Below are 55,758 nucleotides of genomic sequence, written 5' to 3' on the forward strand. Positions count from 1 at the left end.
CCGGACGCGAGCTGGCCGACCAGACGGTCCATCGCGTCGAAGGTGCTCGTGAAGGGGTCGGTCATCGCAGCCACACCTCTCACCTCCTCGTCGCACGGTCCCGGACGGTCCGGGACCGGTCGGTGCTCCCGCGAGGCAGGCACCCCGCGGGCGGCTACAGCTCCTGTTTTAGCACTCTCCCCCTGAGAGTGCCAAGAGGTGCGACGCGTCGTGTCGCCCGGCCGGACAGGCCGGGTTGTGCGGCTCCCACACCGACCTCGCGTTCGCGCCCCGGCGCAGTTGGAGGATCCCTCCAACGCCTTGTGCGATCCGTGCACGGCGGGCCGCGGAGGTGGTCGCGAGCGCCGTCGCCCGACGACCGCCGTCCCGGCCAGAGTGGACACGCCCGACCACCGACAGCAGGGAGCCCGCGATGACCGACGCCCGCACGGAGACGCCCGCCGCCACCCCGTCCGCCACGGCGCCCACCGCCCCGGAGGTGCTGCGCGACGCACCGCGGGACGTCCCCGACCGTCGCCGCGGCCGGTTCGCGCTCGACGCCGGCGACGCCGCGCGGGTCGCGACGTTCGCCGCGCTCCTGGGCGCGCTCGGCCTGCCCGGATCGATCACGCTGTTCGGCAACGCGGTGCCCGTGACGCTCCAGACGCTGGGCGTCATGCTCGCGGGGGCGATCCTCGGCGCGTGGCGCGGCTCGCTCGCCGTCGCGACGTTCCTCGCGCTCGCCGCGGCCGGCCTCCCCGTCCTCGCGGGCGGGCGCGGCGGGCTCGGGGCGTTCGTCGGGCCGTCCGCGGGCTACCTCGTCGGGTTCCTCGCCGGCGCGGCCGTCGTCGGCCTGCTCGTCGACCGGCTCCGGCGCGTCACGTTCGCGCCGGTGCTCGTCGCGTGCCTCGTCGGCGGGATCGCGGTCGTCTACGCCGTCGGCATCCCGGTGCAGGCGCTCGTCACGGGCGTGCCGCTGCCCACGACCGCGCAGCTCTCGCTCGCGTTCCTGCCCGGCGACCTGCTCAAGGCGCTCGCCGCCGCCGCGATCACGGTGGGCGTCGTGCGGGCCTACCCCGCGGCCCGTCCGGTCGGGCGCACCGGCCGCGGCGACCGTGCCGCGGCCGACGGCCGCCCCGCCTCCTGAACACCTGCGAGAGTGTCCGCGTGCCCGTCGCCCACCAGGTCCTGACGCACGCCGCCGACCCGGCGGCGCGCGACCGTCCCGCCCTGCGCACGCCCGAGCGCTCGCGCACCTACGCCGCGCTCGCCGCGGACGTGCGCGCGGGCGCGACGCACCTGCGCGCGTCGGGCACGCGACCGGGCGACCTCGTCGCCGTGTCGCTGCCGGACCCGCTCGACCTGCTCACGGCGATGCTGGCCGTCGACCACCTGGGCGCGACGCCGCTCGTGTGCGACGCCGCGTGGCCACGCGCCCACCGCGCCGAGGTGCTGCGCACGCTCGCGCCGCGCACGTTCGTCGAGGTGCCGCTGCCGCGCGGGACCGGCACCGCCGACGGCGCGGAGCCCGCGCCGTCGCACGTCCCCGGTCCCGACGACCTCGCGTGGGCCGGGTTCTCGTCCGGGAGCACCGGCCGCCCGCGCGCGGTCGTGCGCACGCGCGCGTCGTGGGCGGGGTCGTTCGACGCGGTCACCCGTCTCCTCGGGCTGCGACCCACCGACGCCGTCCTCGTCCCCGGCCCGCTCGCGTCGTCGCTGTACTGCTTCGCCGCCGTGCACACGCTCGCCGTCGGGGCGTGCGCCGTCCTCACCCGCACCCCGGCCGCGACGACGGCGGCGCTCGCGACGAGCGACGTCGTGCACCTCGTGCCGCAGGTCCTCGACGACGTGCTCGACGCCGTCGCCGCGGGCGCGCCGTCCCGGCTGCGGCACGCGGTCGTCGGCGGGGCGTCGCTCGCGCCCGGGGCGCGGGAGCGGGCGCGGGGCCTCGGAGTCGACGTGCTCGCGTACTACGGCGCCGTCGAGCTGTCGTTCGTCGCCTACGACCCCGACGGGTCGGGGCTGCGCGCGTTCCCCGGCGTGGACCTGGCGGTGCGCCCCCTGCCGTCGGCGAGCGTCGGCGAGGTGTGGGTCCGCTCGCCGTGGGTGTCGCGCGGCTACCTCGCGCGCGCCACGGGGCCGCTGCGGCGCGACGGCGCGTGGCACACCGTCGGGGACCTCGCCGACCCGGGGCCGGAGCCGCTCGTGCTGCGCGGCCGGGGCGACGGCGCGATCCTCTCGGGCGGCTCGACGGTCGTGCCCGAGGACGTCGAGGTCGTGCTGCGGGCCGTGCCCGGGGTGCGCGACGTCGTCGTGCTCGGCACGGCGCACCGGCGCCTCGGGGCCGTCGTGACCGCAGTCGTGGAGTGCGACGACCGGTCGGGGCTGCGTGCGCACCTCGAGCGGGTCGCCCGCGCGGCGCTCGCGCCGGCCCAACGACCGCGGCGCTGGTACGGCACGCGCGCGCTGCCGCGGACGCCGTCGGGCAAGCCCGCGCGCGGCGCGGTGAGCGAGGCCCTCGGCGGGACGGACCTCGCGCGGTCGGGCCTGGAGCCGCTGCGGTGACCCGGCACCCGAGCACGTCGACGCACGGCACGACGGACGCGACGCCCGTCGTGGTCGCCGCGCGCCGCACGTGGATCGGCACCGCGGGCCACGGGCACCGGGCGCTCACCGAGGTGGACCTCGCGGCCGCGGCGCTGCGCGCGACCCTCGACGACGCACGGGCGCACGGCGTCGCCGCCGACGTCGCGGACGTCGTGCTCGGGTGCTGCACGGGCCCCGGCGGGGACGTCGCGCGCGTCGCGGCGCTCGCCGCGGGAGCGGGCGCCCGCGTGCCGGGCCTCACGGTCGACCGGCAGTGCGCGTCGGGCCTCGCGGCCGTGCTCGTCGCGGCGCAGCAGGTCCGCGCGGGCGAGGCGGCGCTCGTCCTCGCGGGCGGCACCGAGAGCGCGACGCGCTCCCCCGCGCGGGCCCACCGCACGCCCTGGGGCGACGTCCCGTACACGCGCGCGGCGTTCGCGCCCGTGCCGTGGGCGGACCCGGGGATGGGCGCCGCCGCCGACGAGCTCGCGCGGCGCCGCGGCGTGACCCGCGAGCGCCAGGAGGCGTACGCGGTGCGCAGCCACGCGCGCGCCCGTGCGGCGCACGACGCCGGCCGGTTCGCCGCCGAGACCGTGCGCGTCGGCCCGCCGGGCCGTGCCCTGGAGCGCGACGAGCGCGCGCGCCGACTCGACCCGGCCGTCGTCGCACGGCTGTCCCCCGCGTTCGCCCCCGACGGGACAGTCACGGCGGCGACGTCGAGCCCGGTGAGCGACGGCGCCGCGGTCGTCGCGGTGGTTCCCGAGGCGGTGCGCCGCGACCTGGGCCTCGCGGGGCTGCGGGTCGTCGCGTCGGCCACCGTGGGCTGCGACCCGGCGCTGCCCGGGTGGGGCCCGGTGCCCGCGGTGCGCGCGGTGCTCGACCGCGCCGGCGCGCGGCTCGACGACGTCGCGGCGGTCGAGGTCGTCGAGGCGTTCGCGGCCCAGGTGCTCGCGGTCACCGACGCGCTCGGCCTCGACCCGCTGGGCGACCCGGCGGACGACGCGCGCGTGTGCGCCGACGGCGGCGCGCTCGCGCTGGGGCACCCGTGGGGCGCGAGCGGCGCGGTGTCGGTGGTCCGGCTGTTCTCCCGGCTCGTGCGCGGGGGCGCGCGGGCCGGGACGCTCGGGCTCGCGACGGCGGCCGTCGGCGGCGGCCAGGGCGTCGCGGTGCTCGTGGAGGTGGCGCGGTGATCGCGCGGGCGGCGCGCGCCGTGCGGGCGCGACGTCGGGACCGCCCGGCCGAGGTCGCGGCACCCGCGCCCGAGCTCCCGCCGCAGGACGGCGCAGCGGGCTGCGTGGTGCGGCTCGAGGACGTGCACGTGCGGCTCGGCGAGCGTGACGTCCTGCGCGGCGTGAGCCTCGAGCTGCGCGAGCGCCGGGTCGGCGTGGTCGGGGCGAACGGCTCGGGCAAGAGCACCCTGGCCCGCCTGCTCAACGGGCTCGTCGTGCCCACCGCGGGCCGGGTGCTCGTCGACGGCCTCGACACGCGCCGCCAGGGCGCGGCGGTGCGGCGGCGCGTGGGGTTCGTCTTCACCGACCCGGACGCGCAGATCGTCATGCCGACCGTGGCGGAGGACGTCGCGTACTCGCTGCGCGGCGTCCCCGCGGACGAGCGCGCCGCGGTCGTGCGGCGCGCCCTCGCCGCGCGCGGCCTCGCCGAGCACGCGGACCATCCCGCGCACCTGCTCTCGGGCGGCCAGAAGCAGCTCCTCGCGCTCACCTCCGTGCTCGCGGCGGGACCGCGCCTCGTCGTGGCCGACGAGCCGACCACCCTCCTCGACCTGCGCAACACGCGCCGCGTCGCCGCCGAGCTCGCGTCCCTCCCCCAGCAGGTCGTGCTCGTCTCGCACGACCTCGCGCTCATGGACGCCATGGACCGCGTGCTCGTGGTCGACGGCGGGCGGGTCGTCGCGGACGACGCGCCGGGCCCGGCCGTCGCGCACTACCGGCGCCTGGTCGACGCGGGGCCGGGATGACGCCGGGCGGCTACCGGCCGGGGACCTCGGTGCTGCACCGCCTCCCGGCCGGGGCGAAGCTCGTCGGTCTCGCGACGGCGTCGGGCGCGGTGCTGCTCGTGTCGTCGCCGGTCGCGGTGGGCGTCGTGGTCGTCGTGGTCGCGATGCTCTACGCGCTCGCGGGGGTGGGGGTCCGCGCGGCGTGGGAGCAGGTCCGACCGCTGCGGCTCGTCGCGCCGGTGCTCCTCGCGGTGCAGTGGTTCGCGCTCGGTCCCGCCGCCGCGGTGGTCCTCACGACCCGCCTCGTGGCGCTCGTCGCGCTCGCGGGCCTCGTGCTGCTCACGACCCGCACGGCCGCGGTGCTCGCGGCGATCGAGCGCGGGCTGCGCCCGCTCGGCCGGGTGGGGGTCGACGTCGGCCGGGTCGCGCTCGTCCTGTCGCTCGCCGTGCGCTCCGTCCCGGTGGTCGCGGCGCTCGCGCAGCGCGTGCGGGACGCGTGCCGCGCGCGCGGCCGGGAGCACGACGTCCGGGCCTTCGCCGTCCCGCTCGTCGTGGGCGCCCTGCGCCAGGCGGACGCGCTCGGCGACGCGCTGCGCGCCCGCGGCCTCGACGACTGAGGCTACCCCCGCGTCGTCTCGCCGGGAGGGCCGGTGCCCTGCTCCGCCGATGTGCCCGCCGATGTGCCCGCCGATGTGCCCCGCTGTCCCGGCCCCGCCGTTGTGCCCGCCGGTCCGTCCCGCTAGCGCGCGCCGACGACGGCGCGGCGGCCGCGCAGGGCGAGCGCCGCGGCGACGGCGATGCCCGCCACGGTCACGACGAGCAGCGCCCGGTAGTCCACGACCCCGACGAGCGCGGCCCCCACCACGGTGAGCAGGAGCTGGGGCACGTTGAGCAGCATGGTGCTCGCCGCGGCCACCCGGCCCTGGAGCGCGGGCGGCGTGCGGAGCTGGCGCTCGGTGATGAACCCGACGATCGCCCACGTGACGCCGAGGCCGACGCCGCCGAGCCCGACGACGACCGCCACCACGCTCGTGCCGGTCGCCGGGACGATGCCGAGCGCGAGCACGAGCAGCCCCAGCGCGACGAGGCGCTGCGCGCCCCACCGGGCCGCGAGCCGGGCGGCGGTGAGGCCGGCCACGATCGCGGTCACGGCCTGGACGGACGAGACCGGGCCGAGCAGCGCGGAGGGCAGGCCGAGGCCGTCCTCGACGATCGCGAGGCTCACGGCGTTGAGCAGGCCCACCGCGCCGAACGCGACGACGAGCGCGACGGTGAGGACGCCGAGCGGGGCCGTCCGTGCGAGGTGCCGGAAGCCCGCCGTCACCTCGGCGAGGTACGGCTCGCGCTCGTCGGACGGCGGCGTCTCGCGCACCCGCACGCGCGCGACCACCCCGGCCGCGACGACGAACGCGCCCGACGCGGCCAGCACGAGCGGCCACACGCCGGCCACCGCGTAGGCGCCCGCTCCGACGACAGGCATGAGCAGGCGGAACACCTGGTCGATCGTCGCGAGGCGGCCGTTCGCGGCGGCGAGCGCGTCGTCGGGCAGCATGTCGCGCACGAGCCCGGACTGCGCCGCGGACGTCGCGAACCCGACCCCCGAGTACACGACCGTCACGAGGAGCACGAGCCACACCTGTCCCGGGCCGCGGACGAGGAGGAGGGCGAGCAGCACCGCCGCGCCGACCAGGTACGTCGCGACGAGCATCCGGCGGCGGGACACCCGGTCGGCGAGCTGGCCGAGGAACGGCGACGCGAGGGCGGGCAGGCCCAGCGCGGCGAACACGAGCCCGGCCGCACCGTTCGATCCCGTGAGGTCCTTGACCCACACGGCGAGGATGATCGCGAGCACCGAGTCCGCGAAGTTGGTGAAGCCCCACGCGACGGAGAGCAGGCGGAAGGGGCGCCCGCGGAGCGCAGCGCGTGCGTCGGCTCCCGGCGTCGTGCTCTCGCGCCGCGGCGCGGACGCCGCGGTCGCCGTCTCCCCGGTCGCCGTCGGCGCGGCGGTCGATGTCGTCGCTGCGGTCGACATCGGTGCCGCGGCCTGGTCCGTGGCCGCTGGCTCGGACGGCGCGGTCACCGGGGGTCCGCGGGCGGGTCGGCGTTGACGACGGCGAACAGCCGTGCCGGTCGCGCGCCCTCGGGGCGCAGCGCCGGGTCCTCCCAGCGCCCGGCGAACCGGTCGGTGAGCGCCTCGACCTCGCGCGCGAGCGCGTCGAGCTCCTCGCGCGTCGCGTAGAACGACGACGAGCTGAGCGTGGAGGCGAGCAGCCACCCTGGGTCGTCCGCCGCGGCGGAGGCGAGCCACGCCCGCACGCGCGCCGCCTCCTGGCCGAGCACGAGGTCCGCCACGGCGCTCGCCGCGGGCAGCGACTCGGGGACGTCGGGGTCGAAGCGGGTCTGGCGGCCGCGCCCGACCGTCCGCCACGGGCGCTCCTTGCCGCGCCGCTCGGCGGCCTCGACGTAGCCGTACTTCGCGAGCATGCGCAGGTGGAACGAGCAGCTCGCGACCGACTCGCCCGTGACCTCGGCGCAGCGCGTGGCCGTGACCTCGCCCTCGTCGTCGAGCAGCGCGAGGATCCGCAGGCGCAGGGGGTGCGCGAGGGCGCGGATGCTCGCCGGGTCGGTCACGACGACCGGCTCCGGCGGGGTCGTGCTCTCGGGGGCGCCCGGCGCGGGGCGGTCGGCAGCGGTCGTCATGGCGACGACGCTACGTCACGAAAGATATCTTGCGCAAGAGTTCTTTTCTAAGCGTCGCCGGGCGCTGTCTCGACGGGTCGCGGCGGTGTCTCCGGTCGGGCCCGGAGGTCGTGCACCCGGCTGACCGCGACCACGACGCCGAGCACGGCCACGGCCAGGCAGAGCCCGGCGAGGACGTCCGTGAGGAAGTGGTACCCGAGGTAGAGGCGGCTGAGCGCCACGGTCCCGACGACCAGCACCGACGCCACGACCCAGACCGTGAGCACGCGCGCGTCGCGGTGGCGGTGCCACACGAGGTAGCCCCCGACGAGCACGAGCGTCGCCGCGCCGATCGTGTGGCCCGACGGGAACGAGAACGACCGCTCCACCCCGGCCACGACCATCGAGACGTCCGGGGGGCGGGGGCGCGCGATCACGGCCTTGAGCACGCTCGAGACGAGGGTCGCGAGCACCATCGCCCCGGCGAGCAGACCGGGCTCCCACCACGTCCCCGAGCGGCGCGCCCACACGATGCACCCCACCGCCACGAGGACGGGCAGCACGAACGGGCCGAACACGTTCGTCACGACCGTCAGCACCCCCGTGGCGACGGGAGTCCGGTGCGCGACCATCCAGGCCAGCAGCGGCTCGTCGAACCGCCAGAGGTCGTCCCGTTCCCGGACCGAGTCCAGCAGCCCGGCGAAGCCCAGGACGCCGACCAGGACCAGGAGCACCCCCGGCCAGACGCTCACGAGCACCGCCCGCGGCGACGTGCCCTCCTTCGACCCGCTCGTCGTCGCTCCCATCCCCGGAGGCTACGGAACGCGGGCCGACGACGCAGGGCGGCACGGTCCCGGAGGCCCCCGACGGACCCCCGGGGCGGTCCCCCGGGCGGTCCCCGGCGAAAAACCCGTGCATCTCCGGAGGCCGTCGTGGTCGTATGAGCACACACCGCGGTGGCGTCCGTCCGGTCCGTACCGGGCGGTGGAGGGTCCGGCCAGACCCATGAACCCAGCGTCACGAGAGCAGCACCATGCATCCCTTGATCACGTACGACGTGGCGGCCCTCAGCCGTCGCGAGCAGCTGCAGGAGCAGACCCTGCGCCGGTCGCAGCTGCGCCGCACCACGACCCGCGTCCCGGCGCACACCCGGCAGGCCCGCCTGTCGCGCCGCACCGCATGACGCGCACCGAGCGCTCGTCACGCCGGGGGGCACACCCCGCCGGGCGAGAGCGCGACCCGTCGATGGCCTCGGCCGTCCGGACCCTCCGTGGACCGGACCGCCGGGGCCTTCCTCGTGCGCGACTAGGCTGTGGGCGTGAGCCCTGTGAACGCGAACGAACGCATCGTCTGGATCGACTGCGAGATGACCGGGCTCGACCTGGGCGCCGACGCCCTCGTCGAGGTCGCCGCGGTCGTCACCGACTCCGAGCTCAACGTGCTCGGCGACGGGGTCGACGTCCTGGTCCGCCCCCCGGCCGAGGCGCTCGAGCAGATGGGCGACTTCGTGCGCCAGATGCACACGACGTCCGGCCTCCTGGACGAGCTCGACGAGGGCCTGACGCTGGCCGAGGCCGAGCAGCGCGTCCTGGACTACGTCCGCACCTGGGTGCCGGAGCCCGGGAAGGCGCCCCTCGCCGGGAACTCCGTCGGGACCGACAAGGCGTTCCTCGACCGCGACATGCCGGCCCTCATGAGCCACCTGCACTACCGGATCATCGACGTCTCCTCCGTCAAGGAGCTCTCACGCCGCTGGTACCCGCGCGCCTACTTCTCCTCTCCCGAGAAGCACGGCGGGCACCGCGCGCTCGCCGACATCCTCGAGAGCATCGACGAGCTGCGCTACTACCGCGCCGCCGTCTTCGTGCCCGCGCCGGGCCCGGACTCGGCGACCGCCCGCAAGATCGCGGAGCAGGTCGTCACGACGAGCGTGACCCGGGGGCGCACGCGCCCCGCGGAGGGCACGGACGCGACTGGCGACCCGGCCGTGGCGACCGTCACAGGGGCCGGCGAGGCCTGACGCGAGAAAGGCGTCCAGGAGCACCCCGCGGACCGGGTACACTTTTCGACGGCCGGTGCTCCAGGCGCCGGTCCGTGAGCACGGCTCACATGGTGGGTATAGCTCAGCTGGTAGAGCACCTGGTTGTGGTCCAGGGGGTCGCGGGTTCAAGTCCCGTTACTCACCCCAGACGGCGAGGGCCGGTCTCCGTACGGAGACCGGCCCTCGTCACGTCCCGGGCCCGACGAGCCCCCCGTCGGCGCGCCCCGGGCCGCTCAGGGCGCGCGGTGCGACGCGACGGCGAGGACGCCGCCGAGGCCGATCATCATCCCGCCACCCGCGGCCCGCACCGCGCCGAGGCGCCGGGGCGACGACGCGAACCACGAGCGGGCCGCGCCCGCTGCCAGCGCCCAGACGCTGTCGCACACGAACGCGATGACGGTGAAGACGAGCCCGAGCACCATCATCTGCCCGGGCACGCGGCCCGCGTGGAAGTCGGTGAACTGCGGCAGCACCGCGACGAAGAACACGATCGTCTTCGGGTTGGTCACCCCGACGACGTAGCCCTGCCGCACCACGCGCCACCAGGGCTCGCGCACGGGGGCGGCGTCGACGGCGACGGTCCCGTCCCGCCGGTGACGGATCGCCTGGACGCCGAGCCACACGAGGTACGCGGCCCCGACGAGCTTGACGACCGTGAAGATCGCGACCGACGTCGCGACGACCGTCCCGACCCCGAGCGCCACCGCGACCACGAGCGTGAGCGCGCCCAGCTCGTTGCCGAGCACGCTGAGCACGCCGCCGCGGTGGCCCAGCGTGAGCGAGCGGCCGACGACGAAGAGCACGCTCGGGCCCGGGATCGCGACGAGCACGAGGGAGGCGAGCGCGAAGGCGAGGAGGGCGTCGAGGTGCGGCACACCGCCACGATAGGACGCGGCGTGACGCACGTCACGGGCGAATCCGCGCGGCCCGCCGGACGCACCGCGGCGGCCGCCGCACCCGTGCGGAGGCCGCCCGCGCGGTCCGGGTGCGGCGTGTCGGTGGTTCGACGTACGGTCTGGGAGACGCGCGGCACTGCGCTCGACGAGCCGAACCGCGGTCGTGGTTGGGTGGAGGCCGTTCACCGACTGTCGGGAGGCAGCGCCCCATGATCGAGTTCCGATCGGTCACGAAGACGTACCCTGACGGCACGGCGGCGGTCGCCGACTTCGACCTCGTCATCCCGCCGCACCGGACCACGGTGCTCGTCGGCTCGTCCGGGAGCGGGAAGACGACGCTCCTGCGCATGATCAACCGGATGGTCGAGCCCACGTCGGGCACGATCGAGATCGACGGCAGCTCCGTCCTCGACCGCGACCCGGTGAAGCTGCGGCGCAGCATCGGGTACGTCCTGCAGAACGGCGGCCTGCTCCCCCACTACAAGGTCGTCGACAACGTGACGACGGTCCTGCGCCTCGAGGGCACGCCGCGGCGGCAGGCGCGCGAGCGCGCCCTCGAGCTCCTCGACACGGTCGGCCTCGACCGGGGGCTCGCGGACCGCTACCCGAGCCAGCTCTCGGGGGGCCAGCAGCAGCGCGTGGGCGTCGCCCGCGCGCTCGCCGCGGACCCGAACATCCTGCTCATGGACGAGCCGTTCGGCGCGGTCGACCCGATCGTGCGGGCCGAGCTCCAGACCGAGACCATCCGGCTGCAGCGGGAGCTGGAGAAGACGGTCGTCTTCGTCACGCACGACGTCGACGAGGCCTTCCTGCTCGGCGACCAGGTCGTGATCCTCGAGAAGGGGGCGCAGATCGCGCAGATCGGGTCCCCGAGCGAGATCCTCGAGAACCCCGCGAGCGAGTTCGTCGCGAGCTTCATCGGTGCCGAGCGCGGCCGTCGTGCGCTGCGCACGAAGCGGACGGACCACGGCACGGTCCTCGTCGACGGCGCGGGCCGGACCCAGGGCGTGCTCGTCGGCGACGCCCCTGAGGACGGCGCATGACCTGGGTCCTGGACAACCTCGACCTCATCGGCCGCCTGACCGTCGAGCACCTGCGCCAGTGCGTCGTGCCGATCGTGCTGGGCTTCGTCGTCTCGATCCCGCTCGGCTGGCTCGCGTTCCGGTTCCGCCTCACGCGGGGGCTCGTGCTCACGCTCGTCGGGCTGCTCTACACGATCCCGTCGCTCGCACTCTTCGCGCTGCTCCCGCCGCTCCTCGGCATCAGCTTCCTGTCCGAGGTCAACCTGGTCGTCGCGCTGACGATCTACGCGGTGGCGATCATGACGCGGTTCGTCGCCGACGCCCTGGCGTCGGTCGACCCGACGGTCCGGCAGGCGGCCCTCGCCGTCGGGTACGGGCCGTGGCGACGCTTCTGGCAGGTCGACCTCCCGCTCGCCGGCCCGGTGGTGCTCGCCGGGCTGCGCGTCACGGCCGTCTCGACCATCTCGCTCGCGACGGTCGGCATCCTCATCGGGATCGACAACCTCGGCTACCTCTTCACCAACGGCTACCAGCGGCAGATCGTCGCCGAGATCCTCTCGGGCGTCGTCGCGGTCGTCGTCATCGCCCTGCTCGTCGACCTGCTGCTCGTGCTCGCCGGGCGAGCGGTCATGCCCTGGTCCCGGAAGGTGCGCGCATGAACGTCTTCTCCGACGCGGTCGCCTGGATCTTCTCCCCCGACCGGCTCACCGGCGCGCTCCCGCTCCCCGAGGCGATCTGGACCCACCTCGCGTTCACGTTCGTGGCGGTGCTGATCGCCGCGGCGATCGCGATCCCCGCGGGCTGGGCGATCGGACACACCGGGCGCGGCCGGGAGGTCGCGGTCGCCCTGTCGGGCGCGGCACGCGCCGTGCCCTCGTTCGGGCTCGTCCTGCTGCTCGTGCTCGTGCTCGGGGTGACGCACAAGATCGCCGCGTCGGTCACGGCGTTCGTGCTCCTCGCGATCCCGCCCATCCTCGCGGGGGCGTACGCCGGTATCGAGGCCGTCGAGCGGCGCGTGGTCGACGGCGCCCGGTCCGTCGGCATGACCGGGTGGCAGGTGCTCCTCAAGGCCGAGGTGCCTCTCGGGCTGCCGCTGCTCATCGGCGGGCTGCGGTCCGCGACGCTCCAGGTCGTCGCCACCGTGACGCTCGCCGGCTACGTCGGCAACTGGGGACTCGGCTTCTACATCGTGCAGGGCATCCAGATCCGCGACTTCTCCCAGATCCTCGGGGCGGCCCTCGTCATCGTCGTGCTGGCCGTCGTGCTCGACGCGCTGTTCGCGATCCTCCAACGGGTCGTCGTCCCGCGCGGCGTCACGGCGGGACGGTCCGCGGAGGACTCCCCGTCCCGGCGGCGCCGCCGCGCCCCCGAACCCACCACCGCCTGACGCGGACGGCGCTCCCCCGCCGCACGCGTCGAACCGACCCCTCCCGGTCCTCGGGACGGCCCTCAGAAAGGCAGACACATGCGCACCACCCGACGCACCGCCGCCCTCGTCGCCACCGCGGCGACCGCCGTCCTCGCCCTCACCGCCTGCGGCGGCGGGTCCGACCCGCTCGCCGACGACACCACGAGCTCCGACGGCGGTGGCAGCGCCTCGTCCGACACGATCGTCGTCGGCTCGCAGGCCTACTACTCGAACGAGATCATCGCGGAGATCTACGCGCAGGCGCTCGAGGCCGAGGGCTTCACGGTCGAGCGCAACTTCTCGATCGGCCAGCGCGACGCGTACATGCCGGCGCTCGAGAGCGGCGAGGTGCAGCTCTTCCCGGAGTACACGGGCAACCTGCTGCAGTTCTTCGACCCGGAGACCACGGCGACGTCGCCCGACGACGTGTACGCGGCGCTCCAGGAGGCCCTGCCCGACGGCCTCACGGTCCTCGACCAGTCGACGGCCACGGACCAGGACTCCTACAACGTCACCGAGGCGTTCGCCACGGAGAACGACCTCACGAGCCTGTCCGACCTCGCCGGCCTCGACGTGCCGCTCACGCTCGGCGGCCCCGCGGAGCTGGAGCAGCGCCCGTACGGGCCGCAGGGGCTCAAGGACGTCTACGGGGTCGACGTGTCGTTCGTCGCGACGGGCGACACGACCGTCCAGGACCTCGTCGCCGGGACCGTGAACATCGCCAACGTGTTCAGCGCCGACCCGCGCATCCAGACGGAGAAGCTCGTCACGCTCGAGGACCCGGAGGGCCTGTTCCTCGCCTCGAACGTCGTGCCGCTCGTCAACGCGGACATCGCCGACGAGATCGCGGACGTCATCAACCCGGTGAGCGAGGCGCTCACCCCCGAGGGCCTCGTCGCCTTGAATGTGGAGTCCACGGTCGACCAGCGTTCGCCCGAGGACATCGCCGCGGACTGGCTGTCGGAGAACGGCCTCGCCTGACCGCACGACGACGGCGGCCCGCCCCGGGATCGGGACGGGCCGCCGTCGTGTGTGAGCCCCGAGCAGCGCAGTGAGGACGACTCGCGCTGTCGGCTGCGGGATCCGCGGCAGGTCGGTGCGAGTCAGCCCACGACGCGCGCCGCGATCGCGTCGGCGAACCGGTCGAGCGAGCCCGGGGAGAGCGCGAGGAACAGCGACGGCTCGGTGAGCTCGAGCTCGATGACCACGACGCCGCCGTCGTCGTTGCCCGTGACGACGTCCACGCGCGCGTAGAGGAAGCTCGCCGGGTCACCGCCGCCGACGGCGTCGGCCGCCACGGCCAGCGCCCGCCGCGCGACGTCGAGCTGCTCGTCGGACGCGGTGAACGGGCTCATCTCCTCCTGCTGGTACAGGCCGCGCGTGGGGCGGTGCGGACCGGTGAGCAGGGCGTTCTTGCGCACGGCGTGCGAGAACTCGCCGTCGACGAAGACGAGGCCCGTCTCCCCCGCGGTGTCGACGCTCGTCACGTAGGGCTGCACCATGACCTCGCGCCCGGAGACGAGCAGGTTCTTGGCGTGCTGGATCGCGAGGCCGCGCGAGTGCGCCTCGCCCGCCTGGTACCGGCCCGTGTCCTTCGCGCCCGCGCTGACGACCGGCTTGATGACGAAGTCGCCCTGGGCAGGCAGGCGCGTGTGGATCGCGCGCGAGGAGAGGTTGCGCGCCGGGTCGAGCCACAGCGTCGGGATGACGGGGATGCCCGCGCCCTCCAGCTCGCGCAGGTACCCCTTGTCGGTGTTCCAGCGCAGCACCTGCTCCGCGTTGAGGATGCGCGGGACCCGGCCCGCCCATGCGACGAACTCGTCGCGCCGGGCGGAGTAGTCCCACGTGGAGCGCACGACGACGGCGTCGAAAGCGGACCAGTCGACGTCGGGGTCGTCCCAGACGGCCGGCTGTGCCGCGACGCCCCGGGCGTCGAGCGCCCGCACGAGCGGCGCGTCGTCGGGGTCGAGCTGCGGGAGGACGGAGCACGTCGCGAGGGCGACGCGCGGGGCGGAGTTCTCGGTCGTCACGCTCCGAGCCTAGGGCCTGGCACGGGCCGTCGGCCCCCCGGAGGCGGGCGCGCGCGGCGCTCAGGGCTCCGGGCGCACCGACTGGCGGAGGAACTCGAGCACCGCGGCCACGCGGTGGTTGGCGCCGGCCGGCAGGTCGAGCAGCCGGTAGATCACGGTGAGCTGCGCCTCGACGGCCTTGGGCGTGATCCCCAGCTCTGCCGCGACGGCGCCGTTCGCGCGGCCCTCGGCCACGAGCTGGAGCACACGGAACTGCGCGACGGACAGCCCCGCGAGGAGCGTGTCGGTCCGCGGCACCGAGCGCCGCACGAGCGCGGGGTCGATGACGACCCGGCCCTTCGCGACGTCACCGAGCGCGCGGACGAGCTGACCCGGTTGTGCCGAGGACCGCTTGGACAGGTAGCTCCACGGCGTCGGTGCGCTCGCGCTGATCGAGCGCACGAGGGCGAGCAGGTTGTGGCTCGACACGAGCAGGATCCGCAGGCGCGGGTCGCGCTCCTGGAGCGCCCGGCCCAGGGCGATCCCGTTACCGTCCTCGAGCTCGATGTCGAGGACCGCGACGTCGACCTCGCCCGGCGCGATGGCGGCGAGCGCCGCGGTCTGGCCGGCGGCGTCGGCCACGACCTCCATGCCGGGCTGCGCGCGCAGGAGCGCCAGGACCAGCCCCCGCACCATCGCCTCGTCCTCGACGACGGCCACGCGCAGACGGCGGGCGGTGCTCACGCCCGCTCCTCGGCCTCGGCCACGGGGCTGAGGACGGGGATCCGCGCGGCGAGCCGGGCCCCGCCCATCGGCGAGGGGCCCAGCACGAGGTCCCCGCCCCGACCGCGGACGCGCGCCTGGAGGCGGGCGACGCCCGAGAGGTGCGGCTCGCCCGCGAGGCCGGAGCCGTCGTCGTCCACCACGACGTGCGCGAGGCTCCGGCGCTCCGTGAGGGGCTCGCCGCGCAGGACGACGCTCACCGCGTCGGCCCGGCCGTGCAGCATCGCGTTGTTGACGCCCTCCTCGACGATCGAGAACAGCAGGACCCGGTCGGCGGGCGGCAAGGAGTACCCGGCGAGCACGGCGTCGGCCACGCCCTCGTACCGGACGTCCATGCGCACGGAGGGCGGCAGCCGGTCCGCGAGCAGGAGCAACGCCGTCGACAGCGAGAAGTCGCCCGCGAGGGGGTAGAGGGAGTGCGCCACCGCGCGGACCTCCGACTCGCGGAGGCGGTCGAGCCGCTCGGACACCGCCTCGAGCGAGTGGGCGGCCTGCTCCTGGCCGCCGTGCTCGAGGTCGTCGCGGATCGCGTCGACCTCGCGGATCGCGAGGACGAGGCGCTGCTGGAGCCCGCCGTGGAGCTGGCGCGACACGTCCCGCCGGACGCGCAGCTCCTCCTCCTCGGCCTCCAGCCGCGCGCGCTCGGCGCGCTGCGTCTCCACGAGGCGTCGGCGCTCCTCCGCGCGGATGCGACGCCGCGAGCCGACGTAGAAGAGCGCGACGGAGATGGCGAAGCAGGCCTCGAGGGTGCCGAGGGTGACCTGCGCGGCGACGAACGGTCCCGGCGCACCGCGCGGGAGCGTGAGGTACAGCGCGCCCGCGCGCACGGCGCCGATGCCGAGGCTCAGCCCGAGCACGAGGGCGATCTGCCGCCGCAGCGGCCACGCGAGGACGTGCAGCCGCACGAGGGCGGCGGCCGCGACCGCGCTCGCCGCGGCGACCGCGAGGACGAGCACGAGGGCGACGGAGGCGACGCGCTGCAGCTCGGCCCCGGCGAGCATCGGCTCGCCGCCGGGGGCGACGGGACCGAAGTCCTCGATGGCCCACAGCACGAGCTCGATCGCCGGGACGGCAGCGATGAGCACCACGCCGGCCATCGCGATCAGCGCGACGGCGCGGCGCTCGGCACGATCCGCGTCCCGCACCACGTCCTCATGCTGACAGAGGCCCGCGCACGTCACCCGTTCAGCGGCGCACCGCGTGGACCACGACGTTCTCCCGTGCGGCCCCGGTCGCCCCCGCCCGCTGCAGGCACGTGAGCACGACGAGGCGCCGCTCGCCGTCGGGGAGGCGGCCCCAGATCTCCGGGGAGGCGGCCGCCGCGTCCTTGGTGAGGACCTCCGTGCGCTCGACGACGTACGCGACCCCGTCCACGCGCAGCGGGTCGCCGGGGGCGACCGTCACGGCCGGGTCGGGCGCGCCCGGCTCGAAGAACGCGTTCCCGGGCGCGCGGCCGTCGCGCACGGCGTGCATCGCGACGACGAGCGGCCGCACCCCCGAGGCGGACGAACGGTCCGGGTCGGCGAGCACGAACGCCTCGGTGAACGTCGGCGGGTCGAGCACGGCACGCGCGCCGGGCATCGCGGTGAGCGGCACGTCGAGGCCCTGGGCGGGCGCCTCGAACCGGCCCCCGGTGGGTCGCAGATCGGCGGCGGCGGCCGACGGCGGCGCGTCGAGCACGACGCACCGCCCGTCGAGGTCGCGGAGCGCCGCGTCGCACCGGTCGCCGCCGCCGAGGACCGTCGCCGTGAGCACCGCGGCCCCGGCGAGCGCGAGCACGACGACCGCCCCGAGCAGCGCCCGCACCGCCCGGCTCATCCCCCGGCCCGGCGGGTCGGTGCCGGACGGCGCAGCGCCCGGGCGGCGGACCCCGCGACGACGACGAGCGTCGCACCGGCGAGGAGCAGCCACGGGCGCCGGTCCGGGGCGAGGACGCCGCCGGTCCGGGTCAGCGGACCCGCGACCCGCTCGACCGTCGCGGTCGTGCCCGTGCCCCCGCGGCCGGTCGTCCCGGGGACGGCGGCCGGGGTCGGGTCGGCAGGGGTCGGGTCGGCCGAGGTCGGGTCGGTCGGGTCGAGCGTCGTGCCGGTGCCGTCCGGCGTGTCCCCCGCGATCACGAGCAGGAGGTCGAAGGAGAACCGGCGCTCCCCGACGGCGGCCGTGTTGCCGGTCGTCGCCTCGAGAGGGAACTCGTAGGTCAGCGGCACGTCGACCGTGGCGCCGCGTGCGAGCGGGACCTCCTGGATCCGGGTGCGCCGCCCCTCGAGCTGCGACGCCGGGACGCCGTTGACGGTGAGGTCGTCGTAGAACGCGTCGGGCGTCCAGCTGTCGTCGTCGGTCCTCCGCAGCGCCTCGGCGTCGACGATGCTCACCGTGAGGGTGCCCGCGGTTGGACCGTCGTTGCGCACGCGCAGCAGCGCGCTGCCCGCGTCGCCGGGGACGACCCGGACCTCGCCGAGGCCCGCGCCGTCGACCCGCAGGGCCTGCGTCGCGGTCGACGTGGGCGTCACGGCGACCAGAGGGGTGCCGTCGACGTCGCTCCCGGGGACGACGGGCGTCCCCGCCTCGGTCGGCCGCGCGACGGTCGCCCGCCCCGCGACGGTCGTCGCGGAGGCGGTCGTCGCGGAAGCGCTCGTCACGGAAGCGCTCGTCGCGGTGCTCGTCACGGTGGCTGCTGCCGCGGCCGGTGCGCCCGTGGTGGGCACGACGAGCGCGGCGGCGACGACGGCGGTGGCGCCCGCGAGGCCGAGACGGCGTGCCGGGGCGAAGAACCGGTGGGTGGTCATGTCGGGACCTCCTGCTCGCGCGGCGGGTCGGTGGGACGGCCGCGGCCGGGGCGCACGAGCGCCACCGCGGCGTAGACGAGAAGGGCGACCGCGAGGACGGTCACCGCGGTGGGGCCCCACGACACGTTCGTCGCGTGGCCCACGAGGGGCACGGAGTAGGCGACGCGGCCCATGACCTGGTCCGGCACGAGCGGAGCGTCGGCAGCGCCGTTCGCGTCGCCGCGCGTGATGAGGCCGGTGGCGTCCGCGCCGTCACGGTCGACCTGCACGACGCGGTGGGTCACGAGCGTCGGGTCGCCCGAGACGGGCTGCACGGTGACGACGTCGCCCGTCCGCAGCTCGTCCGGGTCGACGGGCCGCACCACGACGACGTCCCCCGGCGAGAGCGCCGGTTCCATGGAGCCGCTGAGCACGGTGAGCGGCGTCGCGCCGAGCACGCGCGGGACGACGACGACCGCCGCGGCGAGCGCGATCAGCGCCACCATGACGACGCCGAGCACGACCGACACCACCCGCGAGACCGGGCCGCGCCGGGGTGTCGGGTCCGGGGCCGCCCCGGTGCCCGCGGGGCCGGTCGCCCGTGCGGCGGCACGCGTCGCGGCGCTCACGGCTGCCGCTCCCTTAGCGAGTCGACCACGTCGGTGGTCGGGACCGCGCGGTCCGCGGCCCACTGCTCGACCGAGGTCGGCAGCGGCGCGTCGAGGTCGAGCGTCGCCGGGTCGATCCCGGCGTCCGCCAGCAGCGTGAGGAGCCCGGCGGCCCACGGCGGGTCGTCGGCCGTCACGGCGGGCTGGCCGTCGGCGGTCCCGGCGGCCTGGTCGGCCTCGGGTGCGGCCGGCACCTGCCCGGCACCGGTCTGCGTGTCGCCCACGGGTTCCTCGTCGACCGGTGCCGCGTCATCAGGCGACTCGGTGTCGGACGACCCGGTGTCGGACGGCGAACCGGTGCCGGGCAGCGAGCCCGTGTCGAGCGAGTCGTCGTCGGGCGACTCGGTGGCCGACCCGTCCGGCGTCGGCTGCGCGTCCGCGGGGGCTGACGGAAGAGGTGCGGTCACCGAGCCGGACTCGGCAACCCCCGGATCCGTGACCTCGGAGCGGGTCTCGACCATCCGGGCGACGGACACCGCCGGGGCCGGCACGGCCTGCGTGTCGTCCCACAGCCGGCCGTCGTCGTGGCCCTCGTCGCCCGGGCGAACCTGCCAGAGGTCGGCGACCAGCTCGCCGTCGGGCAGCCGGGGGTCCGACGCGTCGGGCCCCAGCCCGTCGAGGTTCTCGTCGAACGGCATGGTCACGACGAGCGTCACGTCGAACGTCGTCGCGCCGGCAGCGAGCTCGACGGGGACGTCCGGCGAGCCGCCGAACAGCACCCGCCCCTGCGGGCCGAGGGTGCCCGTGCCCACGAGCGCGCCGTCCCGCCGCAGCTCGACGGAGACGTCGAGCGCGTCGAGCAGCGGGGCGTCGCGCCACGTGGGGACGCCGAGGCCCAGCCGCGCGTCGAGGTTGTCGCCGCCCAGGGTCGTCGTGAGCCGGTAGTCCGCCGTGGCCTCCGTGCCCGGGACCATCACCAGCGGCGCAAGGTCTCCCTGCGCCGCGAGCTCCACGTCGAGGAGGCCCGACGAGACGGTCGCGCCCGCGGTGGGAGCCTCGTCGCGCCACAGCGCGTGCGTGGTCCCGGGGGCGCCACCCGTGACGAGCAGTGCGGCCGCGAGCGCGGCGGCACCCAGACCGGTTGCGCACCTCATGAGGCGCTCCTTCCGGGTCGTGCTCGCTCCCCGACCGGCCCGGACCGGCGCAGAGCCGGTCCGGGACCGCGTCGGGACGCGGGCGTGCGGTCAGCGGACCTGGTCGAGCGTCACGTGGAGACCGTCCAGGTACGCCTGGGTGGTCATGAGGTCCTGGGCCTGGATCTCGTGCGGGAAGGCCGCGACGACGAAGACCTGCAGCTCCTGGCCACCCGACCCCTCGAACTCCAGGTCGAAGGGCTCGCCCACGTCGCGCGCCTGCCCGAGGACGGTGCCGTCGACGTCGGCGACGACGTACTTGATGCCGAGACCCTGCGCGAGATCGCCGCTCTGCGCGCCGGCGCCGTGGACGGCGAGGTGCGCGCGCATGTTGTCGCCCTCGGTCTTGGCGGTCACGCGCGTCTGGCCCAGCAGGTAGTCGCCGGGCACGGCCTGCCACGTCCCGAGGTCGTCGATGACGTGACCGACGACGGCGTCCGTGCCGGCCCCTGCGCCGTCGGTGTCGAGCCGCTGGAACTCGGTCGGGACGCCGCTCCACACGGTCCGCTCCTCGCCGAGCCAGCCGACGTCCCACCGCAGTCCCGGACCGACCTCTGCCGCGAGGTCGGTCGCGTCGGGCCGGTCGGGCGAGACGTCGAACCAGCGGGCCTCCTGGGCCTCGACGTCGAGGAAGCCGCTGCGGATCTCCCCGCCCGCGACCCCGGCGTCGTCGTGCCACAGCGCGAACGTGCCGCCCGCGCCGAGGAGCAGCGCGCCCCCGGCGACGCCGGCGACGATTCCCTTGGTCTTCGTGTTCATGGTGAGCGTTCCCCTTCTGCGTCGCGTTGCGCGTCCCGCGAGGGTGCTCGCCACCGGAGGTTGCTCCGTCTCGACGACTCGCCGCCGCAACGGTCCCCAGTCTTCGGCGGCCCGGCAGGCCGCCACGGCCAGGGGTAGGGGAAACCCCAACGGCCCGGCGCCGCGGGGTCGCCACGGGGCGCTCCCGGGCGCTCCCGGGGCGCTGCCCGGGTGCTACCGGGGCGCGACGCGGGCTACAGCCCGTACTCCTCGAGCAGCCGCAGCCAGACCTCGCTCACGGTCGGGTACGACGGCACGGCGTGCCACAGCCGGCGCAGCGGCACCTCGCCCACGACGGCGATCGTCGCGGCGTGCAGCATCTCGGCCGCGTCCGGGCCGACGAACGTGGCGCCGACGACGACCTCGCGCGCGGCGTCGACGACGAGCTGCGCGCTGCCCGCGTAGTCGGTGGAGCGCACCGAGGAGCCGGCGACGTTCGCGAGGTCGTAGCGCACGACGCGCACGTCGAGGCCCGCGTCGCGCGCGGACGCCTCGGTGTGCCCGACGGCCGCCACCTCGGGACGGGTGAACACGACCTGGGGCGAGGCCACGGCGTCGGCCGTCGCGGCGAACCGCGACCACGGCTCGGGCCGCGAGCCGACGGCGGGCGGCCGCTCGCCCGCGGTGGGGGCGCCGTCGGCGTCGGGGTCGCCGAAGCGCGCGGCGACGACGTCGCCCGCGACGCGGCCCTGGTACTTGCCCTGGTGGGTCGTCGCGACGCGACCGGTGACGTCGCCCGCCGCGTAGAGCCACCCGGTGCCGGCCTCCCCCCCGAGACCCTGGACGAGCATCGTGTCGTCGACCTCCAGCGCGCGGCCGGGCGCGAGCCCGACGGAGTCGACGCCGAGGTCCTGGGTGCGCGGCACGCGGCCCGTCGCGACGAGCACGCGCTCGGCGGTGACGGGCGACAGGTCCGGCGCGTCCTCGCCGTCCGCGGGACCGGCGGCCGCGAGGACGAGCCGGACGCCGCCGTCGGGCAGGGGCTCGACGGACTCCGTCGCCACGCCGAGCCGCACGTCGACCCCCAGCTCCCGCAGCGACGCGGCGACCGCCTCGCCCGCCCACGGCTCGGTCCGCCCGAGCAGGCCGCCGCGCGAGAGCACGGTCACGCGCGCCCCGAGGTCGGCGAACGCGACCGCCATCTCGGTGGCGACCACTCCCCCGCCGACGATCGCGAGCGACTCGGGCACGTCCTCGACCGCGGTCGCCTCGCGGCTCGTCCACGGGTTCGCGTCCGCCAGCCCGGGGACGTCGGGCAGGACGGGCACGCTGCCGGTCGCCACGATCACCGCGCGGCGGGCCGCGAGCCGGCGGGTGCGCGGCAGGTCGTCCGGGTCGGCGTCGGGCTCCTCGGCGACGACCTCCACGAGCCGCGGGCCGACGATCCGCCCGAGCCCGCGCACGAGCGTGAGCCCTGCGCCCTCGACCCAGGAGACCTGGCCGGAGTCGTCCCAGTCGGAGACCATCTGGTCGCGGCGCGCGAGGACGGCGGCGACGTCGAGGTCGTCCCCCACGGTGACGCCCGGGACGCCCCGCGCCTCGGCCCGCACGGCCCCCGGGCGCAGGAGAGTCTTGGACGGCATGCACGCCCAGTACGAGCACTCGCCGCCCACGAGCTCGGCCTCGACGAGCGCCACGCTCAGGCCTGTGCGCGACGCGCGGTCGGCGGCGTTCTCGCCGACGGGCCCGCCGCCGATCACGATCACGTCGTACGTCTCGTCAGGGGTGGTCTCGGGCTGCGCGTCGGACGTCATGGGCCCATCCTCGCCCGACGGCCCGGTCGCCGCCCGGCGGTGCGGCCGCGGGTCAGGCGACGCGGGCCTCGTCGAGCCGGTCGAGCACGTGCCGGACGGTCTGCGCGACGGTCCACCGGGTCGTGTCGACGTGCAGCCCGCCGGGCGTCGAGCGGGCCGCGGCGGCGAACTCCTCCGGGGTCCAGGCGCCGTACGCCTGCTTGTGTCGGCCGGCGTCGCGCGCGGCGAGCGTCGCGGCGTCCGGCGTCAGCACGACGGCGTAGCACGGCCGGGTGCGCACGCGCGCCGTGAACCGCGCGAGGTCGGGGCCGAGCAGGATGTCCTGGACCACGGCCGTGACGCCCGCGGCCGCGTACGTGTCGGCAACCTGCGCCGCGAGCGCCTGCCGCAGGTCGAGCTGGGCCCGGGCCGCGGCGGACAGGGGCGGTGCCGTCGACGCCTGGCCGCTGACCACGAACCGCCGGAACTGGTCCCCGCGCACGTGCGCGGCGAGCGGGAACGTGCGGGCGAGCGCGTCGGCCACCGTGGACTTCCCCGAGGCCATCGCCCCGGTGACGACGAGGACCGGCGTCTCCACGCCCGGGGCGGCGGGGGCTGGCGTAGCGGAGGTCACGGCGCGACCGTACGGCGTCGTCGGCGCGCCGCGCGACGGAATTGCCGCGCGCGCGGACGCCCCCGGTCGGGGTCGGGGGCGTCCTGCACGCTTGGCGGGGGTCGCCGTCGCGCTAGTGCACCGTCGCCTTCTCGGCGCCCGCCCCGGTGAGCGAGCGCACCTCCATCTCGGCGAACTTCTCGGGGTGCGGCTTCTCCCTGCTGAGGAGCGTCCCGACGATCCCGAGGAGGAACGCGAGCGGGATCGACACGATCCCGGGGTTGCTCAGGGGGAAGATCGCGAAGTCGATGTCCGTGTTCTTGATCATCGACAGGCTCGCGCCCGTCACCGGGTCGACCTTCCCGGACACGACGGGCGAGAACGCGATGAGCACGACGCACGAGATCAGGCCGCCGTACATGCTCCACAGCGCGCCCGCGGTGTTGAACCGCTTCCAGAACAGCGAGTAGAGGATCGTCGGGAGGTTCGCGCTCGCCGCGACGGCGAACGCGAGCGCCACGAGGAACGCGACGTTCTGGCCCTGCGCGAAGATGCCGCCGAGGATCGCGAGGATCCCGATGACGACGACGGTGATGCGCGCGACCTTGACCTCGCCGTCGGGCTTGACCTCGCCGCGCTTGATGACGTTGGCGTAGATGTCGTGCGCGAAGCTCGCCGCCGCGGTGATGGTGAGACCGGCGACGACGGCGAGGATGGTCGCGAACGCGACGGCGGAGATGAAGCCGAGGAGGATCTCGCCGCCGAGCGCGAACGCGAGCAGGGGTGCCGCGGAGTTCACGCCCCCTGGTGCGGCGCTGATCGTCTCCGGCCCCACGAGCGCGCCCGCCCCGTACCCGAGCACGAGGGTGAACAGGTAGAAGATGCCGATGAGCCAGATCGCCCACACGACCGACCGGCGGGCCTCCTTGGCGGAGGGCACGGTGTAGAAGCGCATGAGGACGTGCGGCAGGCCGGCGGTGCCGAGCACGAGCGCCAGGGCGAGCGACAGGAAGTCGAGCTTCGTGGTGCCGGTGGCGCCGTACTGCTTGCCGGGCTCGATGAGCGCCTCGCCGCCCGGGCCCGCCTTGTCGATCGCGCCCTGGAGCAGGTCGGACAGGTTGAAGCCGAACTTCGCGAGGACCCACACGGTCATGACGGCGGCGCCCGCGATGAGCAGCACGGCCTTGATGATCTGGACCCAGGTGGTGCCCTTCATCCCGCCGACCAGCACGTAGAGGATCATCAGCGCGCCGACGACCGCGACGACGACGCTCTGGCCCGCCGTGGAGTCGACGCCGAGCAGCAGCGCCACGAGCCCGCCGGCCCCGGCCATCTGCGCGAGCAGGTAGAAGAACACGACGGCGAGGGTCGCGAGCGCGGCCGCCATGCGCACGGGCCGCTGCTTGAGCCGGAAGGACAGCACGTCGGCCATCGTGAACTTGCCGGTGTTGCGCAGGAGCTCGGCGACGAGCAGCAGCGCGACGAGCCACGCGACGAGGAAGCCGATCGAGTAGAGGAACCCGTCGTAGCCGTTGATCGCGATGGCGCCGCAGATCCCGAGGAAGCTCGCGGCGGACAGGTAGTCGCCCGCGATGGCGGTCCCGTTCTGCGGCCCGGTGAACGACCGTCCGCCCGCGTAGTAGTCCGCGGCGGACTTGTTCTGCCGGGACGCGCGCAGCACGATGACGAGGGTCACGGCGACGAACACGGCGAAGATCGCGACGTTGACGACGGGGTTCCCGACGTCCGTGGCCTCGGCGGCCAGGAGGTGCGCGCTCACAGCTCGTCCTCCTCGATCTCCCGGCGGAGCTCGTCCGCCTGGGCGTCGAAGCGCTTGTTGGCCCAGCGCGCGTAGATCATGGTGATCGCGAACGTGGACACGAACTGGCCGAGCCCGAGGAGCAGCCCGACGGTGACGTTCCCCCACACGCGGACGCTCATGAGGTCGTGCGCGTAGTTCGCCAGCAGCACGTAGACGAAGTACCACACGAGGAACAGCGCGGTCATCGGGAACACGAAGCTCCGGAAGCGTCGGCGCAGGTCCTGGAACTCGGGCGAGCGTTGCACCCGCTGGTAGTCGGTCTCTTCGGCGGGCCCCGGTCCGGGGGCGGCCGTCACGTCGGTCATGACGCCTCCGTTGGCTCATTCCGTGGACAGACAGAGAGCCCGCACGCCCCGCGGACGGTCGCCTGTCGACGCGACCGCACGCGACGCTGCGTGCCCGGGGCGACCTTCCACCCCCGGCACAATGTGCCGTAGATCACTGTTGTCCGCAAGGACCGCGCGCGGCCGGTCGCGAGGCCGTGCCGCGGGTCAGACGCGCACGTACTCGAGGTCCGTGATGACGCGCCCCGCGGCCTCGCCCTTGCGCTCGAACCCCGTGAGCACCCGGCCCTCGAAGCGCGGCGCGACGTTCCCCGGGCCGTGCACGTTGCGCAGCCCCGGCGCGGCGTCCAGCACCTCGAGCATCTGCTCCGCGTACTCGGCCCAGTCGGTCGCGAGCCGCAGCGTCCCGCCGGGGCGGCCGTCGTCGCCCTCCCCCGGCGCGCGCAGGACGCGCTCGGCGAGCGCCGCGAACGACGGCGTCACGAGACGGCGCTTGTGGTGGCGGGACTTGTGCCAGGGGTCGGGGAAGAACACCCAGAGCTCGTCGACGCTCCCCGCGGGCAGGGTGGTCGCGAGGACCTCGGCCGCGTTCGCCTGGACGAGCCGCACGTTCGTCAGGTCGCGCTGCGACGCGCGCAGCACCGTCTGGGCCAGCCCGGGCGCGTAGACCTCGACGGCGAGGAAGTCCGTGCCCGGCTCGCGCTCGGCGGCCGCGACGACGGCCTCGCCCTGGCCCGAGCCGATCTCCACGACGAGGCGCGCGTCGCGCCCGAAGGTGGCCGCGACGTCGAGCACGTGGTCCGGGTCCACGGACGTCCGCGCGACGGCGCGCGGCACGTCGACGACGTAGCGGTCCCGGTACGCGTCCCACGCGCGCTGCTGGCGCGGCGCGAGGCGGCCGCTGCGCCGCACGAAGGACACAGGCTGGGTGCGGTAGCGCGGGCGGGCGTCGCCGCTCCCCGGGGTCGCGGAGGGGGCGCCGGTCACGGGCTCGTCGAGGGTCTCGGGGGTCGGTTCGGGCACCGCACCAGGGTACGGGCGCCTCGCGCGGGGGTCGTGCCGCGCGAGGCGCCCGGCCCGTCAGACGTACGCCGCGTACGCGGGCAGGTCGAGCACGCCGTTGCCCGACAGCCCGAGGACGATCACCTCGGGCTCCGTCGCCGCGCGCGCGTGCGCGACCGCCGCCGCCACGGCGTGCGTCGACTCCGGCGCGGGGATGATGCCCTCGCTGCGCGCGAACAGCGTCCCGGCCGTGAACGCCTCGTCCTGGTCGACGGCGACGGCGTCCATGAGCCCGAGGTGCACCGCGTGCGACACCATCGGCGACATGCCGTGGTACCGCAGGCCGCCCGCGTGGATCGCCGGCGGGACGAAGTCCTTGCCGAGCGTGTGCATCTTGAGCAGCGGCGTGAGGCCCGCGACGTCCCCGAAGTCGTAGCGGTACTCGCCCTGCGTGAGCGACGGGCACGCGGCCGGCTCGCACGCGACGAGCCGCGTCGTCGTGCCCTCGCGCAGGTTGCGGCCGAGGAACGGGAACGTCAGGCCCGCGAGGTTCGACCCGCCGCCCGCGCAGCCGAACACCACGTCCGGCGCGCCCTCGCCCGCCTCGTCGAGCTGGACGAGCGCCTCCTGGCCGATGACGCTCTGGTGCAGCATCACGTGGTTGAGCACGCTGCCCAGCGCGTAGTGCGCCGCGGGGTCCTTCGCGGCCGTCTCGACGGCCTCGCTGATCGCCATGCCCAGGGAGCCGGTCGTCTCCGGGTCCGCGGCGAGCATCGCGCGGCCCGCCTCCGTGAGGTCCGACGGCGACGGGTGGCAGATCCCGCCGTAGACCTCCATCTGCGCGCGCCGGTACGGCTTGGAGTCGTACGACGCGCGCACCTGCCACACCTCGACCTCGAGCCCGAGCAGCGCGCCCGCGAACGACAGCGACGCGCCCCACTGGCCCGCGCCCGTCTCGGTCGTCAGCCTCGTGGTGCCCTCGAGCGCGTTGTAGTACGCCTGCGCGACGGCGGTGTTCGGCTTGTGCGAGCCGACCGGGCTCACGCCCTCGTACTTGTAGTAGATCCGGGCCGGGGTGCCCAGGGCCCGCTCGAGGCGCCGCGCGCGCACGAGCGGGGACGGCCGCCACAGGGCGTAGATCTCGCGGATCGTCTGCGGGATCTCGACGTAGCGCTCCGTCGTCACCTCCTGCTGCACGAGCGCGAGCGGGAACAGCGGCGCGAGGTCGTCGGGCGTGAGGGGCTCGCGCGTGCCCGGGTGCAGGTGCGGGGGCACCGGCTCGGGGAGGTCGGCCGCGAGGTTGTACCAGTGCGTCGGGACGGTCGAGGGCACCTCGGCGCCCGTCGGCTCGAGGGACCGGACGGGCGGGGCCGTCGGCGGGGTCTGCGGTGTCGTCATGCTCGGCTCCAGCTCAGGGGGACGGCCGCTGGGCCGACGACGCGCGCACCGGGTTCACCGAGGCCGCCCACGTCGTCGGGGCACGGCCGGATGAGGTCACCGGCCGTCAGGCGGCCGGCCACCAGGGGGTCACGGACGGGTGCGTCACGAGGCCGACCCTACCCCCGGGCGCAGGCTCGGGACCACCGGCGTCCGGGCGAGGACGATGGGCTCTCGCGCGCCCGGGCGCGCGGGCGCTGGGATGGGAGCAGACGCCGGTCGACGGCAGTGCCGGCGCGGACGGAAGGAGCCGTCATGGTCAGCAACCACGTCCCGGGCAGGTTCGAGGGCCGCACGGCGATCGTCACCGGCGCGGGCGCCGGCATCGGCCGCGCGACGGTCGAGCGGCTGCTCGCGGAGGGCGCGCGCGTCGTCGCCACCGACGTGCGGGAGGACCGCCTCGACAAGCTCGTCGCCGACGTCGGCACGGACGCGCTCGTCACCGTGGCGGGCGACGTGAGCGCGCAGACCACGGTCGACGCGGTGGTCGCCGCCGCGGGCGGCCGGGTGGACGCCCTCGCCAACGTCGCCGGCATCATGGACGGCTTCCTGCCGACCGCCGAGCTCGACGACGCGACGTGGGACCTCGTCATGACCGTCAACGTCACCGCGGTCATGCGCCTCACGCGTGCGGTCCTGCCCCTCATGCTCGAGGCGGGGAAGGGCTCGATCGTCAACGTCGGCTCGGAGGCGGGCTCGCGCGCGTCGGCGTCGGGCACCGCGTACGCGACGTCGAAGCACGCGATCGTCGGCTTCACGAAGAGCACGGCGTTCTTCTACACGCCCCGGGGCGTGCGGGCGAACGTCGTCGCCCCCGGGGCCGTCGCGACGAGCATCGAGGCGCCCTTCCGCTCGCAGTACGCGGGCGAGCGGCTCGGCCCGGTCATGGCGACGACCGTCCCGCCGGCCGCGAGCGCCGAGGAGCTGGCCGCGGCGATCACGTGGCTCCTGTCGGACGACTCGGCCAACGTCTCGGGCGCCGTCCTGCACAGCGACGGCGGGTGGGCCGCCGTCTGACCGTCCCGCTCCCCCGGCGGACCGGGCGGGCGACGCAGCGGCCCCCGGACCGTCCGGTCCGGGGGCCGCCGTCGTGCCGTCGGCACCGCGTCAGGGGCGCGACGCCGGCCGGTCAGCGCACGTCAGCCGCACGCCAGCGCGTCGTACGCGACGTCGGCGGCGAACGACCGGCCGTCCCCGCTCGCGGCGACGTGCGCGGTGCCCACCGCGACGTCGGCCGCCCGGACGGAGAACGCCTGGTACGCCGACGCGCCGGGCCGCACGCCCGTGACGGTGCGCTCGCCGAACGGCGTGCTGAGCGTGACGTCCATCGGGACGGTGTCCGCGTTGCGGGCCCGGACGGCGACGTAGGCCGTGCCGGCGAGGCACTGCGTGCGCGCCGTCGTCTCGACGACGAGGCCGTCCTCGGCGGGCGCCGTGGTGAACGTGCTCACCGGCGAGACGGCGGTGCCGCCGCCCGCGCTGGTGGCCGTGACGGTCCACGCGTGCGCGGCGCCCGGCTCGAGCCCGTCCCACGTGACGGTCGCGACCTCGCCCGACGGCACCGTGACGCTGCCGACCTCCTCGCCCGGCGCGTAGAGCGAGACGGCGTCGGTCGCCAGGCTCGTGACGCGCGAGGTGAGGTCGACGGGCACGGTGAAGTCGTCCTCGCGGCCGTCGTAGCGCTGCTCGTCGTCGTACTCGGTGGCGCCGAAGTTCTCGAGCCACGGCGAGTAGGTGTCGACGATCATCTCGGAGCGGTCGACGTCGAACTGGAGCAGGCGCAGGAAGCTCGCGCCGAGCCGCAGGCCCTCGTCGGGCGCGTAGCCGCCGATCTCGGTGAGGCCCGCCTCCTCGGCCGTGACCTCGTAGAACTGGTAGTCGGCCAGCAGCTCGACGACGCCGCTGCCCGGCGTGCCGACGTCCTGGCGCACGTTGATGCCCACGCCGTGCCGGTGCCCCGCGAGGACGAGGAAGACGTTCGGGTTGGGCTCGACGACCTTGGCGTGCACGAGGCGGCCGTCGGGCGTCGAGATCTCGGAGTCACGACCGTCGGGGTTCGAGCTCGGCACGAGGTAGTCGTGCGTGAGCACGACCGCGTTGCGGTCGGGGAACTGCTTGAGGACGCCGTCCGCCCACGCGGCCTCCTCGTCCGTCACCCCGTACGACAGGTAGACGGCGACGAAGTCGAGCCCGCCCGCGCTGAACAGGTCGTAGTGGTTCTGGTTGTCGCCCTCGCGCCACGGGCCACCGTAGGAGGCGTTCTCCCACCCCGCGGACAGGGCCTCGTAGCGCTCGGGGCCGTAGAACTCGTTGAACAGCGCCCCGGGACCGTTGTCCTGGCCCGTGAGGTTGTCGTGGTTGCCGGCGAGGACCCCGTTGGGGATGTTTGCGTCGTCGAGGACCTGCTGCGCGGACGAGGAGAACGCGTACTCGCCCCGGATCTGGGCGGCCATCGCGTCGTCGGCGGGCAGGCGCGTGTAGTTCTCGTTCACGTCGCCCGTGTGGCCCACGTACGCGATCCCGCGCGCCTCGGCGTTGTCCACGACCCACTGCGTGAGGTCCGTGTAGGCCTGCGCCCACACGGCGCGCTCCTCGGCCGTCTCCTGCTCGACCGCGCCCTCGGTGAGGTACTGCGTGTCGGTGAGGTGGACCAGCGAGAAGTCGTAGTCCTCGCGGGGCGCGAAGTCGGTCTCGTCGCGCGACCCACCTGCCGCGATGTCGTCCGCGAAGGGGTCGGTGCCCGTCACGAGCACGTGCACGGTCCCGTCGGTCGCAGCATCCTCGCCGAGCACGGTGCTCAGCGACGTCGTGCCCTCGACCGCGCCGCGCGCGGACGCGAGCGGCTCCCACCGCTCCCCGTCCCACACGTGCAGCGTCGCGAGCCGCTGCGGGTCGACGACGCCCTCCCAGCGCACGACCTGGCCGGCGGTCGAGCCCTCGGCGGGCAGCTCGAAGCGCTGGTAGGTGACGTCGCGGCTCTGGGGCGAGTCGAGCGTCAGGTCGTCGCCCGGGGCGAGCGCGTCCGCCGCGGCGGGCTGCTCGCCCTCGACCGGGAGCGTCGTCGGGACCTCGGCCGACTCCCCCTGGGCGACGAGCGCGGGGGCGGTGACGTCGGCGCGGGAGAACGTCGCGGTGACGTCGCCGCCGCCGGGCGCCGCGACGCGCGCGGACAGGTCGACGCTCCCCGCGACGTCGCGCGTGCCGTGCGCGGGCGCGAGGTCGGTCGGGACGTCGGGCACGCCGAGGCTCGTGAACGCGATCTCGTGCGTGCTCGCGTTCCCGAGCACGTCGGTCGCGGTGACGACGAGCGTGTGCGCACCCGGGGCGAGCCCCGGCCCGACGGGCGCGCCGAGCTCGAGCGGCTCGCCGTCGAGCGTGACGTCGGGGCCGGACAGGACGCCGGACGCGTCCGCGAGCTCGACCGCGAGGCTCGTCGCGCTCGCGAGCTCCGCGCCCGCCGCCGGCGTGCTGGACACGACCGCGGGACCGGTGTTGTCGGTGGTCACCGTCCGGCGCGCGGCCGCACCCGCGGCGGTCGCCGCCGTGATCGTGTGCTCGCCGTCGGCGAGCGTCGTCGTGTCGACGTCGGCCCGCAGGCCGGTCGCAGGCGCGTCGGCGTCGCGCGTCACGTCGAACGCGAGGTCGACCTCGCGCGGCTTCGTCGTGCTCGTGCCGCAGTCGCCGTCGCCCATCGAGTACGACGGCGCGATGCCCACGCCGGTCGCCGTGCCGACGGTCACGTCGAGCGCGATCCCGGAGATCGCGAAGTCGTCGCGGTTGTCGCCGCACGCCGTCGGGTAGGTGCCCGTGACGAACCGCACGACGTTGCGGCCCGGGGAGAGGAAGGCGTTCGGGACGTCGATCCGCACCGTCTCGCTCACGTAGTCGCGGTCCACGAGGTCGATGCGCTGCCCGTTGACGAGCAGGTGGTTGGTGTAGCGGGCCTCGATCGAGTTCGAGCCCACGGAGAAGACGAACCGGGACGAGCCGGTGCCGAGCGTCGCGACGGTGGTCAGCGGGGCGCCGTCCAGCTCGATGCCGACGGGCGACTCGCCCCCGGCGGGCGGTGTGGCGAGCACGGTCTGCGGGCCGTGCAGCAGCGCGCCGTCCGCAGGGAGGATCACGGGCGCCCCCGGGGCGCCGTTGTTCACGGTGACCGCGCTCGTCGCGGTCGCGCCCGACGCGGTCGTCGCGGTGAGCGTGTGGGCGCCGTTCTCGAGCGTCGTGGTGTCGAGCTCCGCGGCGAGGCCGGTCGTCGCGGCCGGGTCCTGGTCGAGGTCGAACGTGAGGTCCGCGGAGAGGACGCGCGACGCGTTCGTGCCGCACGAGCCGTCGCCGAACGCGTAGGAGAAGCTGTTGGCGGAGCCGTCGGCGGTCTCGCCCAGGAGCTCGAGCGACACGTCCGTGAGGTCGTAGTCGTCGTAGTTCGTGCCGCACGACGTCGTGACCGCGCCGACGACGAACCGCACCCGGTTCTCGCCCGGCACGAGCCACTGCGCGGGCACGTCGAGCGCGACGCGCTCGGACACCATGTCCCGGTCGAGCTCGAGGCGCTCGCCGTTGACGAGCACGTGGCTGCCGTACCGCTTCTCGATCGAGTTGCTGCCGACGTCGAACAGCAGGCGCGCCGTCGCGGGCGTCGCCGAGGCGTCGAGGGCGGTGCCGTCGACCGCGAGCGTCGTGACGGCGTCGCCCGCGCGGACCGGGTCGGCCGCGACGCGCACCGTGCCGTCGAGGAACGTGCCGGTCGTCGGGCTCAGCACCGGCCGCGTCTCCGGGGCGGCCCCGGTGGACCGGGCGGCCGTCCGGTCGAGGGTCGGGGAGGCACCCGGGGCGGTCGCGGCGGCGGTGCCGGGCGCGAGCAGGCCGGCGACCAGCACCGCCCCGAGCGCCCCGGCGACCGCGGCGCGGCGCCGCGCCCCGCCGTCGGTCCGTCTCTCGGTGGGTCTCGCGGTGCGTCTCTCGGTGCGTCGCGAAGTCCTGTGCGTGGGCACGGACGTGTCCATCGTGGTTCCCTTCCGTGGCGAACGGGTCGACGGGCGACGCTGCCGAGCGGCGACGACGCCCGCACCGGACCCTTCCCGGCGGGGGTGAACACGAGGTCGGTGCCGGGCGAACTCCGGCGAAACGGACGGCGACGGTTGCGGCGGGCGACCGGCGCGAGCGGAGCGAGAGCGCGGATCGCCTGGGCGGCGGACGACGAAGGCCGCCCACCACGAGGGTGGACGGCCTGGTCAGGAGGGGTGCGCCATCAGGGACTCGAACCCCGAACCCGCTGATTAAGAGTCAGCTGCTCTGCCAATTGAGCTAATGGCGCGCGAGAGGGAACACTACCAGCGGCCAGGACCGCCGATCTCCGTGAAGAGACCGGGCCCGCCCGCCGCGCCGGCTCTCGACCGGCACGGCTCGGGCCGCCCGCCATGCGGACGGCCCGATCGGTGGTGGTGCGCCATCAGGGACTCGAACCCCGAACCCGCTGATTAAGAGTCAGCTGCTCTGCCAATTGAGCTAATGGCGCGCGAGAGAAAACACTAGCAGCCGCGGGCGCGCCGGGAAAATCCGTTCCGCCCGCCCTCGTGTGACGTCGGCGACACGGCCCGGCGGGCCCCGCAGCGGCCTCGCCTAGAGGTACAGCCCCGTCGGGCCGTCCTCCTCGACCTCCTGCGAGACGGCGTGCACGTCACGCTCGCGCAGCAGCACGAGGTCCTTGCCGCCGAGCTCGACCTCGGCGCGCTCGTCCGGGTCGAACAGCACGCGGTCCCCCACCGCGACCTGTCGCACGTGCTCACCGGCCGCGACGACGACGGCCCACGCGAGCCGCTTCGGGCCCACGGCCGTCGCGGGGATGACGAGCCCCGCCGAGCTCTGCCGCTCGCTCGCGTCGACCTCCGGGTCGACGAGCAGGCGGTCGTGCAGCATCCGGATCGGGAGGTCGCGCGCCGCCGTCCGGGACGGCGACGGGCGGACCGAGGCGGTGGCGGGGGCGGACGTCGTCTTGCTCACAGCGACAACGCTACCGGTGCCGCCCACCCTCACCTACGCTCGAACCACACCTTGGCCGGACCGAAGGAGATCCATGTCCACGCGCCTCACCGTCGGCGACACCGCTCCCGACTTCTCCCTGCCCGCCGCCGACGGCAGCACCGTCACGCTCTCCGACCTGCGCGGCAAGCACGTCGTCGTCTACTTCTACCCCGCCGCCGGCACGCCCGGCTGCACGACGGAGGCCTGCGACTTCCGCGACAACCTCGCCTCGCTCCAGGGCGCGGGGTACTCGGTCGTCGGCGTCTCCCCCGACCCGGTCGACAAGATCGCCGCGTTCGTCGAGGCCGAGCACCTGACCTTCCCGCTCGTGTCGGACGAGGACAGGTCCGTCCTCGAGGCGTACGGCGCGTGGGGCGAGAAGAAGCTCTACGGCAAGACGGTCGTGGGCGTCATCCGCTCGACGGTCGTCGTCGACCCGGAGGGCAAGGTCGAGCTCGCGCAGTACAACGTCAAGGCCACGGGGCACGTCGCGAAGCTCCGTCGCGACCTCGGCATCGACCCGAAGTAGCGCACCCGGGCGGCGCGGTCCTGGCCCGTGCGCGTCGAGCGACGCGCACCGGCCGCCGGGGCCGCGCCGCCCGCGCCGTAGACTGACCACCGCGCGCGAGTGGCGTAACTGGCAGCCGCGCCAGGTTTAGGTCCTGGTGTCCTCGGACGTGCGGGTTCGAGTCCCGCCTCGCGCACCCTCCCCGGCCCTGCCGGAGTCCCCCGTCGTGACGGCGCGGCAGCGCGCCTGATTCACCCGCATCCCATCTGGACGACCGTCCAGTTCGGTGTCTACCGTGGTGGCAGAGCCGGTGCCCGCACCACTTGCCCCCTGCCGGTACGGGCACCGGCTCCACACCCGCCACGCAGCGCCCGCGCGCGTGACGGCCTGCGACAGCGACGACGACGGCCCGGCACCCTCGGAGGGTGCCGGGCCGTCGTGGTGTCGTGCAGGCTCAGGCGTCCTGCGCCGCGGAGCCGTCGCTCGCCTCAGCGATCTGACGACGCACGTCCTCCATGTCGAGGCCCTTCACGGCGTCGACGACCTGCTTGAGCGCCGGGGCCGGGAGCGCGCCGGGCTGGGAGAACACGAGGATGCCCTCGCGGAACGCCATGAGCGTCGGGATCGACGTGATGTTGGCGGCGGCGGCCAGACCGCGCTCGGCCTCGGTGTCGATCTTGCCGTGCACGACGTCCGGGTTCTCCTCCGAGGACGCCTCGAAGACGGGCGCGAACATCTTGCACGGTCCGCACCAGTCGGCCCAGAAGTCGACCAGGACGATGTCGTTCTCCTTGATCGTCTGCTCGAACGTGGACTCGGTGAGCGTCTGCGTGGCCATGGATGTTCCTCCTGGGGGCTTGGGGGTCTGCTACGTAGAGCACACACCCTGCCCCGAGTATTCCCCGCGCACGACCGCGCAGGCCCGGCCCGCGCACCCTCTACGCTGCCCCTGTGACGCACGACACCACCGCGCACCGGCTCTCGCGCACCACGATCGCGGGCTACGCCGCCGGGTCCGTCGGCACCGGCGGGTTCGGCACCCTCCCCGGCCTGGTCCTGCTCGTGTACCTCACCGACGCGCTCGCGGTGCCGGCGGCGGTCGCCGGGCTCATCGTCACGGGCGCCAAGGTGTGGGACGTCGTCGTCGACCCGTTCATCGGCTACGGGTCGGACCGCGACCTGGCCCGCACCGGATCGCGCCGTCGTTTCATGACCCTGGGCGCCCTCACCCTGCCCGTCCTCTTCGCGCTGACGTTCGCCGTCCCGGCGGCCGCGGGGCCGACCGCCGCCGCGATCTGGGTGCTCGTCGCGTTCCTGCTCGCCGCGACGGCGTTCTCGCTGTTCCAGGTGCCGTACATCGCGCTGCCCGCGGAGCTCGATCCCACGTACGACGGCCGCACCCGACTGCTCACGTGGCGCGTCGCGACGCTCGCGTTCGCGATCCTCCTGTTCGGCGCGGGCGGACCGGCGCTGCGCGGGGACGGGGACTCCACGACGGGGTACCTCGTCATGGGCGTCGTGTCGGGCGTCGTCATCGGCGCCGGGATGCTCGTCGCCGCGCGGGTCGCCCCGCGCGCACCGCGCGGCGCTCGCACGCCCGCTCCCCCGGCCGGCGCGACCACCGCCTCGGCCGGGGCGACCACCGCCTCACCCGACACCACCACGGGCTCGACGGCGCCGGCCTCGGCGTCGCGCGCCTGGACCCTCGCCGTGCGCGAGGCGGTCGACGCCCTGCGCCGCTCGCGCCCGTTCCGCACCCTGCTCGCCGCGTTCGTGCTCCAGGCCGTCGCGACGGGGCTGATGCTCGCCGGGGCGGCGTACGTCGCGCGGTACGTGCTGCGCGACGAGGCGGCCGTCAGCTACCTCTTCGCGGCGCTCGTCGCTCCCGCGCTGCTCTGCATGCCGCTGTGGACCCGGCTCGCGCGCCGCGACGGCAAGGAGCGCGGGTTCGTCGTCGCGACCGTGCTCTTCGCGGTCGCCGCGCTCGGGATGGTCCCGCTCGTGTGGGCACCCGGTGCGTGGGTCTACGTCCCCACCGCGCTCGCCGGCGTCGCGTACGCGGGCATGCAGGCGCTGCCGCTCGCGATGCTCCCCGACACCATCGCGCACGACGCGCGGACGCACGGCGAGGGCCGCGGCGGCGCCTTCGGCGGCGTGTGGACGGCGGGCGAGACGACGGGCATGGCGCTCGGCGCCGCGGTGCTCTCGCTCGTCCTGGGGATCACCGGGTACGTGTCCACGCGGGCGGGCGAGACGGTCGCCCAGCCGGCCGCCGCGGTGGACGGGATCGCGCTCTCCTTCTCGGTCGTGCCCGCCGCGCTCGTCCTGCTGAGCCTCGTCCCGCTCGTGCGATACGGTCTGCGCAGGGGGGACATCGACGACACAGCACCGGAGCTGCCGCGTGACCACGCCCCGACCGACCGAGCCCGTGACTGACGCGGGATCGACCGCCCCCGGCACCCTGCCGCGGCCCTCCGACGAGGTGCCGCTGCGCACCGACGGGATCCTCGACCGGCTCGCCGCGCTCCGCGCGGCCGACGCCCCGACGCACGGCGGACGCGTCCTGTCCTACGTCTACGACCCCGGTCTCGCCGAGCTCGACGAGCTCGCCGCCGCCGCCGCGCGGGCCGTCCAGCCGGTCAACGGGCTCGACCCCACGACGTTCACGTCGGTCGCCGTCATGGAGGGCGAGCTCCTCGGGTTCGCGCGCACGATGCTGCACGGACCGGCCGACGGGCCCGACGCCGTCGTGGGCTCGGTGACGTCCGGCGGGACGGAGAGCTGCCTGCTCGCGGTGAAGATCGCGCGCGAGGCGTTCCGCGCCGAGCACCCGGACGTGCGCCCCCGCGTCGTGGCCCCCGTGAGCGTGCACGCCGCGTTCCGCAAGGCCGCGCAGCACCTCGACGTGGACCTCACGCTCGTCCCCGTCGACCCGGCGACGGGGACGCCCGCCGCCGCCGACCTCGTCGCGGCGCTCGACGCCGACGACCTCGCGCTCGTCGTCGTGTCCGCGCCGTCGTACCCGCACGGCGTCGTCGACCCGGTCGCCGAGGTCGCCGAGGCCGCCGCGGCGCGCGGCGTGCCCGTGCACGTGGACGCGTGCGTCGGCGGCTGGGTGCTGCCGTTCTGGGCCGCGGCCGGGGGCGAGGAGGTGCCGCCGTTCGACTTCTCCGTACCGGGCGTGACGAGCATCTCCGCGGACGTGCACAAGTACGGCTACGCGCCCAAGGGCGCGTCCGTCCTGCTCGTGCGCGGGCGCGACCGCCAGCGCCGGCAGTTCTTCGCGACAAGGGGCTGGCCGGGCTACCCGGTCGTCAACCCCACCTTGTCCGGGTCGCGCTCCGCCGCGCCGCTCGCCGCCGCGTGGGCCGTGAGCCAGGCCCTCGGCACCGCGGGGTACACGGCCCTCACCGCGCGGTGCGTGCGCGCGACGCACGCCCTGCGCGCGGCGGTGGACGCGATCGACGGGCTCCGCGTCGTCGGCCGCCCCACCGGGCCGCTCGTCGCCGTGGCGACCGACGAGTCCGTGCCGCCCGAGCGGCGCGTCGACCCGCACCTGTGGGCCGACGCCGTCCGGTCCCTCGGGTGGGTGCTCCAGCCGCAGCCGGGCCTCGCGCAGGACGACGGCACGCGCCTGCCGCACACGACCCACCTCACGGTCACGCCCGTCACCGAGGCCGGGCTCGACGGCCTCGTCGCCGCGCTCGGCGCGGGCGCCGACGCCGTCCGCGGCGCCGGGCGCCCCGATGTGAGCGGGGTGCTCGCCGCGCTCGCCGGGGGGTTCGCACCGGGGGCAGACGCCCCCACCGCCGACGAGATGTGGGGCGCGCTCGTCGGGGTGCTCGCCGCGGACGACGGCGGGCCCGAGGGCGACGACGACCCGAGCCCGCGCGCCTCGGTCCTGCCCGACCGCCTCGCCCCGCTCATGGCCCTCATGGAGGTGCTGCCCGCACCGGTCGCGGAGCAGGCGCTCGTCGAGATCGTGGCGCGCGTCTCCGAGCCGCACGCCGAGGCGCCCGGCACGGTGTGACGGCCGTACGCCCGGGCCGCGGCGCCCGGGGCGAACTCGCCCCGCCGCACCGCTCGGGGTAGAACAGTCGCGTGACCGACACCGCCGACTTCCCGCCCGACGACTTCTCCCACGACAACCCGCGCCCCGCGGGCTGGCTCAGCGCCGAGGAGATCGCGGTCGCGCGCGCCCAGCTCCCGCTCGTCTACGTCGACGCCGTCCCCGTCCGGGTCGACGACTCGGGCGACGTCGTCGCGGTCGGCCTCCTGCTGCGCGTGACGCCCGAGGGCATGATGACGCGGGCCCTCGTCTCCGGGCGGGTCATGTTCCACGAGCGCATCCGCGACGCGCTGCTGCGCCACATCGAGAAGGACCTCGGCCCGGTCGCGCTGCCGCAGGTGCCCGCGTCCCCGCAGCCCTTCACCGTCGCCGAGTACTTCCCGACGCCGGGCATTACCTCCTACCACGACCCCCGCCAGCACGCGGTCTCGCTCGCGTACGTCGTGCCGGTGACGGGCGACTGCCGGCCCCAGCAGAACGCCCTCGAGCTCGCGTGGCTCACGCCCGAGCAGGCGTGCAGCGACGAGGTCCAGCTCGAGATGCGCGGCGGCCAGGGGGTGCTGCTGCGCCAGGCGATGGCGTACGTCGGCCGCCTGCCGTGACCGACGCGCCGCGCGTCCGGGCCGACGCGGGCCGGCACGTCGTGGCCCGCACCCTGCACGCGCTCGTCGCCGTCGCGGCGCTCACGGGCGTCGTCCTGGAGGTCGCGATCGCGCTCGTCGACGGTCCCGGCACGGCCCCGAGCCAGGCCGAGCGCCTCGTGCGCCTGTTCTCCTACTTCACGATCCAGTCGAACCTGCTCGTCGGGGTCGTCTCCGTCCTGCTCGCGGCGCGACCCGCGCGCGACGGGACCGTCTTCCGCGTCGCGCGCCTCGACGCGCTGCTGTGCATCGCGGTGACCGGGATCGTCTACAACACGGTGCTGCGCGGTCTGCAGGACCTGACGAGCGCCGGTCAGGTCTCGAACCTCCTGCTGCACCTCGTCGCGCCGCTGCTCGCGGTGGCCGCCTGGGGGCTTGTGGGCCCGCGCCCGCGGGTCGACGCCGCGACGGTCTGGTGGTCCGTCGCGTACCCGCTCGCGTGGATCGCGTACACGTTCGTCCGGGGCGCCGTCGTCGGCTGGTACCCCTACCCGTTCCTCGACGTGGGCGAGCTCGGCCTCGGCCGGGCGCTCGTCAACACGGGCGTCGTGGCGGTCGTCTTCCTCGCCCTCGCGTGGCTCGTGCGCGTCGTCGACTCCCGCCTGCGCCCCGCGCCCTGACCCTCTCGCCCCGGCCGGGCGCCCGGGACCAAGGGCCCGCACGCTCGTTCCCGTCGGCCCTGGGCGCCGCGCCCGCGGAGCCGGACGCTGGAGGGAGGGGACCCGTCCGGTCCGGACGGGCGGTCGACGAAGGGGTGAGCGCGATGGACGCCGCAGTGGTCTACGAGTCGATGTACGGCAACAGCGAGCGCGTCGCGCAGGCCATCGCGGAGGGTCTGTGCGAGACGGTGCGCGTCGAGGTCGTCGACGTGACCGACCCGGCCGCCCACCCGGACGCCCTGCGCCACGTGCAGCTGGTGGTCGCCGGCGGCCCGACGCACGCCCTGGGCATGACGCGCCCCGCGACCCGCGCCGAGGCGGTGCAGCGCGCGACGGGACCGGTCTCCGACCGGGCGACCGGGCTGCGCGAGTGGGTGGAGTCCCTCCCGCCGCAGGACGAGGAGCGGCTCGCCGCGACGTTCGACACGCGCGCGACGAAGGTCCGCTCGCTCCCGGGCTCGGCGGCCCGCGGTGCCGCCAGGGCGATGCGCCGCGCGGGGTTCCGCCTCGTCGTCCCGTCCGCGTCGTTCTACGTCGGCGACGTCGAGGGACCCCTGGACGACGGCGAGCTCGACCGGGCGCGCGCGTGGGGTCGCGCGCTGGGCAAGGTGCTCGTCCCCGCGGGCAGCCCGGCCGAGGGCCGCTGAGCCTCCCGTCGCCCACGCCCACGCCTCCGCCTCCGCCGCCGGCGCGGCGCGTCAGCCGAGCTCGAGCCGGGGCCAGTCGTCGAGGTCCTCGCGCATGCGGCGGTCGTGCGTCGCCACGACCACCGCCGCGGGCGTGACGCGCAGCGCCTGGGTGAGCTCGTCGACGAGGTCGATCGACAGGTGGTTGGTCGGCTCGTCGAGGACCAGCACGTGCGGCGCGGCCAGGAGCGCCCGGGCGAGGTCGAACCGGCGCCGCTGACCCGCGGACAGCTCGCGCAGCGGCCGCTCCAGGTCCTCCTCCGTGAGCAGGCCCAGGAACGCGACGGGGACGAGGTGCTCCGGGTCGAGGCGGCCCGCGTCGAGCAGGTCGAGCGCCTCGCGCGCGTACTCGTCGAACCCGGTGCGGTCCTCCGCCTCCGGGGGCAGCGCCGGGCCCTCCTGCGCGACGACGCCCAGGCGCGCGCCGTCGACCACGGACCGGGTGCCGCGGTCGAGGGGCACCAGGCCCGCGAGCGCGGCGAGGAACGTCGACTTCCCGCTGCCGTTCGGCCCGGTCACGAGCAGGCGCCCCGAGGGCGGGAGCGCGACCCGCGTCCCGGGCAGGTCGAGGCGCGCGCCGTCGTCGGGCCCGACGCGCGGGCTGCGCAGCTCGAGCACCGGGTCGCCCGGCTCCCAGCCCGGCGACATCGCGGGGAGCTCGGGGAACACGAGCTGGAGGGGCGGCACGGGCACCTCGACGGCCTCGGCCTCGAGCTGCTGGAGGCGCCGGTCCGCGGCCTTGACGTGGATCCGGGCGCGCGTCGCGCGACGATGCTTCTGGCTGCCCTTGGGCGGGCGCCACTCGTCGGACAGCCCCTCGTACGACGCGTCGAGGACCGCCGCGAGCTTCTCCGCACGCTTCTGCTCCGCCCGGAACCGCTGCCGCCACCGGTGCAGCGCCTGGTTCTTCGCGAACCGGTAGGAGAGGTACCCCGGCTGCCCGTAGAGCACCGGCTTCCCGTCCATCGCCGGGTCGAGGTCGAGGATCTCGGTCGCGACGTCGTCGAGCAGCTGCCGGTCGTGCGTGACCATCACCACCCCGCCGCGCCACGCGACGAGCTCGCCGGTGAGGAAGTCGATCCCGCCGGCGTCGAGGTGGTTGGTCGGCTCATCGAGGAGGAGCAGGTCGGCGCGCTCGGCCAGCCGGCACGCGAGCCGCACGCGGTAGCGCTCGCCGACGGACAGGGTCGCGAGCTCGCGGTCCCGGTCGCGGCACGCGCCGAGGCGCGAGAGCGCGACGTCGACCCGGCGGTCCGCGTCCCACACGGCGAGGTGCTCGGCGCGGGCGAGGATCTCCGTGAGCTCGGCGAGGTCGCCCGCCTCGTGGTCGAAGTCCCGGGCCGCCGCCTCGAGCTCGGCGGCGACCGCCCGCAGCCCGCTCAGCGTCGCGGCGACGAGCGTGCCGACCGTCTGGCCCGGCGCGATGGCGAGCTCCTGCTCGACGAGCGCGAGCGAGCCCGCGCGGCGCACCTCCCCGCGGGCGGGTGCGAGGTCGCCGGAGAGCACGTGCAGGAGCGTCGACTTGCCCGTGCCGTTCTCCCCCACGACCCCGAGCCGCGTCCCCGCGGCGACGCGCAGCCCGACCCCGTCGAGGACGGGGCGTCCGGGGTAGGCGAAGGCGAGGTCGTCGGCGGCGAGGTGCACGGGGACCACCCTATGTTCCTGGGGATCGACCCTCCGCGTCCCGGGATCGACCCGCCAGGGCCGGTCCGGGCCGTGCGGGGACGGTCCCGCGGGCGGGGTACCGTCGGGAGCATGACCGACCTCGCGCCCACCGGACCGCGCCCTCGTCGCCCCGGGCTCGTCGTGCTCGCCGCGCTGGCCGACGTCGCGTGCGTCCTCGCGCTCGCGACCGGCGGCCTGGCGACGCACTCCGCCGACGAGGGTCTGACGCGGCTGCTCGTCGTGGCGTGGCCGTTCGCCGCGGGCGCCGCGCTGGGCTGGCTCGTCACGCGCGCGTGGCGCCGCCCGTGGGCCCTGTGGCCGACGGGCGTCGTGGTCTGGGGCTGCACGTGGGCGCTGGGCGTCCTGCTGCGCGTGCTCACCGACCAGGGCGTGGCCCCGGCGTTCCAGCTCGTGTCGTTCGGGTTCCTCGCGGTGACGATGCTCGGCTGGCGCGGCGTGGTCGCGCTCGTCGGCGTCCTGCGGCCCGGCGACCGCCGACGCCGCGAGCGCGAGCTCGCCGGCCGCCCCCTACCGCGCTGAGAGCGCCGCGACGACGTCCGGCGCGAGTGCGCGGAACGCCTTGCCGCGGTGGCTGATCGCGTTCTTCTCCGCCGGGCTCAGCTCGGCCGCGGAGCGGGCCGTCCCCCCGCCGGGCTGCTCGTCCGGCAAGAGGATCGGGTCGTAGCCGAACCCGTTCGCGCCGCGCGGCGCGGTGAGCAGGGTCCCGCGCATCTCCCCCGTCCGCACGACCTCGGTGCCGTCGGGCGTGACGAGCGCCGCCGCGCACACGAAACCGGCCGCGCGGTGCTCGGCACGCACGTCGCCGAGCTGCGCGAGCAGGAGCTCGAGGTTCGCGACGTCGTCGCCGTGCCGCCCCGCCCAGCGCGCCGAGAAGATCCCGGGCGCGCCGCCCAGCACGTCGACGGCGAGACCCGAGTCGTCCGCGACGGCCGGCAGCCCGGTGGCCGCGACGAGGGCGCGCGCCTTGATGAGCGCGTTCTCGGCGAACGTCACGCCGTCCTCGACCGGCTCGGGCGCGCCGACGTCGCCCGCGCCGACGATCGCCTCGGGCGCGAGCTCGAGCCCCGGGTGCGCGTCGAGCTCGGCCGCGAGGATCGCGCGCAGCTCGGCGATCTTGCCCGGGTTGTGCGTCGCGAGGACGAGTCGCGCGCCGTCGGGCACGACGACGCCCGCCGTCTCGGACGTGCCGCTCACCGCGCGTCCGCCGCGAGCGCCGCGCGCTGGATCGCCGTGAGGTCGGCCGTGCCGGCCACCGCGAGGTCGAGCAGCGCGTCGAGCTCGGCGCGGTCGAACGGCGCGTGCTCCGCCGTGCCCTGCACCTCGACGAACGTCCCGGAGCCCGTGACGACGACGTTCATGTCCGTCTCGGCGCGGACGTCCTCGACGTACGGGAGGTCGAGCATGGGCGTGCCGTCGATGATCCCGACGCTCACGGCCGCGACGGAGTCGGTCAGCACGGGCTTGCCGCCCTTGATGTGGCCGTGCCGCTGGCCCCACGCGACGGCGTCGGCGAGCGCGACGTACGCGCCGGTGATCGCGGCGGTGCGCGTGCCGCCGTCGGCCTGGAGGACGTCGCAGTCGACCACGATCGTGTTCTCGCCGAGCGCGGAGACGTCGATGATCGCGCGCAGGGACCGGCCGACGAGGCGCGAGATCTCGTGCGTGCGCCCGCCGATCTTGCCCTTGACCGACTCGCGCTGGCTGCGCTCGTTCGTCGCACGCGGCAGCATCGCGTACTCGGCGGTGACCCAGCCCTCGCCCGACCCCTTGCGCCAGCGCGGCACGCCCTCGGTGAACGACGCCGCGCACAGCACGCGCGTGCGGCCGAACTCGACGAGCACGCTGCCCTCGGCCTGGTCGAGCCAGTGGCGGGTGATGGTCACGGGGCGGAGCTGGTCGGGCGTGCGGCCGTCGGCGCGGAGGGGCGCGGCCGTGCCCGGCGACGAGGAGGGGATGGTCATGCCGCCACCCTACCGACCCCCGGCCCACCGCTGAGCGCGGTGGAAGGTCGCGCCTTCCGGGGCCGACGGCGACCCGTCCCCGCGCTCAGCGGTCAGAGGTCGAAGACCCCGCCCGTCGTGGCGACGTCGACCGGGCCGGTGTACGTCTCGCGCGCCTCGGCGCGCGAGCGCTCGGGGTCGTTCCACGCGGGCAGGTGCGTGAGCACGAGCCGGCGCGCGCGAGCCGCGGTCGCGACCTCGCCCGCGCGCCGCCCCGTGAGGTGGATGCCCCGCTCGACGCCGTCGTCGCGGCCCTCGTGGAACGCCGCCTCCGACAGGAGCAGGTCGGCGTCGCGCGCGAGCTCGACCACGCCTTCGCACGCGTCCGTGTCCCCCGTGTACGCGAGGACGGCGCTCTCCCCCGGGCGCAGCGTCGACGGCCCGGTGACGCGCACCCCGTACGCCTCGACCGGGTGGAACACGCGGTACGGCTCGAGGACGAGCGGGCCGACCCGGACCGGCGCGCCCGGCTCCCACGTGCGCACGTCGAGCTCCTCCGTCACGCCGTCGCCCGGCTCCGCGCCGTACGCCGCCTCGATGCGGGCGGCCGTGCCCGCCGGGCCCAGCACGGTGAGCCGGCTCGGCACGCCCGTGCGGGTCGAGCCGCGGACCGGGTGGTAGCGCAGGTACACGTACAGGCCGCACACGTCGACGAAGTGGTCGGGGTGCAGGTGGGACAGGCCCACCGCGTCGACGTCGAGCGGGTCGACGAACCGCTGCAGCGCGCCCAGCGACCCGTTGCCCAGGTCCAGCACGACGTTCCAGTCGCGCGCCTCGAACCCCGCGGCCGCGGCCTCCGCGGCCGGGACCTGGACCAGGTACGACGACGCGGGCGACGCCGGGCCGGCGAACGACCCCGAGCACCCGACCGTGACGAGGCGCATCAGGCCGCCTCCACGCTCAGCACCTCGGGGCCGAGGAACCGGCGCGCGAGGTGCTCGAACGGCTCCGCGCTCCCCGTCGCGAGGAACCGGTGCCGCGGCGGCCCCGCGTCGCGCGAGCGCTCGAGGTCGTGCGCGACGAGCGTGCGGTACACGTCCTTCGCGGTCTCCTCCGCGCTCGACACGAGCGTGACCTCGTCGCCCATCACGTACGAGATCGCGCCCGTCAGCAGCGGGTAGTGCGTGCACCCGAGCACGAGCGTGTCCACGCCCGCGGCCTTCACCGGGTCCAGGTAGCGGTGCGCGACCTCCAGCACCTCGGGGCCCGACGTCACGCCCTGCTCGACCAGCGGCACGAACTCGGGGCACGCCTGCGTCGTCAGCGTCAGGCCCGGGGTGACGGCGAACGCGTCCTCGTACGAGCGCGACGTGATCGTGGCCCGCGTCCCGATGACGCCGATGCGGCCCGAGCGCGTCGCGGCCACGGCCCGACGTGCCGCCGGGAGGATCACCTCGACGACCGGGAGCCCGTGGCGCTGCGTGTACCGCTCGCGCGCGTCGCGCAGCACCGCGGACGACGCGGAGTTGCACGCGATGACGAGCATCTTCACGCCGTCGTCGACGAGCTGGTCCATGATCGCCAGCGCCATCGCCCGGACCGCCGCGAGCGGCTTCGGCCCGTACGGGCTGTTCGCGGTGTCCCCGATGTAGAGGAGGGCCTCGTTCGGGAGCTGGTCGAGGATCGAGCGTGCCACGGTCAGGCCACCCACGCCCGAGTCGAAGATCCCGATGGGAGCGTCGTTCACCCGGCCGAGCCTACTGTCGCCGCCCCGCGCGAGGCGCCCCGAACCACACGCACGCCGCTGTGGCAGCGCCCACAGGTCCGCGGCACGCTCAGCCCCGCGGCTCGGGGCGCGGCCCGCCCCGCCCCGCCCGCAGGTCCGCGAGCATGCCGTCGACGAGCGACTCCTGGAGCAGCCCCGTGAGGAGGAACACGCTCACGAGGAAGCGGCGCGGCGCGCCTCCCACCTCGCCGTCGTCCGGGCCGTCGTCGCCCTCCCGGTCCAGCTCGTCGTACAGGCCCTCGACCTGCTCGTCGGTGCGCAGGTCCAGGCGCTCGGCCAGGACGAGGCGCACGTCGGTCAGGGCGCCCGCGACGTCCTGCGCCTCCTCGCGCCCGACGACGAACGGCGCCGCCTCGGCCGGCTCGGAGTCCACGAGCATCCGGCCGAGCAGCACCAGCCGCCCCACCTTGCGCGCCGCGAGGTCGTCCTGCGTGAAGCGCCGGAACTCGTGCGCCACCTCGACGTCGTCCGACGCGTCCGGGAGCAGACGGCGCACGGCCGGGTCCGGGGGCGGCGTCGCGTCCGACCCGCCGCCACCGGGCGTCGGGCCCGTCCACCCCGGGGGCGACCACGCGTCGTCGGGCGCGGTCCGGCCCGGTGCGTCCGACGCCCGCCCGGGGACGCCCTCCTGGAGCATCTGCGCGACGTCGCCCGCGAGCTGGGCCAGCACGATCCGCTCCGACGGCTCGAGCTCGGCGACGTACCCGTGCGCCTCCGCGCGGAACGGCCTCACTGCTCGCCGTCCTTCTGGAGCGTCGCCCACAGCCCGAACGAGTGCATCGCCTGCACGTCGACCTCCATGCGCTCGCGGTCACCCGTCGACACGACGGCCCGGCCCTCCTGGTGCACCTGCATCATCAGCTCGTGGGCGCGCGCGGTGGAGTACCCGAAGTACGACTCGAACACGTACGCGACGTAGCTCATGAGGTTGACCGGGTCGTTCCACACGAGGGTGACCCACGGGCTGTCGAGCCGGGCCCCCTCCTCGGTGCGGACCGCCTCCTCGGGCACGGTCAGGGACGCCCGCGCGGCAGCGGGGCGGGTGAAGATCGGGTGGGGTCTCACGTCACCACTCTATTCGCGGGCCTGTCGGCGCCCACCGCGGCGGTCGCTGCCCTACGGTATTCCGCATGAGCCTCGCCGACCCGGGCAGCGTCGCCCTCCCCGCGACCGACAGCGCTGCCCCCTCCGCCTCGCCGACGCAGCGGCCGTCGTACCAGCCGACGTACCAGCCCGGTGCGTCGACCGCGCTCCTCACCGACCGCTACGAGCTGACGATGCTCCAGGCGGCGCTCGCCGACGGCACCGCGGGCCGGCACTGCCTGTTCGAGGTCTTCACGCGCCGCCTCCCGCCGGGTCGGCGGTACGGCGTCCTCGCCGGGACCGGGCGGGTCCTGGAGGCGCTGGCGTCGTTCCGCTTCTCCGCGGCCGAGCTCGACTGGCTGCACGCGCAGTCGGTCGTCGACGACCGCACCCTCGAGTTCCTCGCCGGCTACCGCTTCACCGGCACGATCACCGGGTACCCCGAGGGCGAGGTCTTCTTCCCCCAGTCGCCGGTGATGACGGTCGAGGGCACGTTCGCCGAGGCGGTGCTGCTCGAGACCCTCGTCCTGTCGATCCTCAACTACGACTCGGCCGTCGCGTCCGCCGCGTCCCGCATGACGAGCGCCGCCGTCGAGCGCCCGTGCCTCGAGATGGGCGCGCGGCGCGCGCACGAGCAGGCGGCCGTCGCCGCGGCGCGGGCCGCCGTCGTCGGCGGGTTCGCCGGGACGTCGAACCTCGAGGCGGGCCGCCGGTACGGCCTCGAGACCATCGGCACCGCCGCGCACGCCTTCACGCTCCTGCACGACGACGAGAAGTCCGCCTTCGCGTCGCAGGTCGCGTCCCTCGGCCCCGGCACCACGCTGCTCGTCGACACCTACGACGTGCGCCGTGGCGTCGAGAACGCCGTCGAGGCGGCCGGCGGCCGCCTCGGTGCCGTGCGCCTCGACTCCGGCGACCTCGGCGTCCTCGCCGTGGAGGTGCGCCGCCAGCTCGACGCCCTCGGCGCGCACGACACGAAGATCACCGTGACCTCCGACCTCGACGAGTACGCCATCGCGTCGCTCGCCGCCGCGCCCGTCGACTCCTACGGCGTCGGCACGTCCCTGGTCACCGGCTCCGGCGCCCCCACGTGCGGCATGGTCTACAAGCTCGTCGCCCGCGCCGACTCCAGCGGCGTGCTCCAGCCCGTCGCCAAGGCGTCCACCGCCAAGACGAGCACGGGCGGCCGCAAGTGCGCCGCCCGCCGCTACGACGCCGACGGGCGCGCGGTCGAGGAGGTCGTCGTCACGGGTGCCGACCTCGCCGTGCAGGAGTGGGAGCCCGACGACGGCGACCTGCGCCGGCTCCAGGTGCCCCTCGTCGTCGACGGCGCCGTCGACTCGCGCTGGGTCGGGTCGTACGGCGTGGAGAACGCCGCGCACCGCCACCGCGAGGCCCGCGCCGAGCTGCCCCGCGGCGCGCGCCGCCTCTCTGCCGGCGACCCGGCGATCCCGACGGTCGTGCACACGCTGTCCTGACTCCCCTGACCGGGCCGCGACCCGGTCGCGGCCGGGCGTGCGCGCCCGGCCGCCGGGGCCGCGCGCGCTACCGCTTCCCGACGAACCAGCCGCGCACCGTCGCGACCCGGGCGTCGAGCTGCTCGACCGTCGCGAGCGGGACCTCGGGCCCGCCGCAACGGCGCCGGAGCTCGGTGTGCACCGACCCGTGCGGCTGCCCGCTGCGGCGCGCCCACGCGGAGACGAGCTGCTGGAGCTCCTTGCGGAGCTCCGCGGCGCGCCGGTGGTCCATCTCGGCCCGCTCGCGCTCCGCGGACTGCGTGGTGCGCGAGCGCGCGCTCATCTGGTCGGCCTGCCGCTGACGCAGGAGGGTCGTGACCTGGTCCGCGTCGAGCAGCCCGGGCAGCCCGAGGAAGTCGAGCTCCTCGTCGGAGCCGACGTCCGCGCCCGTGCCGAACTCGCCGCCGTCGAACAGCACGCGGTCGAACGACGCCTGGGCCTCGAGCGCCTCGAACGAGCCCTGGACGAGCTCGCCCGACGCCTTGTCCTCGCGGTTCGCCTCGGCGAGGAGCGCGTCCTCGGGGTTGAACCCCTCCCCCTGCTCCTCCGCCGTGAGCGGCCGGTCCAGCGCGTGGTCGCGCTCGATCTCGAGCCCGTTCGCGAGCTCGAGCAGGTGCGGCACGCTGGGCAGGAACACCGACGCCGTCTCGCCGCGCTTGCGGGCTCGCACGAACCGTCCGACGGCCTGCGCGAAGAACAGCGGCGTCGCGGTCGAGGTCGCGTACACGCCCACCGCGAGCCGCGGGACGTCGACGCCCTCCGACACCATGCGGACGGCGACCATCCAGCGCGCGTCGCCGTCGGAGAACTCCTCGATGCGGCTGCTCGCGCCGTCGTCGTCCGAGAGAACGACCGTCGGCGACTTCCCGGTGATGCGCGCGAGGTGGCCTGCGTACGCGCGCGCGTCCGTCTGGTCGGTCGCGATGACGAGGCCGCCCGCGTCGGGGATCGCCCGCCGGACCTCGGTCAGCCGCTTGTCCGCGGCCGCGAGGACCGACGGGATCCACTCGCCGTTCGGGTCCAGCGCGGTGCGCCACGCCTGACCCGTCATGTCCTTGGTGAGCGCCTCGCCGAGACGCGCGCTCACCTCGTCGCCGGCCTTCGTGCGCCAGCGCATGTTGCCCGAGTAGGACAGGAACAGCACCGGACGCACGACGTGGTCGCGCAGCGCGTCGCCGTACCCGTACGTGTAGTCGGCGCGGGACCGCCGGATGCCGTCGGGACCGCGCTCGTACTCGACGAACGGGATGGCCGCGGTGTCCGAGCGGAAGGGCGTGCCCGTGAGCGCGAGGCGCCGGGTCGCGTCCTCGAACGCCTCGCGCACCGCGTCACCCCACGACAGCGCGTCGCCGCCGTGGTGCACCTCGTCGAGGATGACGAGCGTGCGGTCGGCCGTCGTGCGCGCCGCGTGCAGCGCCGGCTTGGCGGCGATCTGCGCGTAGGTGAGCGCGACGCCGTCGTAGTGCGCGCCGTGCCGGCCCTGGCTGTTGCGGAAGTTCGGGTCGATCCGGATGCCGACGCGCGCCGCGGCGTCCGCCCACTGGTGCTTGAGGTGCTCGGTGGGGGCGACGACCGTCACGCGCCGCACCACGCCCTGCTCCAGGAGCTCGGTCGCGACACGCAGCGCGAACGTCGTCTTGCCCGCGCCGGGCGTCGCGACGGCGAGGAAGTCGCGCGGCGAGCGCGTGCGGTACAGCTCGAGCGCCTCGGCCTGCCAGGCGCGCAGCTTGGACGCCGAGCCCCACGGGGCGCGCCGCGGGAACGCCGGCGAGAGGTGCGACGCCGCTGCGGAGGACGGGCTCTGGGGTGCCGGCGGCGAGGTCCTGCTACGGGAGTCGGGGGCGGAGTGACCGGTGGACGTCGTGTGGTGCTCCGCGCTCACTTGCCGGAGTCACCCTCGCCGTCCTGCGGGTCTCGCAGTCCCTCGTAGATCTCCTTGCACGTGGGGCACACAGGGAACTTGTTCGGGTCACGGCCGGGCACCCAGACCTTGCCGCACAGCGCGATCACCGGCTTGCCGGAGAGCGCCGACTGCATGATCTTCTCCTTGCGCACGTAGTGCGCGAAGCGTTCGTGGTCGCCGGGCTCGGTCTGCTCGCGCGTCTCCTCGCGCTCGAGCACCCCGGTCGACGTGCCGGTCGTCGGCTCGGTCGCAGGAGTCCGGAACGGGTCCTCGGGACCCCCGGGTGGCGTGCTCGCGCGGAGTTCGATCATGGAGTGAAGTCTACGTCGCGACGCCCACACGTCGGGCGGCCGTCGCCGCGGCCGGTCCGCGCGCCGTGCGACACCCGCCGCGCGGACCACGGGCCGCGGGGACGGGAGACGACGAAGCCCGCCGACGCACGGTCCAGGGGCGTGGACCGCGCGCCGACGGGCGGCTCGGTGTCGCGGGAGCTCCCGCGAGGTGTCGTCGACCCGTCGGGTCAGAGGCCCTGCCAGTCGGGCTTGGACGCGTACGTCTGGCGGTAGTAGTCGCCCAGCTGCAGGCGCGAGGCCGCCGCGTCGTCGACCAGGACCGTGGCGTGCGGGTGCATCTGCATGACCGTCGCCGGCCACATCGCGCTCACCGGACCCTCCACCAGCTGGTGCACCGCCTCCGCCTTGCCCTTGCCCGTGGCCAGCAGCACCAGGTGCCGCGCCGACATGATCGTCGCCAGACCCTGCGTCAGACAGTGCCGCGGCACCCGCTCCACGTCGTCACCGAAGAACCGCGCGTTGTCCTCGCGCGTCTGCGCCGTCAACGTCTTGATCCGCGTCCGCGACGCCAGGCTCGACCCCGGCTCGTTGAACGCGATGTGACCGTCCGTCCCGATCCCCAGGATCTGCAGGTCCACACCCCCCGCCCCCGCGATCGACTCCTCGTACGCCGCGCACGCCGCCACCAGGTCCTCGGCGTTGCCGTCCGGACCCTGCACCGCACCCGGAGCGAAGTCCACCCGCGACGCGATCTCCGTCTCGATCACGTTGCGGTACCGCTCCGGATGATCGACCGGCAGACCCACGTACTCGTCCAGCATGAACGCCCGCACCCCCGCGAACGACAACCCCTCCTGCACATGACGACGCACCAGCTCGTCGTACACCTTCAACGGCGACGACCCCGTCGCCAACCCCAGCACCGCCCCCGGCCCCGACCGCACCACCGCCTCCACGGCATCCGCAGCCAGCACCGCCAACCGCTCCGCCGGAGCGATCACGACCTCCATCACAACACCTTTCGACGGCCGACGAGAGCAGCGCCCACGGCGGCGACCGGGACGTCCGACGGAGCGAGGGAGACCCGCTCCGACAGACGCAACGAGGACAGGAAGGGGGACGTGCTCGACTGCGCGTCGAGCGCGTCGCGGACCGCGTCCAGCAGCGGCTGGCCCAGCGCGGACACGCCGCCGCCGAGCACGACGTGGCGCACGTCCACCGTCAGCTCGAGGATCCGCACGGCGGAGGCGACGGCGGACGCGAACTCGTCCTTGATCCGGATCGCGTCCGGGTCGCCCGCGGCCGCGGCCTCGAAGAGCTCGGCAGGGGCCGGCCGGCCGTGGCGCGACGGCCAGCGTGCCGACACGGCGGAGCCCGACGCGTAGACCTCCACGCACCCGCGCTGCCCGCACGCGCACTCGGGGCCGCGCGGGTCGATCGGGATGTGCCCGATCTCCCCCGCCGCGCCGCTCACGCCCCGGCGCAGCTCGCCGCCGAGCACGATGCCCGCCGCGAGCCCGGTGCCGAGCGCGAGGAACGCGAGGTCCTCCCCCTCCGCGCCGCGCAGGTGCGAGGCACCGAGGGCGGCCACGTTGAGGTCGTTGTCGACCTGGACCGGGACGCCGCCGAGCTCCGCGGACAGCGCCTCGGCGAGGGCGAAGCGTCCGCCCTCGATGCCGAGGTTCACCGCGTGCACGACGGAGCCGTCGGCGGGGTCCACCAGCCCGGGGACCCCGACGCCGACGCCGTCGACGTCCGCGAGGTCACCGCAGGCGCGGCGGACCACCTCGCGGACCGCGCGCGCCGCGCTGGACACGACGCCCTCCGGTCCGCGCACCGTCGGCAGGCGCAGCGTCTCGCGCGCGACCCCGTCGGGGCCGAGGAAGGCCGCGAGCACCTTGGTGCCGCCGATGTCGAGGCCCACCGCGCTGCCCGGGCCCACGGGACCGCGCCGTGGCGCGGTCCCGGGGCCGGGGCGTCCGGCCAGGGCTGCGGCCGCCTCGCCGTCGAGCGAGGCAGCCGTGCTCAGGTCGCTCACGTCAGCCCTTCACCGCACCCGAGACGAGGCCACCGGTCATCCGACCCTGGACGATGAGGAAGAACACCACGGCCGGGATGGCGATGAGCACCGAGCCGGCCATGAGCGCGCCCCAGTTGGTCGCCTGGGTCGCCTGCTGGAAGGTCCGCAGCCAGACCGGCAGCGTCATCGCCTCCGGGCGCTGCATGATGATCAGCGCCATGACGAACTCGTTCCACGCCTGGATGAACGCGAAGACACCCGTCGCGACCAGCCCGGGGGCCAGGAGCGGGAAGGTGATCTTCCAGAACGCCTTGCCCCGCGAGCACCCGTCGATCATGGCGGCCTCCTCGAGGTCTGCCGGGACGCCGTTGACGAACCCGCGCAGCGTCCAGATCGTGAAGGGCAGCACGCCGGACACGTAGACGATCCCGAGCCCGACGATCGTGTTGAGCATCTGCCAGTTGTCGATGATCCGGAAGATCGAGATCATCATCGCCTCGCCCGGGATCATCTGGACCACGAGGATCGCGAGGATGAACGTCCGGCGACCCTTGAACCGGAAGCGCGTCACCGCGAGCGACGCGAGGAAGCCGAGCACCATGGCGATGACGAGGGTGAAGAACGTCACCGTGAGCGAGTTGCCCATGGCCGGGATGAACGGGGCCCGCGTCTCGTCCGTGATCGCCGTGACGTAGTTGTTGAGCGTGAAGACGTCGGGCGTCGGGAAGAACTTCAGCTCCGTCCCGCGCACGAGGCTCGACGGCAGGAACGACGTGTTGATCATCCAGTAGACGGGGAAGACCGACGAGACGAAGACGATGATCGCCAGGATCGCGTAGCCGACGTTCGCGAGCTTCTTGCGCTGCTTCTCGCGGCTCACGCGAGGGGCGGTGCCCGCCGCGGGGGAAGCGTGCCGGACCGCGGCTCGGGGGGTGGTCTGGACGGTGCTCACAGTTCTTCCTCCCGGACCGTCTGGCGCACGTAGTAGAACGAGATGCCGAGCATGATGAACACGAAGATCACCGAGATGGCGCCGGCGAGACCGTAGTGCCCCTGGGCCATGCCCATCTGGTAGATGTACACGCCGATCGTGTTCGTCTTGTCGCGGTCGCCACCGACGCCCTGGAGGGCGTAGATCTGCGTGAAGACGCGCAGGTCCCAGATGATCGACAGCACGATGAGCACCGTGATGATGCTGCGGACGTACGGGACCATGATGAGCCGGAAGCGCTGCACCGGGGTGGCGCCGTCGAGCTGGGCCGCCTCCAGGACCTCGCCGGGGATCTGCGTCAGTCCCGCGTACATCGTGAAGGCGACGAACGGCACGGCGCCCCACACGATGACGATCGTCGCGATGAGGAAGAACTGGAGCGGGTTGAGGAGCCACGAGTGGCCCATCCAGTTGTCGCCCGTGATCGCGGTCAGCAGGTTGTTGATGACGCCGTACTGGGTGTCGAAGATCCAGCCCCAGACGATGGTCGCAGCGAGCGCCGGCATGGCCCACGCCAGCAGCAGCCCGACCGAGACCAGCAGGCGGAAGCCCTTCCCGAGACGCATCATGAGCAGCGCGATGAGCGTGCCGAGCACCATGGTCAGGACGACGCACGCCACCATGAACAGGAAGCTGCGCAGGAGCACGGTCCAGAAGCCGTCGACGTCGGTGAGGACCTGGACGTAGTTGTCGAAGCCGACCCACTCGGCGGGCTGACCCATGAGCTGGGCCCGCTCGTACTCCTGGAACGACATGATGACGAGCCGCACGAGCGGGTATCCGACGAGGATGCCGAGCACGACGAGGCTGGGGACGAGGAGCGTCCACGGCAGGATCGGTGGGCGCCGCTTCTTGGGTGGCCGCACGGGCGCGCCGGAGCGCTCGGTGCGGGGTTCGAGGGTGGTTGAGCTCATTTCCTCACTCCGTCAGGGATTGCGCGGTGGTGCGCAGGCGACGTGCCTCCGGGGCTCGTCATGGGAAGGGGTGGGGGCTCCGGCGAAGGAGTCCCCACCCCTGACGGCTCGAGCCTCCGACGGTGCCCGGCGGTCACCGGGCACCGTCGGACCGGCTCAGCTGTTGAGGATCGACTCGATCTTCGCGTCGAGCTCCTCGGCGACCGTCTGCACGTCGTCGCCGTTGGCGAGCTTCGTGAAGGCGCTCTGGAGCACGTTCTGCGCCTCGACGTCGGCCCACTTCGGGGACGCCGGGGTGAGTCGAGCGTTCTGCGCCGCCTCGACGCCCGCCTGGGCGATCGGGTCGTCCTGCGGCACCTCGCTCGCGAGGGACTTCTTCGCCGGGATCATGTTCGCCTGGGCGAGGATCGTCTGGTACTCGTCGCTCATCATGATCTCGAACGCCTTGTACGCGAGGTCCGGGTTGTTGGACTTCGCCGCGACGGCGATGTTCGAGCCACCGGCGAACACGGCCGCCGGCTCACCCGCGGTCTTGCCGGGCAGCGGGAACGCCGCGAGGTCGGAGCCGTAGGTCTCGAGGCACCCGGGGGTGGTCTTGGGGTCCTCGGGCGTGGCCGAGGTCTTGATGGTGCCGGCGATCCACGTCGGGGCCGACACGTAGGCCACCTGGCCCTCGCAGAACGGCACCTGGAGGTCGGTCTCCTGACCGTCCTTCGGCGCGAGCGACGCGTTCGTCATGAGGTCCTGGACCTGCTCGAGGCCGGCGAGGCCGCCCTCCGAGGAGAACCCGGCCTCCCACTCGCCGTCGTCGTTCTGCTCGGCGATGAAGCCGCCGTTCTCCCAGACGAAGGGAAGGGCGTTGTACCAGTCCTGGCCGGGCCAGTAGACGCCGGAGACCGTGTCCGTCTTGAGCGACTTCGCGGTCTCGACGTACTCGTCGATCGTCGTCGGGACCGGCGTGGAGCCGGTGACCTGCGGGGTGTAGAACACGGCGCGCGAGCCCGCGTAGTACGGCAGGGCGTAGTGCTTGCCCTCCCAGTCGCCGGCCTCGACGAAGCCGCCGAGCAGGTCGTCGCCGCCGAGGGACTGGAACTCGTCCTCGGTGATCTCACGGAAGAAGCCTGCGGACGTGAAGGCCGGGGACTGCGTGTTGCCGACCTCGACGATGTCCGGGCTGTCGGAGCCGGAGAGCGACGTGGTGAGCTTGTCGACGAGGCCGGTCCAGGACTGCTCCTCGATCGTGAGGGTGCTGCCCGGGTTCTCCTCCTCGAACGTGGTCTTGAGGTAGTCGCGCGCGGCGTCGGGCGTGTCCGACCCGTTGAGCCAGACGCGGATGTCGCCGGAGGCGGACTCGCCGTCGCCGGAGCCGTTGTCGTCGCTCCCGCCGCCGGTGCTGCAGGCGGTCAGCGCGAGCGCCAGGGTGATCGTC

Annotated in this window: 56 protein-coding genes and 4 tRNA genes (2 of these 60 running past the window's edge); 22 read left to right on the forward strand and 38 right to left on the reverse strand. The window is 75.1% G+C overall.

Annotation, left to right across the window (positions count from 1 at the left end; genetic code table 11):
- A protein-coding gene (locus B9L22_RS18255) for an Hsp20/alpha crystallin family protein (RefSeq protein WP_369824872.1) crosses the window boundary here: on the reverse strand, positions 1–74 show its 5' portion. It extends 412 nt beyond the left edge of the window; 74 of the gene's 486 nt are visible here — the first part of the coding sequence; the start codon lies at positions 72–74; its stop codon lies off the left edge, out of view.
- Between the two features lie 338 nt (positions 75–412).
- On the opposite strand from B9L22_RS18255, the gene B9L22_RS18260 reads away from it, so the two are divergent.
- The 5 genes from B9L22_RS18260 to B9L22_RS18280 all read left to right on the forward strand — a co-directional run bounded on the left by B9L22_RS18260 (position 413) and on the right by B9L22_RS18280 (position 5,133).
- On the forward strand, positions 413–1,126 hold the full coding sequence (locus B9L22_RS18260) for a biotin transporter BioY (protein ID WP_086151430.1): 714 nt from the start codon (positions 413–415) through the stop codon (positions 1,124–1,126).
- A gap of 20 nt (positions 1,127–1,146) precedes the next feature.
- Entirely contained in the window at positions 1,147–2,544 is a 1,398-nt protein-coding gene (locus B9L22_RS18265; protein ID WP_086151431.1) for a class I adenylate-forming enzyme family protein, read from the forward strand.
- Positions 2,541–3,752: a thiolase family protein gene (locus tag B9L22_RS18270; RefSeq protein ID WP_086151432.1), complete on the forward strand. Its 1,212-nt coding sequence runs from the start codon at positions 2,541–2,543 to the stop codon at positions 3,750–3,752. The genes B9L22_RS18265 and B9L22_RS18270 overlap by 4 nt, the downstream gene beginning before the upstream one ends.
- A 104-nt stretch (positions 3,753–3,856) precedes the next feature.
- Entirely contained in the window at positions 3,857–4,537 is a 681-nt protein-coding gene (locus B9L22_RS18275) for an energy-coupling factor ABC transporter ATP-binding protein (RefSeq protein ID WP_061268581.1), read from the forward strand.
- Positions 4,534–5,133, forward strand: a complete 600-nt coding sequence (locus B9L22_RS18280; protein WP_086151433.1) for an energy-coupling factor transporter transmembrane protein EcfT — start codon at positions 4,534–4,536, stop codon at positions 5,131–5,133. The genes B9L22_RS18275 and B9L22_RS18280 overlap by 4 nt, the downstream gene beginning before the upstream one ends.
- A 122-nt stretch (positions 5,134–5,255) precedes the next feature.
- Here B9L22_RS18280 and B9L22_RS18285 read toward each other — a convergent pair whose 3' ends face one another.
- The 3 genes from B9L22_RS18285 to B9L22_RS18295 are packed head-to-tail and all read right to left on the reverse strand — an operon-like array spanning position 5,256 to position 8,001.
- A complete protein-coding gene (locus tag B9L22_RS18285) occupies positions 5,256–6,548 on the reverse strand; it encodes an MFS transporter (RefSeq protein WP_143317380.1) in 1,293 nt (430 codons plus the stop codon).
- A 44-nt stretch (positions 6,549–6,592) separates the two neighbouring features.
- Entirely contained in the window at positions 6,593–7,216 is a 624-nt protein-coding gene (locus tag B9L22_RS18290) for a helix-turn-helix transcriptional regulator (protein ID WP_086151435.1), read from the reverse strand.
- Positions 7,217–7,263: 47 nt separating this feature from the next.
- The gene (locus B9L22_RS18295) at positions 7,264–8,001 is read right to left on the reverse strand and encodes a phosphatase PAP2 family protein (protein WP_086151436.1); all 738 of its coding nucleotides are present in this window, start codon (positions 7,999–8,001) and stop codon (positions 7,264–7,266) included.
- A gap of 236 nt (positions 8,002–8,237) precedes the next feature.
- Between B9L22_RS18295 and B9L22_RS20090 the strand changes: the two genes are divergently transcribed.
- The 3 genes from B9L22_RS20090 to B9L22_RS18305 all read left to right on the forward strand — a co-directional run bounded on the left by B9L22_RS20090 (position 8,238) and on the right by B9L22_RS18305 (position 9,383).
- Positions 8,238–8,378 (forward strand): hypothetical protein, encoded by a 141-nt coding sequence (locus tag B9L22_RS20090; RefSeq protein ID WP_157446647.1) that lies wholly within the window; start codon positions 8,238–8,240, stop codon positions 8,376–8,378.
- Between the two features lie 183 nt (positions 8,379–8,561).
- Complete coding sequence (orn, locus tag B9L22_RS18300; protein ID WP_369824881.1) at positions 8,562–9,215, forward strand: oligoribonuclease; 654 nt, start codon at positions 8,562–8,564, stop codon at positions 9,213–9,215.
- Between the two features lie 92 nt (positions 9,216–9,307).
- A tRNA-His gene (locus tag B9L22_RS18305) sits at positions 9,308–9,383 on the forward strand.
- An 86-nt stretch (positions 9,384–9,469) separates the two neighbouring features.
- Here the strand turns inward: B9L22_RS18305 and B9L22_RS18310 are convergent.
- Positions 9,470–10,111: a LysE family translocator gene (locus tag B9L22_RS18310; protein ID WP_076406664.1), complete on the reverse strand. Its 642-nt coding sequence runs from the start codon at positions 10,109–10,111 to the stop codon at positions 9,470–9,472.
- Positions 10,112–10,341: 230 nt separating this feature from the next.
- Here B9L22_RS18310 and B9L22_RS18315 point away from each other — a divergent pair, with 230 nt between their 5' ends.
- From B9L22_RS18315 to B9L22_RS18330, 4 genes are all read left to right on the forward strand, one after another.
- A complete protein-coding gene (locus tag B9L22_RS18315) occupies positions 10,342–11,175 on the forward strand; it encodes an ABC transporter ATP-binding protein (protein WP_086151437.1) in 834 nt (277 codons plus the stop codon).
- A complete protein-coding gene (locus B9L22_RS18320) occupies positions 11,172–11,813 on the forward strand; it encodes an ABC transporter permease (RefSeq protein ID WP_085388184.1) in 642 nt (213 codons plus the stop codon). The genes B9L22_RS18315 and B9L22_RS18320 overlap by 4 nt, the downstream gene beginning before the upstream one ends.
- Positions 11,810–12,541, forward strand: a complete 732-nt coding sequence (locus B9L22_RS18325) for an ABC transporter permease (RefSeq protein ID WP_086151438.1) — start codon at positions 11,810–11,812, stop codon at positions 12,539–12,541. The genes B9L22_RS18320 and B9L22_RS18325 overlap by 4 nt, the downstream gene beginning before the upstream one ends.
- Before the next feature lie 78 nt (positions 12,542–12,619).
- A complete protein-coding gene (locus tag B9L22_RS18330) occupies positions 12,620–13,543 on the forward strand; it encodes an ABC transporter substrate-binding protein (RefSeq protein ID WP_086151439.1) in 924 nt (307 codons plus the stop codon).
- Between the two features lie 122 nt (positions 13,544–13,665).
- Here B9L22_RS18330 and B9L22_RS18335 read toward each other — a convergent pair whose 3' ends face one another.
- From B9L22_RS18335 to B9L22_RS18400, 14 genes are all read right to left on the reverse strand, one after another.
- Positions 13,666–14,592 carry a RimK family alpha-L-glutamate ligase gene (locus B9L22_RS18335; protein ID WP_086151440.1) on the reverse strand — a complete coding sequence of 309 codons (927 nt, stop codon included), beginning with the start codon at positions 14,590–14,592 and terminating at the stop codon, positions 13,666–13,668.
- A gap of 60 nt (positions 14,593–14,652) precedes the next feature.
- Positions 14,653–15,315: a response regulator transcription factor gene (locus B9L22_RS18340; protein ID WP_086151441.1), complete on the reverse strand. Its 663-nt coding sequence runs from the start codon at positions 15,313–15,315 to the stop codon at positions 14,653–14,655.
- Complete coding sequence (locus B9L22_RS19830) at positions 15,312–16,502, reverse strand: sensor histidine kinase (protein WP_143317382.1); 1,191 nt, start codon at positions 16,500–16,502, stop codon at positions 15,312–15,314. The genes B9L22_RS18340 and B9L22_RS19830 overlap by 4 nt, the downstream gene beginning before the upstream one ends.
- Positions 16,503–16,539: 37 nt before the next feature.
- Positions 16,540–17,160 (reverse strand): hypothetical protein, encoded by a 621-nt coding sequence (locus tag B9L22_RS18350; RefSeq protein ID WP_143317384.1) that lies wholly within the window; start codon positions 17,158–17,160, stop codon positions 16,540–16,542.
- A gap of 8 nt (positions 17,161–17,168) precedes the next feature.
- Positions 17,169–18,140, reverse strand: coding sequence for a hypothetical protein (locus B9L22_RS18355; RefSeq protein WP_086151443.1), 972 nt, complete (start codon positions 18,138–18,140; stop codon positions 17,169–17,171).
- The gene (locus B9L22_RS18360; protein WP_086151444.1) at positions 18,137–18,748 is read right to left on the reverse strand and encodes a signal peptidase I; all 612 of its coding nucleotides are present in this window, start codon (positions 18,746–18,748) and stop codon (positions 18,137–18,139) included. The genes B9L22_RS18355 and B9L22_RS18360 overlap by 4 nt, the downstream gene beginning before the upstream one ends.
- Complete coding sequence (locus B9L22_RS18365) at positions 18,745–19,881, reverse strand: hypothetical protein (RefSeq protein WP_086151445.1); 1,137 nt, start codon at positions 19,879–19,881, stop codon at positions 18,745–18,747. Before B9L22_RS18365 ends, B9L22_RS18360 begins: the two co-directional genes overlap by 4 nt.
- Positions 19,882–19,971: 90 nt before the next feature.
- Positions 19,972–20,679, reverse strand: coding sequence for a SipW-dependent-type signal peptide-containing protein (locus B9L22_RS20315; RefSeq protein WP_086151446.1), 708 nt, complete (start codon positions 20,677–20,679; stop codon positions 19,972–19,974).
- A gap of 233 nt (positions 20,680–20,912) precedes the next feature.
- Positions 20,913–22,472, reverse strand: coding sequence for an NAD(P)/FAD-dependent oxidoreductase (locus tag B9L22_RS18375; protein ID WP_086151447.1), 1,560 nt, complete (start codon positions 22,470–22,472; stop codon positions 20,913–20,915).
- 52 nt (positions 22,473–22,524) lie between these two features.
- Positions 22,525–23,085, reverse strand: coding sequence for an AAA family ATPase (locus tag B9L22_RS18380; RefSeq protein WP_233140228.1), 561 nt, complete (start codon positions 23,083–23,085; stop codon positions 22,525–22,527).
- 112 nt (positions 23,086–23,197) lie between these two features.
- The gene (locus B9L22_RS18385; RefSeq protein ID WP_086151449.1) at positions 23,198–24,844 is read right to left on the reverse strand and encodes a cation acetate symporter; all 1,647 of its coding nucleotides are present in this window, start codon (positions 24,842–24,844) and stop codon (positions 23,198–23,200) included.
- Positions 24,841–25,191, reverse strand: coding sequence for a DUF485 domain-containing protein (locus tag B9L22_RS18390; RefSeq protein ID WP_170982087.1), 351 nt, complete (start codon positions 25,189–25,191; stop codon positions 24,841–24,843). The genes B9L22_RS18385 and B9L22_RS18390 overlap by 4 nt, the downstream gene beginning before the upstream one ends.
- Before the next feature lie 186 nt (positions 25,192–25,377).
- Positions 25,378–26,193 carry a tRNA (guanosine(46)-N7)-methyltransferase TrmB gene (gene trmB, locus B9L22_RS18395; RefSeq protein WP_369824873.1) on the reverse strand — a complete coding sequence of 272 codons (816 nt, stop codon included), beginning with the start codon at positions 26,191–26,193 and terminating at the stop codon, positions 25,378–25,380.
- A gap of 57 nt (positions 26,194–26,250) precedes the next feature.
- Complete coding sequence (locus B9L22_RS18400; RefSeq protein WP_086151450.1) at positions 26,251–27,570, reverse strand: TrpB-like pyridoxal phosphate-dependent enzyme; 1,320 nt, start codon at positions 27,568–27,570, stop codon at positions 26,251–26,253.
- Between the two features lie 294 nt (positions 27,571–27,864).
- On the opposite strand from B9L22_RS18400, the gene B9L22_RS18405 reads away from it, so the two are divergent.
- Positions 27,865–28,626 carry an SDR family NAD(P)-dependent oxidoreductase gene (locus tag B9L22_RS18405; protein WP_024842147.1) on the forward strand — a complete coding sequence of 254 codons (762 nt, stop codon included), beginning with the start codon at positions 27,865–27,867 and terminating at the stop codon, positions 28,624–28,626.
- 122 nt (positions 28,627–28,748) lie between these two features.
- On the opposite strand, the gene B9L22_RS18410 is transcribed toward B9L22_RS18405, so the two are convergent.
- From B9L22_RS18410 to B9L22_RS18425, 4 genes are all read right to left on the reverse strand, one after another.
- Positions 28,749–32,489, reverse strand: a complete 3,741-nt coding sequence (locus B9L22_RS18410; protein WP_143317386.1) for a metallophosphoesterase — start codon at positions 32,487–32,489, stop codon at positions 28,749–28,751.
- A 364-nt stretch (positions 32,490–32,853) separates the two neighbouring features.
- Positions 32,854–32,926, reverse strand: a tRNA-Lys gene (locus B9L22_RS18415).
- A gap of 125 nt (positions 32,927–33,051) precedes the next feature.
- A tRNA-Lys gene (locus B9L22_RS18420) sits at positions 33,052–33,127 on the reverse strand.
- Between the two features lie 104 nt (positions 33,128–33,231).
- The gene (locus B9L22_RS18425; RefSeq protein ID WP_369824874.1) at positions 33,232–33,612 is read right to left on the reverse strand and encodes a co-chaperone GroES; all 381 of its coding nucleotides are present in this window, start codon (positions 33,610–33,612) and stop codon (positions 33,232–33,234) included.
- 73 nt (positions 33,613–33,685) lie between these two features.
- Here B9L22_RS18425 and bcp point away from each other — a divergent pair, with 73 nt between their 5' ends.
- Positions 33,686–34,162 carry a thioredoxin-dependent thiol peroxidase gene (gene bcp / locus B9L22_RS18430; RefSeq protein ID WP_021482400.1) on the forward strand — a complete coding sequence of 159 codons (477 nt, stop codon included), beginning with the start codon at positions 33,686–33,688 and terminating at the stop codon, positions 34,160–34,162.
- 93 nt (positions 34,163–34,255) lie between these two features.
- Positions 34,256–34,337 (forward strand) — tRNA-Leu (locus tag B9L22_RS18435).
- Positions 34,338–34,595: 258 nt separating this feature from the next.
- Here B9L22_RS18435 and trxA read toward each other — a convergent pair.
- Positions 34,596–34,979 (reverse strand): thioredoxin, encoded by a 384-nt coding sequence (trxA, locus tag B9L22_RS18440; RefSeq protein ID WP_086151452.1) that lies wholly within the window; start codon positions 34,977–34,979, stop codon positions 34,596–34,598.
- 113 nt (positions 34,980–35,092) lie between these two features.
- On the opposite strand from trxA, the gene B9L22_RS18445 reads away from it, so the two are divergent.
- The 5 genes from B9L22_RS18445 (at position 35,093) to B9L22_RS18465 (ending at position 40,157) form a co-directional block, all read left to right on the forward strand.
- Positions 35,093–36,577: an MFS transporter gene (locus B9L22_RS18445; RefSeq protein WP_086151453.1), complete on the forward strand. Its 1,485-nt coding sequence runs from the start codon at positions 35,093–35,095 to the stop codon at positions 36,575–36,577.
- Positions 36,543–38,171, forward strand: a complete 1,629-nt coding sequence (locus tag B9L22_RS18450; protein ID WP_369824875.1) for an aspartate aminotransferase family protein — start codon at positions 36,543–36,545, stop codon at positions 38,169–38,171. Before B9L22_RS18445 ends, B9L22_RS18450 begins: the two co-directional genes overlap by 35 nt.
- A 71-nt stretch (positions 38,172–38,242) precedes the next feature.
- Positions 38,243–38,812 (forward strand): NUDIX hydrolase family protein, encoded by a 570-nt coding sequence (locus tag B9L22_RS18455; RefSeq protein ID WP_009863909.1) that lies wholly within the window; start codon positions 38,243–38,245, stop codon positions 38,810–38,812.
- Positions 38,809–39,471, forward strand: a complete 663-nt coding sequence (locus B9L22_RS18460) for a Pr6Pr family membrane protein (protein ID WP_233140229.1) — start codon at positions 38,809–38,811, stop codon at positions 39,469–39,471. Before B9L22_RS18455 ends, B9L22_RS18460 begins: the two co-directional genes overlap by 4 nt.
- 143 nt (positions 39,472–39,614) lie before the next feature.
- A complete protein-coding gene (locus B9L22_RS18465; protein WP_086151454.1) occupies positions 39,615–40,157 on the forward strand; it encodes a flavodoxin domain-containing protein in 543 nt (180 codons plus the stop codon).
- A gap of 51 nt (positions 40,158–40,208) precedes the next feature.
- On the opposite strand, the gene B9L22_RS18470 is transcribed toward B9L22_RS18465, so the two are convergent.
- A complete protein-coding gene (locus tag B9L22_RS18470; protein ID WP_086151522.1) occupies positions 40,209–41,840 on the reverse strand; it encodes an ABC-F family ATP-binding cassette domain-containing protein in 1,632 nt (543 codons plus the stop codon).
- Positions 41,841–41,951: 111 nt separating this feature from the next.
- Between B9L22_RS18470 and B9L22_RS18475 the strand changes: the two genes are divergently transcribed.
- Entirely contained in the window at positions 41,952–42,401 is a 450-nt protein-coding gene (locus B9L22_RS18475; RefSeq protein ID WP_081896078.1) for a DUF3054 domain-containing protein, read from the forward strand.
- Here B9L22_RS18475 and rdgB read toward each other — a convergent pair.
- The 6 genes from rdgB to clpS form a co-directional block, all read right to left on the reverse strand.
- Positions 42,390–43,076 (reverse strand): RdgB/HAM1 family non-canonical purine NTP pyrophosphatase, encoded by a 687-nt coding sequence (gene rdgB / locus B9L22_RS18480; protein ID WP_086151455.1) that lies wholly within the window; start codon positions 43,074–43,076, stop codon positions 42,390–42,392. The two genes, B9L22_RS18475 and rdgB, sit on opposite strands and share 12 nt — an antisense overlap.
- Positions 43,073–43,843, reverse strand: a complete 771-nt coding sequence (rph, locus tag B9L22_RS18485; RefSeq protein ID WP_086151456.1) for a ribonuclease PH — start codon at positions 43,841–43,843, stop codon at positions 43,073–43,075. The genes rdgB and rph overlap by 4 nt, the downstream gene beginning before the upstream one ends.
- Positions 43,844–43,935: 92 nt before the next feature.
- On the reverse strand, positions 43,936–44,766 hold the full coding sequence (locus B9L22_RS18490) for an MBL fold metallo-hydrolase (RefSeq protein ID WP_086151457.1): 831 nt from the start codon (positions 44,764–44,766) through the stop codon (positions 43,936–43,938).
- Positions 44,766–45,569: a glutamate racemase gene (gene murI / locus B9L22_RS18495; protein WP_031316087.1), complete on the reverse strand. Its 804-nt coding sequence runs from the start codon at positions 45,567–45,569 to the stop codon at positions 44,766–44,768. The genes B9L22_RS18490 and murI overlap by 1 nt, the downstream gene beginning before the upstream one ends.
- An 88-nt stretch (positions 45,570–45,657) precedes the next feature.
- The gene (locus tag B9L22_RS18500; protein WP_086151458.1) at positions 45,658–46,341 is read right to left on the reverse strand and encodes a DUF2017 family protein; all 684 of its coding nucleotides are present in this window, start codon (positions 46,339–46,341) and stop codon (positions 45,658–45,660) included.
- Positions 46,338–46,625, reverse strand: a complete 288-nt coding sequence (gene clpS / locus B9L22_RS20320) for an ATP-dependent Clp protease adapter ClpS (RefSeq protein WP_031316085.1) — start codon at positions 46,623–46,625, stop codon at positions 46,338–46,340. The genes B9L22_RS18500 and clpS overlap by 4 nt, the downstream gene beginning before the upstream one ends.
- A 113-nt stretch (positions 46,626–46,738) precedes the next feature.
- Here clpS and B9L22_RS18510 point away from each other — a divergent pair, with 113 nt between their 5' ends.
- Positions 46,739–48,169, forward strand: coding sequence for a nicotinate phosphoribosyltransferase (locus B9L22_RS18510; protein WP_086151460.1), 1,431 nt, complete (start codon positions 46,739–46,741; stop codon positions 48,167–48,169).
- A gap of 67 nt (positions 48,170–48,236) precedes the next feature.
- Here B9L22_RS18510 and B9L22_RS18515 read toward each other — a convergent pair whose 3' ends face one another.
- From B9L22_RS18515 to B9L22_RS18545, 7 genes are all read right to left on the reverse strand, one after another.
- Positions 48,237–50,090: a DEAD/DEAH box helicase gene (locus tag B9L22_RS18515; protein ID WP_086151461.1), complete on the reverse strand. Its 1,854-nt coding sequence runs from the start codon at positions 50,088–50,090 to the stop codon at positions 48,237–48,239.
- The gene (locus B9L22_RS18520) at positions 50,087–50,422 is read right to left on the reverse strand and encodes a DUF3039 domain-containing protein (protein ID WP_021482851.1); all 336 of its coding nucleotides are present in this window, start codon (positions 50,420–50,422) and stop codon (positions 50,087–50,089) included. Before B9L22_RS18520 ends, B9L22_RS18515 begins: the two co-directional genes overlap by 4 nt.
- Before the next feature lie 209 nt (positions 50,423–50,631).
- Positions 50,632–51,414 carry a glucosamine-6-phosphate deaminase gene (gene nagB / locus B9L22_RS18525; protein WP_086151462.1) on the reverse strand — a complete coding sequence of 261 codons (783 nt, stop codon included), beginning with the start codon at positions 51,412–51,414 and terminating at the stop codon, positions 50,632–50,634.
- Positions 51,414–52,442, reverse strand: coding sequence for an ROK family protein (locus B9L22_RS18530; RefSeq protein WP_233140230.1), 1,029 nt, complete (start codon positions 52,440–52,442; stop codon positions 51,414–51,416). Before B9L22_RS18530 ends, nagB begins: the two co-directional genes overlap by 1 nt.
- A gap of 1 nt (position 52,443) precedes the next feature.
- Positions 52,444–53,304 (reverse strand): carbohydrate ABC transporter permease, encoded by an 861-nt coding sequence (locus tag B9L22_RS18535; protein WP_031315557.1) that lies wholly within the window; start codon positions 53,302–53,304, stop codon positions 52,444–52,446.
- 68 nt (positions 53,305–53,372) lie between these two features.
- Positions 53,373–54,329, reverse strand: a complete 957-nt coding sequence (locus B9L22_RS18540; RefSeq protein ID WP_086151463.1) for a carbohydrate ABC transporter permease — start codon at positions 54,327–54,329, stop codon at positions 53,373–53,375.
- Between the two features lie 156 nt (positions 54,330–54,485).
- Positions 54,486–55,758, reverse strand: the 3' portion of a protein-coding gene (locus B9L22_RS18545) for an extracellular solute-binding protein (RefSeq protein WP_086151464.1). It continues 38 nt past the right edge of the window; 1,273 of the gene's 1,311 nt are visible here — the last part of the coding sequence; the start codon falls outside the window, past its right edge — the gene reads right to left on this strand; its stop codon occupies positions 54,486–54,488.

The sequence above is a fragment of the Cellulosimicrobium sp. KWT-B genome (assembly GCF_002127155.1).
GTDB classification, from domain to species: Bacteria; Actinomycetota; Actinomycetes; order Actinomycetales; family Cellulomonadaceae; genus Cellulosimicrobium; species Cellulosimicrobium funkei.

Excerpts from the sequence above, each read along its gene's own strand:
- rph (WP_086151456.1), bottom strand. The coding sequence starts at position 43,843 with ATGACCATCCCCTCCTCGTCGCCGGGCACGGCCGCGCCCCTCCGCGCC.
- B9L22_RS18400 (WP_086151450.1), bottom strand. The coding sequence starts at position 27,570 with ATGACGACACCGCAGACCCCGCCGACGGCCCCGCCCGTCCGGTCCCTC.
- B9L22_RS18260 (WP_086151430.1), top strand. The coding sequence starts at position 413 with ATGACCGACGCCCGCACGGAGACGCCCGCCGCCACCCCGTCCGCCACG.
- B9L22_RS18465 (WP_086151454.1), top strand. The coding sequence starts at position 39,615 with ATGGACGCCGCAGTGGTCTACGAGTCGATGTACGGCAACAGCGAGCGC.
- B9L22_RS18290 (WP_086151435.1), bottom strand. The coding sequence starts at position 7,216 with ATGACGACCGCTGCCGACCGCCCCGCGCCGGGCGCCCCCGAGAGCACG.
- B9L22_RS18375 (WP_086151447.1), bottom strand. The coding sequence starts at position 22,472 with ATGACGTCCGACGCGCAGCCCGAGACCACCCCTGACGAGACGTACGAC.
- B9L22_RS18365 (WP_086151445.1), bottom strand. The coding sequence starts at position 19,881 with ATGAGGTGCGCAACCGGTCTGGGTGCCGCCGCGCTCGCGGCCGCACTG.
- B9L22_RS18280 (WP_086151433.1), top strand. The coding sequence starts at position 4,534 with ATGACGCCGGGCGGCTACCGGCCGGGGACCTCGGTGCTGCACCGCCTC.
- bcp (WP_021482400.1), top strand. The coding sequence starts at position 33,686 with ATGTCCACGCGCCTCACCGTCGGCGACACCGCTCCCGACTTCTCCCTG.
- B9L22_RS18390 (WP_170982087.1), bottom strand. The coding sequence starts at position 25,191 with ATGACCGACGTGACGGCCGCCCCCGGACCGGGGCCCGCCGAAGAGACC.
- trxA (WP_086151452.1), bottom strand. The coding sequence starts at position 34,979 with ATGGCCACGCAGACGCTCACCGAGTCCACGTTCGAGCAGACGATCAAG.
- B9L22_RS20315 (WP_086151446.1), bottom strand. The coding sequence starts at position 20,679 with ATGAACACGAAGACCAAGGGAATCGTCGCCGGCGTCGCCGGGGGCGCG.
- B9L22_RS18520 (WP_021482851.1), bottom strand. The coding sequence starts at position 50,422 with ATGATCGAACTCCGCGCGAGCACGCCACCCGGGGGTCCCGAGGACCCG.
- B9L22_RS18330 (WP_086151439.1), top strand. The coding sequence starts at position 12,620 with ATGCGCACCACCCGACGCACCGCCGCCCTCGTCGCCACCGCGGCGACC.
- B9L22_RS18285 (WP_143317380.1), bottom strand. The coding sequence starts at position 6,548 with ATGTCGACCGCAGCGACGACATCGACCGCCGCGCCGACGGCGACCGGG.
- B9L22_RS18475 (WP_081896078.1), top strand. The coding sequence starts at position 41,952 with ATGACCGACCTCGCGCCCACCGGACCGCGCCCTCGTCGCCCCGGGCTC.
- B9L22_RS18405 (WP_024842147.1), top strand. The coding sequence starts at position 27,865 with ATGGTCAGCAACCACGTCCCGGGCAGGTTCGAGGGCCGCACGGCGATC.
- B9L22_RS18510 (WP_086151460.1), top strand. The coding sequence starts at position 46,739 with ATGAGCCTCGCCGACCCGGGCAGCGTCGCCCTCCCCGCGACCGACAGC.
- B9L22_RS18325 (WP_086151438.1), top strand. The coding sequence starts at position 11,810 with ATGAACGTCTTCTCCGACGCGGTCGCCTGGATCTTCTCCCCCGACCGG.
- B9L22_RS18320 (WP_085388184.1), top strand. The coding sequence starts at position 11,172 with ATGACCTGGGTCCTGGACAACCTCGACCTCATCGGCCGCCTGACCGTC.
- B9L22_RS18295 (WP_086151436.1), bottom strand. The coding sequence starts at position 8,001 with ATGGGAGCGACGACGAGCGGGTCGAAGGAGGGCACGTCGCCGCGGGCG.
- orn (WP_369824881.1), top strand. The coding sequence starts at position 8,562 with ATGACCGGGCTCGACCTGGGCGCCGACGCCCTCGTCGAGGTCGCCGCG.
- nagB (WP_086151462.1), bottom strand. The coding sequence starts at position 51,414 with ATGGAGGTCGTGATCGCTCCGGCGGAGCGGTTGGCGGTGCTGGCTGCG.
- B9L22_RS18355 (WP_086151443.1), bottom strand. The coding sequence starts at position 18,140 with ATGACCACCCACCGGTTCTTCGCCCCGGCACGCCGTCTCGGCCTCGCG.
- B9L22_RS18540 (WP_086151463.1), bottom strand. The coding sequence starts at position 54,329 with ATGAGCTCAACCACCCTCGAACCCCGCACCGAGCGCTCCGGCGCGCCC.
- B9L22_RS18315 (WP_086151437.1), top strand. The coding sequence starts at position 10,342 with ATGATCGAGTTCCGATCGGTCACGAAGACGTACCCTGACGGCACGGCG.
- B9L22_RS18490 (WP_086151457.1), bottom strand. The coding sequence starts at position 44,766 with ATGCGCCTCGTCACGGTCGGGTGCTCGGGGTCGTTCGCCGGCCCGGCG.